General features: G+C 67.0%; 55 protein-coding genes, 1 tRNA gene and 1 pseudogene (2 of these 57 only partly in view). 31 read left to right on the forward strand and 26 right to left on the reverse strand.

Features of this window, described 5'->3' with window-relative positions; translation table 11 throughout:
* The 4 genes from G4D77_RS17995 to G4D77_RS18010 form a co-directional block, all read left to right on the forward strand.
* Positions 1-259, forward strand: partial view of a YoaK family protein gene (locus tag G4D77_RS17995; protein ID WP_012202244.1) — the final stretch only. 524 nt of this gene lie to the left of the window's left edge; 259 of the gene's 783 nt are visible here — the last part of the coding sequence; the start codon falls outside the window, past its left edge; it ends in the stop codon at positions 257-259.
* Positions 260-320: 61 nt separating this feature from the next.
* Positions 321-1,571: a glycolate oxidase subunit GlcF gene (gene glcF, locus G4D77_RS18000; protein ID WP_154833181.1), complete on the forward strand. Its 1,251-nt coding sequence runs from the start codon at positions 321-323 to the stop codon at positions 1,569-1,571.
* Positions 1,572-1,655: 84 nt separating this feature from the next.
* The gene (locus G4D77_RS18005; RefSeq protein ID WP_154833183.1) at positions 1,656-2,522 is read left to right on the forward strand and encodes a ProQ/FinO family protein; all 867 of its coding nucleotides are present in this window, start codon (positions 1,656-1,658) and stop codon (positions 2,520-2,522) included.
* A gap of 297 nt (positions 2,523-2,819) precedes the next feature.
* Positions 2,820-3,338, forward strand: coding sequence for an AmiS/UreI family transporter (locus G4D77_RS18010; RefSeq protein ID WP_016448593.1), 519 nt, complete (start codon positions 2,820-2,822; stop codon positions 3,336-3,338).
* Positions 3,339-3,365: 27 nt separating this feature from the next.
* Here G4D77_RS18010 and G4D77_RS18015 read toward each other — a convergent pair whose 3' ends face one another.
* Both G4D77_RS18015 and lplT read right to left on the reverse strand, forming a co-directional pair.
* Complete coding sequence (locus G4D77_RS18015; protein ID WP_016448592.1) at positions 3,366-4,265, reverse strand: DMT family transporter; 900 nt, start codon at positions 4,263-4,265, stop codon at positions 3,366-3,368.
* 63 nt (positions 4,266-4,328) lie between these two features.
* Complete coding sequence (gene lplT / locus G4D77_RS18020; protein ID WP_016448591.1) at positions 4,329-5,630, reverse strand: lysophospholipid transporter LplT; 1,302 nt, start codon at positions 5,628-5,630, stop codon at positions 4,329-4,331.
* A 134-nt stretch (positions 5,631-5,764) separates the two neighbouring features.
* Between lplT and alr the strand changes: the two genes are divergently transcribed.
* Positions 5,765-6,868, forward strand: coding sequence for an alanine racemase (alr, locus tag G4D77_RS18025; RefSeq protein WP_154833185.1), 1,104 nt, complete (start codon positions 5,765-5,767; stop codon positions 6,866-6,868).
* On the opposite strand, the gene G4D77_RS18030 is transcribed toward alr, so the two are convergent.
* Positions 6,869-7,309, reverse strand: a complete 441-nt coding sequence (locus G4D77_RS18030; protein WP_016448589.1) for a MarR family winged helix-turn-helix transcriptional regulator — start codon at positions 7,307-7,309, stop codon at positions 6,869-6,871.
* A 96-nt stretch (positions 7,310-7,405) separates the two neighbouring features.
* Between G4D77_RS18030 and G4D77_RS18035 the strand changes: the two genes are divergently transcribed.
* Positions 7,406-8,221 (forward strand): siderophore-interacting protein, encoded by an 816-nt coding sequence (locus tag G4D77_RS18035; RefSeq protein WP_017407487.1) that lies wholly within the window; start codon positions 7,406-7,408, stop codon positions 8,219-8,221.
* A gap of 68 nt (positions 8,222-8,289) precedes the next feature.
* Here G4D77_RS18035 and G4D77_RS18040 read toward each other — a convergent pair.
* Positions 8,290-8,366: transfer RNA gene (locus tag G4D77_RS18040), tRNA-Met, on the reverse strand.
* Between the two features lie 142 nt (positions 8,367-8,508).
* Between G4D77_RS18040 and radA the strand changes: the two genes are divergently transcribed.
* The 4 genes from radA (at position 8,509) to G4D77_RS18060 (ending at position 11,736) form a co-directional block, all read left to right on the forward strand.
* Positions 8,509-9,894 (forward strand): DNA repair protein RadA, encoded by a 1,386-nt coding sequence (gene radA, locus G4D77_RS18045; RefSeq protein ID WP_016448587.1) that lies wholly within the window; start codon positions 8,509-8,511, stop codon positions 9,892-9,894.
* Between the two features lie 83 nt (positions 9,895-9,977).
* Positions 9,978-10,424, forward strand: coding sequence for a hypothetical protein (locus G4D77_RS18050; protein WP_016448586.1), 447 nt, complete (start codon positions 9,978-9,980; stop codon positions 10,422-10,424).
* A 44-nt stretch (positions 10,425-10,468) separates the two neighbouring features.
* Complete coding sequence (locus G4D77_RS18055) at positions 10,469-11,407, forward strand: branched-chain amino acid transaminase (RefSeq protein ID WP_016453623.1); 939 nt, start codon at positions 10,469-10,471, stop codon at positions 11,405-11,407.
* 119 nt (positions 11,408-11,526) lie between these two features.
* Entirely contained in the window at positions 11,527-11,736 is a 210-nt protein-coding gene (locus tag G4D77_RS18060; RefSeq protein ID WP_012202256.1) for a zinc-finger domain-containing protein, read from the forward strand.
* 31 nt (positions 11,737-11,767) lie between these two features.
* On the opposite strand, the gene G4D77_RS18065 is transcribed toward G4D77_RS18060, so the two are convergent.
* Complete coding sequence (locus G4D77_RS18065) at positions 11,768-12,628, reverse strand: capsular polysaccharide synthesis protein (protein ID WP_154833187.1); 861 nt, start codon at positions 12,626-12,628, stop codon at positions 11,768-11,770.
* 130 nt (positions 12,629-12,758) lie between these two features.
* Between G4D77_RS18065 and G4D77_RS18070 the strand changes: the two genes are divergently transcribed.
* The 8 genes and pseudogenes from G4D77_RS18070 to G4D77_RS30885 all read left to right on the forward strand — a co-directional run.
* The gene (locus tag G4D77_RS18070) at positions 12,759-14,027 is read left to right on the forward strand and encodes an O-antigen ligase family protein (protein ID WP_047468084.1); all 1,269 of its coding nucleotides are present in this window, start codon (positions 12,759-12,761) and stop codon (positions 14,025-14,027) included.
* Positions 14,024-15,145, forward strand: coding sequence for a glycosyltransferase (locus tag G4D77_RS18075; RefSeq protein ID WP_154833189.1), 1,122 nt, complete (start codon positions 14,024-14,026; stop codon positions 15,143-15,145). Before G4D77_RS18070 ends, G4D77_RS18075 begins: the two co-directional genes overlap by 4 nt.
* Positions 15,142-16,179, forward strand: coding sequence for a glycosyltransferase family 2 protein (locus G4D77_RS18080; RefSeq protein WP_154833191.1), 1,038 nt, complete (start codon positions 15,142-15,144; stop codon positions 16,177-16,179). Before G4D77_RS18075 ends, G4D77_RS18080 begins: the two co-directional genes overlap by 4 nt.
* Complete coding sequence (locus tag G4D77_RS18085; protein ID WP_154833193.1) at positions 16,176-17,129, forward strand: glycosyltransferase family 32 protein; 954 nt, start codon at positions 16,176-16,178, stop codon at positions 17,127-17,129. Before G4D77_RS18080 ends, G4D77_RS18085 begins: the two co-directional genes overlap by 4 nt.
* Positions 17,130-17,232: 103 nt before the next feature.
* On the forward strand, positions 17,233-17,649 hold the full coding sequence (locus G4D77_RS18090) for a GNAT family N-acetyltransferase (RefSeq protein WP_154833196.1): 417 nt from the start codon (positions 17,233-17,235) through the stop codon (positions 17,647-17,649).
* A 483-nt stretch (positions 17,650-18,132) separates the two neighbouring features.
* Positions 18,133-18,975 carry a GTPase family protein gene (locus tag G4D77_RS18095; RefSeq protein WP_250134283.1) on the forward strand — a complete coding sequence of 281 codons (843 nt, stop codon included), beginning with the start codon at positions 18,133-18,135 and terminating at the stop codon, positions 18,973-18,975.
* Positions 18,976-19,137: 162 nt separating this feature from the next.
* Positions 19,138-20,802, forward strand: coding sequence for a GmrSD restriction endonuclease domain-containing protein (locus G4D77_RS18100; protein WP_154833199.1), 1,665 nt, complete (start codon positions 19,138-19,140; stop codon positions 20,800-20,802).
* A gap of 271 nt (positions 20,803-21,073) precedes the next feature.
* Positions 21,074-21,172: pseudogene (locus G4D77_RS30885) on the forward strand (IS110 family transposase); the annotation flags it as partial.
* Between the two features lie 16 nt (positions 21,173-21,188).
* Here G4D77_RS30885 and G4D77_RS18105 read toward each other — a convergent pair.
* The 3 genes from G4D77_RS18105 to G4D77_RS18115 all read right to left on the reverse strand — a co-directional run bounded on the left by G4D77_RS18105 (position 21,189) and on the right by G4D77_RS18115 (position 23,845).
* A complete protein-coding gene (locus G4D77_RS18105; protein ID WP_154833201.1) occupies positions 21,189-21,998 on the reverse strand; it encodes an APH(3')-II family aminoglycoside O-phosphotransferase in 810 nt (269 codons plus the stop codon).
* Between the two features lie 61 nt (positions 21,999-22,059).
* Complete coding sequence (locus G4D77_RS18110; RefSeq protein ID WP_154833203.1) at positions 22,060-22,485, reverse strand: DUF4440 domain-containing protein; 426 nt, start codon at positions 22,483-22,485, stop codon at positions 22,060-22,062.
* A complete protein-coding gene (locus G4D77_RS18115; protein ID WP_154833205.1) occupies positions 22,457-23,845 on the reverse strand; it encodes an MFS transporter in 1,389 nt (462 codons plus the stop codon). Before G4D77_RS18115 ends, G4D77_RS18110 begins: the two co-directional genes overlap by 29 nt.
* Before the next feature lie 89 nt (positions 23,846-23,934).
* Between G4D77_RS18115 and G4D77_RS18120 the strand changes: the two genes are divergently transcribed.
* The gene (locus G4D77_RS18120; protein WP_034365695.1) at positions 23,935-24,846 is read left to right on the forward strand and encodes a LysR family transcriptional regulator; all 912 of its coding nucleotides are present in this window, start codon (positions 23,935-23,937) and stop codon (positions 24,844-24,846) included.
* Positions 24,847-25,220: 374 nt separating this feature from the next.
* Complete coding sequence (locus G4D77_RS18125) at positions 25,221-25,658, forward strand: hypothetical protein (RefSeq protein ID WP_012202265.1); 438 nt, start codon at positions 25,221-25,223, stop codon at positions 25,656-25,658.
* 15 nt (positions 25,659-25,673) lie between these two features.
* On the opposite strand, the gene G4D77_RS18130 is transcribed toward G4D77_RS18125, so the two are convergent.
* The 3 genes from G4D77_RS18130 to G4D77_RS18140 form a co-directional block, all read right to left on the reverse strand.
* On the reverse strand, positions 25,674-26,900 hold the full coding sequence (locus tag G4D77_RS18130) for an ATP-binding protein (protein WP_012202266.1): 1,227 nt from the start codon (positions 26,898-26,900) through the stop codon (positions 25,674-25,676).
* Between the two features lie 8 nt (positions 26,901-26,908).
* Positions 26,909-27,667, reverse strand: a complete 759-nt coding sequence (locus tag G4D77_RS18135) for a response regulator (RefSeq protein ID WP_154833207.1) — start codon at positions 27,665-27,667, stop codon at positions 26,909-26,911.
* 104 nt (positions 27,668-27,771) lie between these two features.
* Positions 27,772-29,142 carry an AmpG family muropeptide MFS transporter gene (locus G4D77_RS18140; RefSeq protein WP_404825842.1) on the reverse strand — a complete coding sequence of 457 codons (1,371 nt, stop codon included), beginning with the start codon at positions 29,140-29,142 and terminating at the stop codon, positions 27,772-27,774.
* 86 nt (positions 29,143-29,228) lie between these two features.
* On the opposite strand from G4D77_RS18140, the gene G4D77_RS18145 reads away from it, so the two are divergent.
* From G4D77_RS18145 to G4D77_RS18155, 3 genes are all read left to right on the forward strand, one after another.
* Positions 29,229-29,957, forward strand: a complete 729-nt coding sequence (locus G4D77_RS18145) for a helix-turn-helix domain-containing protein (protein ID WP_047326943.1) — start codon at positions 29,229-29,231, stop codon at positions 29,955-29,957.
* Positions 29,958-30,029: 72 nt separating this feature from the next.
* On the forward strand, positions 30,030-31,001 hold the full coding sequence (locus G4D77_RS18150) for a DMT family transporter (RefSeq protein WP_154833209.1): 972 nt from the start codon (positions 30,030-30,032) through the stop codon (positions 30,999-31,001).
* A gap of 60 nt (positions 31,002-31,061) precedes the next feature.
* Positions 31,062-31,964 carry a M48 family metallopeptidase gene (locus G4D77_RS18155; RefSeq protein WP_047468565.1) on the forward strand — a complete coding sequence of 301 codons (903 nt, stop codon included), beginning with the start codon at positions 31,062-31,064 and terminating at the stop codon, positions 31,962-31,964.
* A gap of 10 nt (positions 31,965-31,974) precedes the next feature.
* On the opposite strand, the gene G4D77_RS18160 is transcribed toward G4D77_RS18155, so the two are convergent.
* From G4D77_RS18160 to G4D77_RS18180, 5 genes are all read right to left on the reverse strand, one after another.
* A complete protein-coding gene (locus G4D77_RS18160) occupies positions 31,975-33,432 on the reverse strand; it encodes an aldehyde dehydrogenase family protein (protein ID WP_133074247.1) in 1,458 nt (485 codons plus the stop codon).
* 23 nt (positions 33,433-33,455) lie between these two features.
* Positions 33,456-34,331 (reverse strand): TauD/TfdA dioxygenase family protein, encoded by an 876-nt coding sequence (locus G4D77_RS18165; RefSeq protein ID WP_133074246.1) that lies wholly within the window; start codon positions 34,329-34,331, stop codon positions 33,456-33,458.
* Between the two features lie 71 nt (positions 34,332-34,402).
* Entirely contained in the window at positions 34,403-35,158 is a 756-nt protein-coding gene (locus G4D77_RS18170; RefSeq protein ID WP_034365684.1) for an ABC transporter permease, read from the reverse strand.
* The gene (locus G4D77_RS18175; protein WP_213757718.1) at positions 35,148-35,948 is read right to left on the reverse strand and encodes an ABC transporter ATP-binding protein; all 801 of its coding nucleotides are present in this window, start codon (positions 35,946-35,948) and stop codon (positions 35,148-35,150) included. The genes G4D77_RS18170 and G4D77_RS18175 overlap by 11 nt, the downstream gene beginning before the upstream one ends.
* 14 nt (positions 35,949-35,962) lie before the next feature.
* Positions 35,963-36,958 (reverse strand): ABC transporter substrate-binding protein, encoded by a 996-nt coding sequence (locus G4D77_RS18180; RefSeq protein ID WP_046241079.1) that lies wholly within the window; start codon positions 36,956-36,958, stop codon positions 35,963-35,965.
* Positions 36,959-37,042: 84 nt separating this feature from the next.
* Here G4D77_RS18180 and G4D77_RS18185 point away from each other — a divergent pair, with 84 nt between their 5' ends.
* On the forward strand, positions 37,043-37,729 hold the full coding sequence (locus tag G4D77_RS18185) for a Crp/Fnr family transcriptional regulator (RefSeq protein WP_013800207.1): 687 nt from the start codon (positions 37,043-37,045) through the stop codon (positions 37,727-37,729).
* Positions 37,730-37,742: 13 nt separating this feature from the next.
* Here G4D77_RS18185 and G4D77_RS18190 read toward each other — a convergent pair whose 3' ends face one another.
* Together G4D77_RS18190 and G4D77_RS18195 are read right to left on the reverse strand one after the other, a co-directional pair.
* Positions 37,743-38,381, reverse strand: a complete 639-nt coding sequence (locus tag G4D77_RS18190; protein WP_154833211.1) for an MBL fold metallo-hydrolase — start codon at positions 38,379-38,381, stop codon at positions 37,743-37,745.
* An 86-nt stretch (positions 38,382-38,467) separates the two neighbouring features.
* The gene (locus G4D77_RS18195; protein ID WP_082145249.1) at positions 38,468-38,743 is read right to left on the reverse strand and encodes a zinc ribbon domain-containing protein; all 276 of its coding nucleotides are present in this window, start codon (positions 38,741-38,743) and stop codon (positions 38,468-38,470) included.
* A 325-nt stretch (positions 38,744-39,068) separates the two neighbouring features.
* On the opposite strand from G4D77_RS18195, the gene G4D77_RS18200 reads away from it, so the two are divergent.
* The 3 genes from G4D77_RS18200 to G4D77_RS18210 are packed head-to-tail and all read left to right on the forward strand — an operon-like array spanning position 39,069 to position 41,960.
* Complete coding sequence (locus G4D77_RS18200) at positions 39,069-40,193, forward strand: Re/Si-specific NAD(P)(+) transhydrogenase subunit alpha (protein ID WP_016453602.1); 1,125 nt, start codon at positions 39,069-39,071, stop codon at positions 40,191-40,193.
* Position 40,194: 1 nt separating this feature from the next.
* Complete coding sequence (locus G4D77_RS18205) at positions 40,195-40,539, forward strand: NAD(P) transhydrogenase subunit alpha part 2 (RefSeq protein ID WP_012202276.1); 345 nt, start codon at positions 40,195-40,197, stop codon at positions 40,537-40,539.
* On the forward strand, positions 40,536-41,960 hold the full coding sequence (locus tag G4D77_RS18210; RefSeq protein ID WP_012202277.1) for an NAD(P)(+) transhydrogenase (Re/Si-specific) subunit beta: 1,425 nt from the start codon (positions 40,536-40,538) through the stop codon (positions 41,958-41,960). The genes G4D77_RS18205 and G4D77_RS18210 overlap by 4 nt, the downstream gene beginning before the upstream one ends.
* Before the next feature lie 52 nt (positions 41,961-42,012).
* Here G4D77_RS18210 and G4D77_RS18215 read toward each other — a convergent pair whose 3' ends face one another.
* On the reverse strand, positions 42,013-42,816 hold the full coding sequence (locus G4D77_RS18215) for an exodeoxyribonuclease III (RefSeq protein ID WP_154833213.1): 804 nt from the start codon (positions 42,814-42,816) through the stop codon (positions 42,013-42,015).
* 10 nt (positions 42,817-42,826) lie between these two features.
* Between G4D77_RS18215 and pyrE the strand changes: the two genes are divergently transcribed.
* From pyrE to G4D77_RS18230, 3 genes are all read left to right on the forward strand, one after another.
* Complete coding sequence (pyrE, locus tag G4D77_RS18220; protein WP_026062245.1) at positions 42,827-43,528, forward strand: orotate phosphoribosyltransferase; 702 nt, start codon at positions 42,827-42,829, stop codon at positions 43,526-43,528.
* A gap of 46 nt (positions 43,529-43,574) precedes the next feature.
* Entirely contained in the window at positions 43,575-44,189 is a 615-nt protein-coding gene (locus G4D77_RS18225) for a hypothetical protein (RefSeq protein WP_016453597.1), read from the forward strand.
* Positions 44,190-44,359: 170 nt separating this feature from the next.
* Positions 44,360-46,978, forward strand: a complete 2,619-nt coding sequence (locus G4D77_RS18230; RefSeq protein WP_154833215.1) for a membrane-bound PQQ-dependent dehydrogenase, glucose/quinate/shikimate family — start codon at positions 44,360-44,362, stop codon at positions 46,976-46,978.
* 30 nt (positions 46,979-47,008) lie between these two features.
* On the opposite strand, the gene G4D77_RS18235 is transcribed toward G4D77_RS18230, so the two are convergent.
* The 4 genes from G4D77_RS18235 to G4D77_RS18250 all read right to left on the reverse strand — a co-directional run bounded on the left by G4D77_RS18235 (position 47,009) and on the right by G4D77_RS18250 (position 49,349).
* Positions 47,009-47,362, reverse strand: coding sequence for a hypothetical protein (locus G4D77_RS18235; RefSeq protein WP_016448558.1), 354 nt, complete (start codon positions 47,360-47,362; stop codon positions 47,009-47,011).
* Between the two features lie 76 nt (positions 47,363-47,438).
* Complete coding sequence (locus G4D77_RS18240; RefSeq protein ID WP_213757719.1) at positions 47,439-47,675, reverse strand: hypothetical protein; 237 nt, start codon at positions 47,673-47,675, stop codon at positions 47,439-47,441.
* A 122-nt stretch (positions 47,676-47,797) separates the two neighbouring features.
* The gene (locus tag G4D77_RS18245) at positions 47,798-48,361 is read right to left on the reverse strand and encodes a nitroreductase family protein (RefSeq protein WP_047218857.1); all 564 of its coding nucleotides are present in this window, start codon (positions 48,359-48,361) and stop codon (positions 47,798-47,800) included.
* A 49-nt stretch (positions 48,362-48,410) separates the two neighbouring features.
* Entirely contained in the window at positions 48,411-49,349 is a 939-nt protein-coding gene (locus G4D77_RS18250; RefSeq protein ID WP_227740881.1) for a hypothetical protein, read from the reverse strand.
* A gap of 370 nt (positions 49,350-49,719) precedes the next feature.
* Between G4D77_RS18250 and serA the strand changes: the two genes are divergently transcribed.
* On the forward strand, positions 49,720-50,949 hold the full coding sequence (serA, locus tag G4D77_RS18255; protein WP_012202286.1) for a phosphoglycerate dehydrogenase: 1,230 nt from the start codon (positions 49,720-49,722) through the stop codon (positions 50,947-50,949).
* Positions 50,950-51,013: 64 nt separating this feature from the next.
* Here the strand turns inward: serA and G4D77_RS18260 are convergent, their stop codons facing one another.
* The 3 genes from G4D77_RS18260 to gatB all read right to left on the reverse strand — a co-directional run.
* A complete protein-coding gene (locus G4D77_RS18260) occupies positions 51,014-52,180 on the reverse strand; it encodes an HPP family protein (protein WP_154833220.1) in 1,167 nt (388 codons plus the stop codon).
* Between the two features lie 131 nt (positions 52,181-52,311).
* Entirely contained in the window at positions 52,312-53,535 is a 1,224-nt protein-coding gene (locus G4D77_RS18265) for a serine hydrolase domain-containing protein (protein WP_154833222.1), read from the reverse strand.
* Between the two features lie 148 nt (positions 53,536-53,683).
* A protein-coding gene (gatB, locus tag G4D77_RS18270; RefSeq protein WP_016453590.1) for an Asp-tRNA(Asn)/Glu-tRNA(Gln) amidotransferase subunit GatB crosses the window boundary here: on the reverse strand, positions 53,684-55,119 show its 3' portion. 10 nt of this gene lie beyond the right edge of the window; 1,436 of the gene's 1,446 nt are visible here — the last part of the coding sequence; the start codon falls outside the window, past its right edge — the gene reads right to left on this strand; the stop codon is at positions 53,684-53,686.

Here is a 55,119-nt window from a genome sequence, read left to right on the forward strand (position 1 = left end):
AGCCCTCTACTGGAACCGCCATGGCAGCCCGCCCGAGCACCGGGTCCACGCCAACCATGTGCGGCTGCGGCTGTTCGCAGGGCTGCTGTCCATGTTCCTGCTGGGCGGCATTGCGGGCGCGCTGGGTTTCAGGCACCTGGGCTTCGTCTTCGTCGTGCCGCTGGCCGTGGTGCTGTGCCTGCTGTCCCTGCCGCCGCTGTGGGCCGACCGTGCGCGGCTGCCCCTGCTGCTGGGCCGGCGGGCCGCGCCTCGCGCATGACCGCCGTGTCCGGCTGCCGTGCCTGACCGTTCCCCGATACCCATACAACAAGAGCCCCACCATGCAGACCCAACTCGCACCCCAGTACCGCGCCACGCCCGAGGGCCAGGAGGCCGAAGCCATTTTGCGCAAGTGCGTGCACTGCGGCTTTTGCACGGCCACCTGCCCGACCTACCAATTGCTGGGCGACGAGCTGGACGGGCCGCGTGGCCGCATCTACCTGATCAAGCAGGTGCTGGAGGGCGGGACGCCCACGCGCGCCACCCAGCAGCACCTGGACCGCTGCCTGACCTGCCGCAACTGCGAAAGCACCTGCCCCAGTGGCGTGCAGTACGGCCACCTGGTGGACATAGGCCGCAAGATCGTCGAGGAGCAGGTGCCGCGCCCCTTCGGCGAGCGCGCCAGGCGCTGGGCGCTCAAGGAGGGACTGAACTCGCCGCTGTTCGCCCCGGCCCTGAAGCTGGGACAGGCCGTGCGCGGCCTGCTGCCCGAAGTCCTGGCCGAGAAAGTGCCCCAGCCGCAGGACGCGGGCCGCTGGCCCGTGCGCGAGCATGCGCGCAAGGTGCTGCTGCTGGCCGGCTGCGTGCAGCCCGCGATGATGCCGCGCATCAACTACGCCACGGCGCGCGTGCTGGATGCGGCCGGCATACAGACCGTGATCGCGCCCAACGCCGGCTGCTGCGGTGCCGTGAAATTCCACCTCAACGACCAGGAAGGCGGCAAGGCGCAGATGCGCGCCAACATCGACGCCTGGTGGCCCCAGGTGGACAGCGGCGCGGTGGAGGCCATCGTCATGAATGCCTCGGGCTGCGGCGTCACCGTCAAGGAATACGGCCACCTGCTCAAGGATGATGCGCAGTACGCGGACAAGGCAGCCCGCATCAGCGCCCTCACGCGCGACCTGAGCGAGCTGCTGCCTGAGCTCCTGCCCGAGCTGGCCGAGCGCCTGCAGGGCAGGGTGCGCGCACCGGCCGCGCCCATGGCCTACCACCCGCCCTGCACGCTGCAGCACGGGCAAAAGCTGCGCGGCGGCGTGGAAACCCATCTGGCCAGGCTGGGCTTCGAGCTGCGCGTGGCGCGCACCGAGTCGCACCTGTGCTGCGGCTCGGCGGGAACCTACTCGGTGCTGCAGCCCGAACTCTCGCACCAGCTGCGCGACCGCAAGATCGGCGCACTGACCGAAGGCTTCGATACCCGGCGGCCTGCAGCCATCCTCTCGGCCAACATGGGCTGCATCGTCCACCTGCAAAACGGAACGGACGTGCCGGTGCGCCACTGGATCGAGGTGCTGGACGAGGCCCTGCCGGCCTGATGCCACCCGGGCAACACCCGCGCATCTGTGCCGCATGCGCGACGCCGTGGGGACTATGCCCGTGCAAGCCTTTGCAATGCTGGCATGATGCGGGGTTTCGTTTTCTCCAAGCCCATGTGCTCCGCCATGACTGAATCCGTGTCTGAACCGCAAGAACAGAACGCCGCGCTGCCGGCGGACGCCGCTGCCGGCACCGTGCCGCAGGCTGCCGCCAGCGCCGATGGCCAGGGCCGCAAGCGCTCGCGCCGCGGCGGACGTGGCCGCAACAAGGGCAAGGCCTCCGAGCCCGTCGCCGACGCAGCATCCGGCACGGCCGCCAGTGCCGAGGCCAACGCTTCCAGGCCCGTGCGCACCCAGCACCCGCTGCTGGCGCAACTGGCCCAATGGCATCCGAACCTGTTCGGCGAGCAGCCCCTGCCGCTCAAGCGCGGCATCTTCGAGGACCTGCTGGCCGCCCATCCCGAAGCCATCGACCGCGACCAGCTCAAGCTGGCCCTGTCCCAGCACACACGCTCGAGCCGCTACCTCACCGTGGTGGCCAGCGGCCAGGCGCGCCATGACCTGCAGGGCCAATCGGTCGAGCCCATGGCGCCCGAGCATGTGCACCATGCGCTGATCGAGGTCTTTCGCCGCCGCCAGCACCGCTCGCCCGAGGACCTGGCGCCCAAGCTGCGCAACCGCATCATCGCCGCCTACGAGGCCTCGGGCCTGTCCCGCGACGACTATGCGGCGCGCGTGCAGGGCCGTGACGAGGCCACCAACGCCCTGGTGGCCGAGGCCTTGGCCGAAGCCGATGCGCGTTCTGCACGAGACGAAGCTCTGCTGCGCGCCTTCGAGGCCAGCGGCCAGACCACCGAAGCCGGCTTTGCCGACATGTACGGCATGAACCCGCGCCAGGTGGCGCAGCAGCTGGAACGCGCCCGCCGTCGCCTGCAGACGCAGGCGGCCTGAGGTACCAAGGACCGGTGCCAAAGACCGGTAGCACCGCCTGCCGGCACACTCCACCGCCGCGTGCCCGGCAAGGGCCGCGCCGGTGCACCTGCCCTGGATCACAGGCGGCATCTCTGCAGCGGACCCTTCCGCCAGCACGCAGATGCCCACCAGGGGCGGGCCCGGGGATGAACTGTTTCACGGACGCCGCTGCACCCGGCCACGGGGCGGCGGCGCCTTGCCGTGCGCGCTCGTTCCCGTGGTCTGGCAAGGGCGCGCAAGGCACTTCAAAAGCAAAAAAGCAAAAGGAGACTTGCGATGTGGCTGGGTTTGTCGTTGTTCTACGTGGGCGCCGTGCTGTGCCTGAATGGCCTGTGGATGCTGGGGCGCATTGCCGACCGGGAAATCTGGGTCATCAACGTGTTCGCGGGCCTGGTCTCGCTGATCATCGGCCTGGCCTCGGCCTTCGGGCCCGAGCCTGATGCGGCCTCTGTCAAGACCGGCGCGCTCACCCTGCTGTTCGCCTTCACCTACCTGTGGGTGGCCATCAACCGCTTCACGGGGGCCGATGGCCGGGGCCTGGGCTGGTTCAGCCTCTTCGTGGCGATCACGGCCGTGCCGGTGGCCATCGATTCGCTGATCGGCGCCCGCACTGCCATCGACTGGTGGATGGCCGCCAACTGGGCGGCCTGGGCCGTGCTGTGGGCCATGTTCTTCATGCTGCTGGCCCTGGGCCGCAACATCGGCCGCATGACGGGCACGCTGTGCATTGCGCAGGGCGTGCTCACGGGCTGGCTGCCGGGCTACCTGCTGCTGGCCGGGCAGCTCACGGGCTGATTGCGCAGCGTTGGTGCGGGCAGGGCGTCAAGCCCCACGCCGTCGTGCATGCGCCAGCGCAGACAGCAGCGCGGCCGCGATGATGCAGGCGCCGCCCAGCAGCGTGCGAGGCGTCAGCACCTCGCCTGCAATCAGCACCGAGGAGACGCTGGCGAACACCACTTCGGCCAGCATGACCACGGCCGTCACGCCGGCCGGCAGGCGCGCGGCGCCGAACTGCAGCGCCCAGTTGCCCAGCATCAGCAGCACGGCCAGGCCGGCGGCGATCAGCATCCAGCCGGCCTGCGGAGCCGGCAGCGGCGGCACCAGGCCCACGCTGCTGCCTGCAAAGGCGCTGAACAGGCCCATCGCCATGCAGCCGCTGAACATGGCCAGCATGCGCGCCTGCGCCGGCACGGCCTGCAGGCGGCGCAGCAGCACGTTGGTCAGCGCGAAGGTGAAGCCGCCGAACAGTGCCAGGCCGTCGGCCAGCGACAGGCCGCGCAGCAGCCCGGGCGAGCCGCCGCTGAATGTGCCCTCGGGCACCAGCACCAGCGCCACCCCGCCAAAGGCCAGCAGCAGCCGCGTCAGCGCAGCAGGCGTGGGCCGCTCGCCCAGGAGCCTCCAGGCCAGCAGCACCGACCATGCGGGCATCAGATAGAACAGCAGCACCACGCGCACCACGTCGCCAATGGTCACGGCCCAGTTGAAGGCGATGTTGTTGCTGCCCGCGCATGCGCCCAGCAGGATCAGGGCCGGGTACTGCAGCGCCTGGCGCAGGCTGGCCGGGCGCAGCGCCACCAGCCCCGCCAGCACCAGGGCATACATCAGCGCCGTGGCCCACAGCGGATGCAGGCCAGCCTCGTGCATGGCGCGGAACGGCCACCAGGCCAGGCCCCAGACCAGGGTGTTGAACAGCAGGGCGAGAACGGGCAGCGGGCTATGCATGGGGCAATGAAAAACGCCCGGGCAGGCAAGGCCTGCTCCGGACGCCGTGGGGACAAGGGCAGGCTAGTGGCAATCCTTGCGGGCAATCGCCAGCAGGCGCTCGACTTCCTCGGGATGCTGGCGCAGGTTGTTCCTGTGCCAGCGTCCGATCAGCCACATGATGCCGGCCACCACCAGGCCGAACACCGTGATGGCACCAAAGGCCGACAGCCCGAACTTGGTGGACAGCGCATAGAAGGCGCCCAGCGCCAGGATGCAGGCCTGCTCGTTGAAGTTCTGCACGGCAATCGAGCGGCCCGCGCCCATGAGGTTGTGGCCGCGGTGCTGCAGCAGCGCATTCATGGGCACGACCAGGAAGCCGCCCAGGCCGCCCAGCAGGATCAGGAAGGGAATGGCCACCCACACGCTGTGGATGAAGATCATGGCGATCACCAGCAGGCCCATGGTGATGCCCAGCGGAATGACGCGCGTGGCGTTGTCCAGCCGCATGCGCATGGATGCGAGGATGGCGCCTGCCGCCGTGCCGATGGCCACCACGCCCACCAGGGCCGATGCCTGGGAGGTGCCGTAGCCCAGGGCCGCCGCGCCCCAGGCCAGCACGATGTAGCGCAGATTGCCCGACACGCCCCAGAACAGCGTGGTCGTGGACAGCGAGATCTGGCCCAACTTGTCCCCCCACAGCCGCTGGCTGCAGGTCCAGAAGTCGGGCAGCAGGGCCAGGGTGTTGGCCAGCAGGCTCTTGCTGGGGTCCTGGCGCAGCGGGCGCAGGATGGTGTCGGTCAGCGGAATGCGCAGGTTGAACCAGGCGGCCAGCGCATAGACGCCGACCAGCACGGCAATCGCCGCTTCGGCCGCAGTGTCCACGCCCGTGTCCAGCAGCGGCAGGTCGAAGTCCAGCAGATGGGTCGAGATGCCCGGGCTCAGCAACTGCCCGCCCACGAGCACGCCCAGGATGATGGAGGTGATGGTCAGCCCCTCGATCCAGCCATTGGCCTTGACCAGCTGGGAGGCGGGCAGCAGCTCGGTGAGGATGCCGTACTTGGCGGGCGAGTAGGCCGCTGCGCCCAGGCCGACCACGGCGTAGGCGATCAGCGGATGGTTGCCGAACAGCATCATCAGGCAGCCCACGATCTTGATCGCATTGCTGATGAACATCACCCGCCCCTTGGGCAGGGCGTCGGCAAAGGCGCCGACGAAGGGGGCCAGGATCACGTAGAACAGCGCGAACATGGGCACCAGGGCGGCGCGCTGCCACTCGGGGGCGCCATTGGTGCGCAGCAGTTCCACGGCGGTCACGAACAGGGCGTTGTCTGCCAGCGAGCTGAAGAACTGCGCTGACATGATGGTGTAGAAACCGCGCTTCATGGATAGGCAGATGGGGTCAGCCGCAGGGCTGCTGACCGGTTAAATAAGGGCCCCGTGGCAAGTGACTGGCGGTTATATCACGCGGCCTTTGGCCGGCAGTGCCAGAATCCCAAGCTTCTGACTGAGTGAAAACCATGCCGCGTCCCATTCTTGCCACCATCCATTCCGCCGCGCTTCGCCACAATCTGGAGCGGGTGCGGCAAGCGGTCCCCGATGCCAAATTGTGGGCCGTGGTCAAAGCCAACGCCTATGGCCACGGTATCGAAAACGTGTTCGAGGCCCTGCGCGGCGCCGACGGCTTCGCCATGCTGGACCTGGCCGAGGCCGAGCGCGTGCGCCAGCTGGGCTGGCGCGGCCCCATCCTGCTGCTGGAGGGCGTGTTCGAGCCGCGCGACCTGGAGCTTTGCTCGCGCCTGTCCATCTGGCATGCCGTGCATTGCGACGCCCAGATCGACTGGCTGGCCGCGCACAAGACGCAGAACGGCCACCGCGTCTTCCTCAAGATGAACTCCGGCATGAACCGCCTGGGCTTCACGCCCGAGCGCTTTCGCGCGGCCTGGGCCCGGCTCAATGCCTTGCCCCAGGTGGAGGAAATCTCGTTCATGACCCACTTCAGCGATGCCGACGCAGGCGCTGGCCAGTCGGGCATCTCCGCGCAGCTGCAGCGCTTTCACGACGCCACGTGCGACCTGCCCGGCGAGCGCAGCGTGGGCAACAGTGCCGCCACGCTGCGCCATGGCGACGATGCCCAGGTGCGCTGCGACTGGGTGCGGCCCGGCATCGTGCTGTACGGCAGCTCGCCCGACTATCCGCAGCACACGGCGGCCCATTGGGGCCTGCAGCCCACGCAGACCCTGAGCTCGCGCATCATCGGCGTGCAGCAGCTGGCTGCGGGGCAGAGCGTGGGCTATGGATCGCGCTTCACGGCCGAAGCTCCCGTGCGCCTGGGCACCGTGGCCTGCGGCTATGCCGACGGCTATCCGCGCCACTGCGGCACCGGCACGCCCGTGCTGGTCGACGGCGTGCGCACCCGCACCCTGGGCCGCGTGAGCATGGACATGCTGGCCGTGGACCTGACGCCCGTGCCCGATGCCGGCATGGGCAGCGAAGTCACGCTGTGGGGCCGCGCCAGCAACGGCGCCGTGCTGCCCATCGACGAGGTGGCCGAGGCGGCCGGCACGCTGGGCTATGAACTCATGTGCGCCGTCGCGCCGCGCGTGAACAAGACTGTCGATTGATCAGGGCGCTGCCTGGACGCTGTCCCTGGCCCGCTCCAGCAGCGCCATCATCTGCTGTTGCGCGGCAGGCTCCCAATCCTTGAGCAGCCGCGCCGCCAGCGCCTGGCGCGACTGGCGCAGCCGGTCGAACAGGGCCTGACCCTGGGGGCTGAGACTCAGGCAGCGCACGCGGCGGTCGCGGGCGTCCGGTTCGCGGTCCAGCCATCCCTGCTCCTGCAGCTGCGCCAGCATGCGCGCGAGCTGGGCCTTGTCCATGTGGCTGTGGTCGACCAGATCCCTTTGCGTGCGGCCCGGGTGCCGGCCCACGTACATCAGCACGCGCACCTCGTTGGGCGTCAGCCCGGGCTCCATGGACTCCATGTCCTCGCGCATGCGCGAGCGGAACAGGTGCAGCAGCTCGTGCATGGCCTCGAAGATATCGGCGGGCAGGGAGGCATTCATGGCAGGGTCTTGTGGAAATATGTTGACAAAGTCAACGGATGGCAGAGAATTGGTGGACTAAATCAACATTCTAGGCCGTCACAGGCCGTTTCGCCAATGAACTTGCCCAATCCAGCCAACTCTGCCGTGGCGCCTGCCCCCGTCGTCCACCGTGTCCGCCATCCCTTCCGCGCCCGCCATGTGCAATTGCTCTCGCGCGAGCAGCCCAGCCCCGGCTTTGTGCGCCTGACCCTGGGCGGACCCGAGCTGGAGGACTTCGTCAGCGCGGGCTTTGACGACCACGTCAAGCTCATCCTGCCCCAGGCCGGGCGCGAACTGCCCGCGCTTCCCGTGCTGCTCGATGGCCGCCCCACCTTCGTGGAGGACGAGCGCCCCACCTTGCGCGACTACACGCCGCTGCGCTACGACGCTGCGCGCCAGAACCTCATCATGGATTTCGCACTGCACGATGCTGGCCCCGCCACTGAATGGGCGCTGACCGCGCCCCTGGGCCAGTGGGTGGGCCTGGCCGGGCCGCGCGGCAGCCTGGTGATCTCGGCCAACCTGCCATGGCATTGGCTGTTCGGCGACGAGACCGCCATGCCCGCCATCGAGCGGCGCCTGGCCGAGCTGCCCGCCGGCAGCCGCGCCGTGGTGCGCGTGCAGCTGCGCAACCCTGCCGACCGCCGCCAGTGGAAGAGCACGGCCCAGCTGGACTGTGCCTGGGTCGAATCGCTGGCCGACGCCGTGCAGGCGCTGGAGCTTCCCCAGGACGACGACGGATATATCTGGGCGGCGGGCGAGCACAGCGCCATGGCCGAGCTGCGGCGCCTGCTGCTGGCCAAGGGCGCCGCGCCCAAGCGCATGCGCGTGGCCTCGTACTGGAAGCAGGGCCAGGCAGACCACCATGAAGACCTGAACGATCCCAGCTGACCTGCGTGGAGAAAAGCAAGAAAGGCACAGACGAAAAAAAGCCCACCGAAGTGGGCTTTTTTTCGTGGTGGTTGCGCGAGAAGGATTTGAACCTCCGACCTTTGGGTTATGAGCCCAACGAGCTACCAGACTGCTCCATCGCGCGGTAATTCCGCAGTAATTTCGTTTCGCCGCATTTTGTGCAGCGAAGAAGGCAACTATAACCGATATCTCTTTGTCACGCAACTGCGTTAGACAACAGGCAGGCGGGCGGGGCGGCAGCCACCGCTCGGTATAGTGCCCAACCCATGGCCAAAGACAAAACCACGTTCATCTGCAATGCCTGCGGCGGCTCCAGCCCGCGCTGGCTGGGCAAGTGCCCGGCCTGCGGGGCCTGGAATTCGCTGATCGAGGCCGTTGCCGAGCCTGCGGGCGCGGGCAAGAACCGGCTCAGCCAGCCGCAGGGCTATGCGGGCCTGGCCAATGCCCAGGCCGTGATGCCGCTGTCGGCCATCGAGGCCCAGGACGTGGCGCGCACGCCCAGCGGCATCGAGGAGCTGGACCGCGTGCTGGGCGGCGGCATTGTCGAAGGCGGCGTGGTGCTGATTGGTGGCGACCCCGGCATCGGCAAGTCCACCCTGCTGCTGCAGGCCATGGATGCGCTGCACCGCGTGGGCCTGCCCACGCTGTATGTGACCGGCGAGGAAAGCGGTGCCCAGGTCGCGCTGCGTTCGCGCCGCCTGGGGCTGGAGGCCAGCCAGGTCAATGTGCTGGCCGAGATCCAGCTGGAGAAGATCCTCGCCACCATGGAGGCCACGCAGCCGGCCGTGGTCGTCATCGACTCCATTCAGACCGTGTACTCGGACCAGCTGTCCTCGGCGCCGGGCTCGGTGGCCCAGGTGCGCGAATGCGCGGCCCACCTCACGCGCGCGGCCAAGACCACGGGCATCACCGTGATCCTGGTCGGCCATGTGACCAAGGAAGGCGCCCTGGCCGGCCCGCGCGTGCTGGAGCACATGGTGGACACCGTGCTCTATTTCGAGGGCGACACGCACAGCAACTTCCGCCTCGTGCGCGCCATCAAGAACCGCTTTGGTGCCGTCAACGAGATCGGCGTCTTCGCCATGACGGAGAAGGGCCTCAAGGGCGTCACCAACCCCAGCGCCATCTTCCTGTCCCAGCACAGCGAGCCGGTGCCGGGCTCCTGCGTGCTGGTCACGCTGGAGGGCACGCGGCCCATGCTGGTGGAAATACAGGCCCTGGTCGACCAGGGCGGCCCCGCGCCCCGGCGCCTGTCCGTGGGCCTGGACCGGGACCGGCTGGCCATGCTGCTGGCCGTGCTCAGCCGCCATGCGGGCGTGGCCTGCGCGGACCAGGATGTCTTCGTCAACGCCGTGGGCGGCGTGCGCATCAGCGAGCCTGCGGCCGACCTGGCCGTGATGCTGTCCATCACCTCCAGCCTGCGCGGCCGCGCCCTGCCCAAGGGATTCCTGGCCTTTGGCGAAGTGGGCCTGGCCGGCGAAGTGCGCCCCGCGCCGCGCGGCCAGGAGCGCCTGAAGGAAGCCGCCAAGCTCGGCTTCACCATGGCCGTGGTGCCCAAGGCCAATGCGCCCAAGAAGGCCATCCCCGGCCTGACCGTGCATGCCGTGGAGCGCGTGGACGAAGCCATGAACATCGTCCGAGGGATGGGCTGAGGCACTGCCTTGCCGAGCGCATTGCGGGGGCATACGCACTGTCCGCAGCGGTCCTGCGGCGCCTCCATAAGACAATCGGCGCCATGAATTTGCGCAATATCCTGATTCCCCTGGGTCTGCTCGTACTGCTGGTGGCTGCGCACCAGTCCTATGGCTGGATGGGCGTGGTTGCCGTGGGCGGCGGCATCATGATGTGGCTGCTGCTGCATTTCACGCGGCTGATGTCCATCATGAAGAAGGCCTCGGACCGTCCCATGGGCTATGTGGGCAGCGCCGTGATGCTCAACGTCAAGCTCAAGCCCAAGGTCTCGCTGATGCACGTGGTGGCCATGACGCGCTCCCTGGGCGAGCGCCTGTCCGAAGACGGCCAGCATCCCGAGATCTACCGCTGGACCGACGGCACGCAATCCCATGTGACCTGCGAGTTCATGCATGGCCGGCTCGTGAAGTGGACCCTGGTGCGCCCCACGCCCGAACCCGAACCGCAACCCGAGACGGTGGCGGCCCCCGAGGCAGCCCCCGCGCCCTAAAATAGCGGGTTGGTGTTCTGTTCAATACCCCCAAGGATGTTTCTATGAGCCCCGTTGTTCCCTCGATGGCCGATCGTGACGGCAAGATCTGGATGGATGGACAGCTGGTGGACTGGCGCGATGCCAAGATCCACGTGCTGACCCACACGCTGCACTACGGCTGCGGCGCATTCGAGGGCGTTCGGGCCTACAAGACCGAACAGGGGCCGGCCATCTTCCGCCTGGAAGACCACACCAAGCGACTGTTCAACAGCGCCAAGATCCTGCGCATGCAGATCCCGTTCACCCAGGAAGCGGTGAACCAGGCCCAGGTGGAGGTCGTGCGTGCCAACAAGCTGGAATCGTGCTACCTGCGCCCGCTGACCTGGATCGGCGACCGCAAGCTGGGCGTCTCGCCCAAGGGCAACACCATCCACCTGATGGTGGCTGCCTGGGCCTGGGGCGCCTACCTGGGCGAGGAAGGCATGCAGCGCGGCATCCGCGTGAAGATCTCCAGCTTCACGCGCCACCATGTGAACATCACCATGAGCCAGGCCAAGGCGGTGAGCAACTACACCAACTCCATCCTGGCCAACACCGAGGCGCTGGACGACGGCTACGACGAGGCCATCCTGCTGGACGCCTCGGGCTTCGTCTCCGAGGGCTCGGGCGAGAACATCTTCGTCATCAAGGACGGCGTGGTCTACACGCCCGACCTGTCGGCCGGCGCGCTCAACGGCATCACGCGCAATACCGTGATGCACATCTGCAAGGACCTCGGCCTGGAGGTGGTGCAAAAGCGCATCACGCGCGACGAGCTGTACATCGCCGATGAAGTCTTCTTCACCGGCACGGCCGCCGAAGTCACGCCCATCCGCGAGGTGGACCGCATCGAGATCGGCGCGGGCAGCCGCGGCCCCCTGACCGAAAAGATCCAGCAGGCCTTCTTTGACATCGTCAACGGCCGCAACCCCAAGTACGCCCATTGGCTGACTCGGGTCTAAAAAATGACCCCCACGCTACCCTTGCTTTGCAAGGTCCACTGCCCCCCGAGGGGGTGCTTTTCATCTTGGGGCGGCCCGACGATGAAAATGACAGATACCCACGAAAGAGATAAGCAAGCATGACAACGAATGCCACCGTCGAACTGGCGGCCAAGGACCTCAACGCCCAGGGCGGCGTGTTCTGCCCCAGCCCCAAGGCCGACATGAAGCTGTGGAACAGCCATCCCAAGGTCTACCTGGACGTGGCCCACACCGGCGAGGCCAAGTGCCCCTACTGCGGCACGCTGTACCGCTTGAAGGCCGGCGAAGTCTTCGCAGGCGGGCATTGAGCAAAGCGGGCCTCGGCCCGCTTTGCGTGTCTCAGCGCGCCGACAGCGCGCGGCCCCAGATGCTGCCGGGCGCAGCACCTCCGTGCAGGGCCAGCATGTCCGTGAAATGGCGCCGTTCCCCGCCGCGCAGCTTGACGATGGGCGCCGCCACCTGCGGCGCCTTCGCCAGGCACAGCTGGGGGTAGAGCAGGTACCACTTCCAGCGCAGGGCGCGGTGGTAGAAGAAGGCGGTGTCCTCGGCCTTGAACAGCGTGAGCCGGGCATCGGACAGCCGGCGCATCACCTGCTGGGCCGTCACATGGATCAGAAGGTAATTTGGATCGGGGATGCCCTGCAGCACCTCGGCGGCGTCGGGCCGCGACTGCAGGCGCTGCAGGTAGGCCGCAGGGCCCTCCACGATCAGCGCCTGGTGAAACTCCTTTTGCCATTCCGATACAAAGCGCGAGCCGGCCGGAGCGCAGAATGACCAGCTTTCGATCACGGGGTAGCGCCTGTCCCTGGTGAAGCCCTCAAGGTAGAAGCCGGTCAGCTCGGTGGCGCCTGCGCCGGCGCCCATCCAGTCCAGCGGCGCGGTCAGCAGCGTGGTGGCATCGAACCAGTAGCCGCCGTGGTGCGCCACCAGATACAGGCGCAGCCAGTCCGATTGCTTGGTGGGGTGGAGTTCGGCAAATGCCGCAGGAAGGTCGCCGCAGGCCACGTACTGGCCCAGGCTCTCTGGTGTCACGACGATGACCTGGTGATCCGGGCATTGCCGCCGCCAGCTGTCCACGCACTGCTGGACGAAAGGGTCCAGGCCGGACTGGTTCCAGTACGTCCAGATCGTCTTCGGGATGTCCGCTGCAAGACCATCGGCTGCCGGGGGCGATGGGGGCAGCTGCAAGGGCGCGGGCATGGTGTAATCTGCGCCGATTTTGGAAGGGGCTGCCCAGCGATGGAGCAGCCTGAATAAGACCGCAGGAATTTTTTTCATAGCGGATGGAAAGCGGAATGCCCGCATTTTGGGGCAGAAAGTCGCGGTCTTGATGAGATTTGACAAGTCGAAGCTGCCAGGGCTCCTCACGACCCTGGCCGCTGTTCTGGTGCCCGGACTGGCCTTGTGGCTGCGTTCGGGCTATTCCTATGGCGCGGGCCTCATGGCCCTGGGCGCCCTGTGTTTTCTGCCCCGCTGGGTCCGGTACAGGCAGTCGCCTGGCACCTGGCTGCTGGTGGCACTGTTCATGGGCATGGCGGTGATGTGGTACCACCTGTCCGTGCTGGACGGGGGCACCGGGCAGTTCGACCGCCCCGTGAAATTCATCCTGGGCGCGGTCAGCCTGCTGTTCGCCATGTGCTACCCGCCCACGGCGCGGATCTTCCTGTGGGGCATACCGCTGGGCAGCGCAGGCGCGGGCTTCATGGCCCTGTGGCAGGTCTGCGTGCTGGGCATGGAGCGGGCCACGGGCTACACCAATGCCATCCAGTGGGGCAACATGGCCTTGCTGCTGGGCTGCTTCTCCTGCATCTATGCCATGTCCTTCTGGCACCAGCGCTCCCTGCTGTGGCGCCTGCTGGTGCTGGCGGCCGCTGCAATGGGTGCGCTGGCTTCGCTGCTGTCGGGCTCGCGGGGGGGCTGGCTGGCGCTGCTGCCGATGTTCCTCATGCTGATGGTGCTGGTGCGCATGTACCGCCCGCAGTACTTCGGGCGCCTGTTGCTGGGCTGCGCTGCAATCGTGGTGGCGCTGGCCACCGTGATGGCCTTCATACCCCGCGTCAGCGAGCGCGTCGACGAGGTCTACCTGGATGTGAGCAACTACCTTCATGCCGGCAACTCCGACACCTCGCTGGGCACCCGGCTGGAGCAGTACCGGCTGGCCGTGCAGATGATCGGCGAGAAGCCCCTGCTGGGCTGGGGCATGCAGGGCTATGTGGACGAGATGCACCGGCGCGTGGACGCGGGTGACTATGGACGCTCCATCCGCGAATACAACTTCATCCACAACGACTTCCTGGACATCTGGGTCAAGCTCGGCGTGCCTGGCGTGCTGCTGCAGGCGGCACTGTTCATCTCGCTGCTGTGGCTGTTCTGGCCCTCGCGGCGGCGCATGGCGCTGTGGCCTGCGGACAGCACCCCCTGGCGCGAGGCCCTGCTGCTGCGTATCCTGGGCAGCCTGATGCCAGCCATGTACCTGGCGTTCGGCATGTCACAGCAATTTTTCGTGCACAACAGCGGCATCGTCTTCTTCGTCTTCCTCGTGGTGGCCCTGTGGTCATCGCTGCATGGCCTGGAAAGGGCCAGCGGAGCCGTGCGGTGACGGACCGCGCCACCATGGCCCGGCCCCGGGTGCTGCACTTCGTGACGGGCGGCTTTTCGGGTGCCACCCAGGTGGCGGTGGACCTGGTGTCGGCGCACCGCGCGTCGGGCCGCTTCGACGCCCGGCTGGTGCTGCGGCGCAAGCGCAATACCTCCGATGAACGCGTGCAGAAGCTGCGCGACGGCGGCATCGATGTCGACGTGGTCGCCGGCTGGTCCCATGCCGCCACCGTCTGGCAGCTGCGCCGCATCTGCCTGGACTTCCGGCCGGACATCGTCGTCGCCCATGGGTTCAGCGACCACCTGTGGGGCCGATTTGCCGCGCTGTGGGCCGGCGTGCCCTGCCTGGTGCATGTGGAACACAACTCGCGCGAGCGCTACACGCGCTGGCGGCTGGCGCAGGCCCTGTGGCTGACCGAGCGCACGGCCGCCATCGTCGGCTGCTCCGAAGGCGTGCGCCAGAGCCTGCAGGACCGTGGATTTCCTGCGGCCAAGCTCATGGCCATCAGCAACGGCATCCGGCCCGAGCCCTATCTGCAGGAGCCGCCCCCCTTGCTGCAGCGCCGCCCGGACATCGTCATGGCCGCGCGCTTTGCGCGGCAAAAGGACCATGCCACCTTGCTGCGCGCGCTGGCCGTGCTGCGCCAGCGCGGCCTCAAGCCCACGCTGACGCTGGCCGGCGGCGGCAAGGCGCGCGCCCAGCAGGCGGCGCAGCGGCTCAGCGCCGAACTGGGCCTGCAGGACCAGGTGCAATTCATCGGCATGTGCAACGACGTGCCCGGCCTGCTGCGCGCGCACCGCGTCTGCGTGCTGTCCACGCACTACGAGGGCATGCCCCTGTCCCTGCTGGAAGGCATGGCGGCGGGCTGCGTGGTGGTGGGCAGCCGCGTGGTGGGCGTGCAGGAAGTGGTGCGGCCCGGCGACAACGGCCTGCTGGCCGCGCACGCCGACCCTGAATCGCTGGCCGACGCCCTGCAGCAGGCGCTGCAGGATGACGAGGCCGCCGTGCGCATGGCCGCCACCGCGCGGCAGGAAGCCCTGTCGCACTACAGCCTGCAGCGCATGACCGGCCAGTACGAAGACCTGTTCGCCCGCCTGCTGCAGGGGGAGCGTCCGTGACCTGGCTCAGCATCCTGGTGCCCGTCTATAACGTGCTCCCCTACCTGGAGGAATGCCTGCAGTCCGTCATGGACCAGTCCGATGCCGGCGTGCAGGTGCTGGTGCTGGACGACTGCTCCACCGATGGCTCCTGGGCCCTGATGCAGCAACTGGACCAGCGCTGGCCCGGCCGCCTGCAGCTCATGCAGCATGAGCGCAACGCCGGCCTGAGCGCGGCGCGCAACACCATGATCGAGGCGGCCACGGGCGACTACCTGTGGTTCCTGGACTCCGACGACAAGCTGCTGCCCGGCGCGATTGCCGGACTGTCGGCCATCGTGAAACAACATGCGCCCGATGCCGTGCTCTGCGACTTCTCCGTCTGGCGCGAGGCCCCGCGCCTCAAGCACCGCCTGCGCGGCGAGGCGCACCGGCACAGCTTCCAGGGCCCCACGCTGCAGTGCTCGCAGGACCGGGGCGCCCTGCTGGCCGGCCTGCTGCGCACGGGGCAGCTGCATGCCTGGTCCAAGATCTCGCGCCGCAGCCTGTGGGATGCCGGCCTGCGCTTTCCTGCAGGCCGCTATTTCGAAGACATGATGACCATGCCGCAGATGGCGCTGCGCTGCAGCAGCTTCTACTACTGCCCCCAGCCCTGGGTGGCCTACCGGCAGCGTGCCAACTCCATCCTTGCGTCCATGACGCCGGCCAAGGCGGCAGACCAGTCCGCCGCCCTGTGGCCGCTGGCGCAGGCCGTGCAAGCCCTGCAGGATGATGCGCTGCGCAACGACGGGCGCCTGCACTTCGCCTGGGCGCACCAGGCCGCGCGCAACCTCATCGGCGCCCTGCGCTTTCTCGACCGACAGCGGGACATGCCGCCCGCGCAGCTGCAGGCACTGGCCCAGCAGTTCCTGGCGGACTTCGGCCGCATCTCCCCGCTGTCCCTGCCCGCCCTGCGCCAGGCCTATCTGCGGCGCGGTTGGTGGCTGCGCGCATGGAAGCTGCGCAGCTGGGAGCGCCGCGCGCAGCAACTGGGAACACCGGGAGCCCACGCATGAGCGGCCTGAAACTGAAAACCCGGGGCGAGCTGTGGCTGGCGGCCGGCATGCGCCGCTTCTACGCCACCTTCGCACGCCGCCTGGAGAAGGGCCCCGCGCCCGACTTCCGCAGCCACGACATCGGGCCTGCGGCGCCCGTGCCCGTCTCCACGCCCATTCCCCGCATCATCTGGGCCTACTGGAATGGCGACTCGGTGCCCCTGCTCATACAGCGCTGCTTTGACAACTGGGCCCGCCTGAACCCCGGCTACAGCCTGCGCATCCTCAACGACGCGCAACTGCCGCAATACGTGCCGCAACTGCCCGGCAACCTGCAGCAGCTGCCCGTGGCCAAGCGCTCGGACTGGCTGCGGCTGGAATTGCTGCACCGCCATGGCGGCATCTGGCTGGATGCCAGCACCATCCTCACCGAGCCACTGGACTGGCTGCTGGAGCAGCAGCAGCGCAGCGGCGCCGACCTCGTCGCCTACTACCTGGAGCGTTACACCCGCGACCTGCAGGTGCCCGTGGTCGAGAACTGGCTCATGGCCGCGCCCCCGGGCAGCGCCTTCATCGCCGCACTGCACAAGGAATACGTGGAGCAGGTCCTGCCGCAGACGGGCGAGGCCTATATCTCCCAGCTCCAGCAGGCCGGCGAATACGAGCAACTGCGCCAGGGCATAGACATGCCCGCCTACCTCAGCATGCACCTGGCCATGCAGCGCGTGCTGCGCGCCGGCGGCAGCTACCGCCTGCGGCTGGCCAAGGCCGAGGACGGCCCCTTCTTCCTGCACGTGCAGGGTAACTGGGGCCGTACCCCGCTCAAGATCCGCCTGATGTTCTCCCGCACCGAACAGGCGCCTGTGCCGCTCATCAAGCTGCGCGCCCCCGACCGCAAGAAGCTGGACCTGTACCTGGAGCGCGGCCTCTACGTGCCCGACAGCATCGCCGACCGCTACCTGCGGGGCTGAATCCCGCTCATCGCCTTCCATGGCGAGCCAGAGCCGTCCGCGCCGATGTGCCCGATTCGATGCGCCATCATCGTGGCATTGCGTTTGAATGGGGGAGATGCATATGCACCAGGACTACGCCATCCTGAAGCGCCAGGACAATATCGATGCGTATTTCAAAGATATAGAGAAGATATACGTCTCCAATGGCTGGGGCAGCAGCTATCCGGAAGGCCTGCTTCGGCAGATGTTCAGTGCCTCCTACTACCTGCTGGCGACCACCACCAGCGGTGCTGTCGGCTTCCTGCGCGGCTTCACCGACGGCGCCATGGTCACGCACCTCAGTGAAATCGTCGTGGACCCCGGGCTGCAGCGGCGGGGTATCGGCAGGCTCCTCATGCAGAAATTCCTGCAGGATATCGGCCACACCACCATTTATGCAGAGGCCCTCAATCCCCAGGCTGCCTTGCTTTTGCAGCGGCATGGGTTTGGAGAGTGCCGGAACCTGAAGGTGTATTCAAGAAAAAAAGAGCCCGGCTGACGGGGGCAAGCCTATGGTTTCGCCCTATCGCATCGCAGGCCATGGAGGTTGCTGCGCGTGGGAGCTCAATCGCATGGCGGTTCTTGCTCGCCGGCAACCCGTGCGTGTTGCTTGAGTTCGCGGGGCAAGGGGGCTGGCTGAGGGCGATTCATGCAAAACAATGCCGCTTGCGTATACGGCAGCTTGCATGGGGCTGCGTCAGGCTGACTCGCTTCATGGCATGTGATCGGTCATCCTGCCTGCGCGTGTCTATGGCAAGCATATCTCAACGGGATTCGTGCAGACATTCCGTGGAGATTTGCTCACCCTACGGCTGGCGGTGGCAAGCTAGTGTATTCACGATGTGTTCAGCCCACCGTCAAGACACCTACGATACCAGTAGCTTGACATATTCGTAACAATGCTTAACATCATCGCCTATTCAGGCGAATAGTTGTAATCGTCTTTTGTTTATTTTCTAGGGAGGAGAAAGTTTTGAAAGAAGTGAACCAAGAGCAGCTAATCAAGGACATTAGCGAACGTATTAAGAAAATCCGATCCTACACACCGAAGGTTGGTGTTTTTGGGAACTCGGGAGTGGGGAAATCCAGTCTTTGCAATGCACTATTTGGCAAAGATGTTGCCAAGATCAGCGATGTAAAGGCATGCACCAGGAAGCCGCAAGAAATATTGATTGGCAGTGCTGATGGAGAAGGTGGGATTGTTTTGGTTGATGTTCCGGGAATTGGTGAAGATCCCAAGCACCAGGAAGAATATACGGAACTTTATAAGAGCCTGGTTCCTGAGTTGGATTTGATACTGTGGGCCATTAAAGCCGATGATAGAAACTATGCTTCTGGTCTTGATGCTTATGCGGCCATTTTTAGCGGAAAGAAAGAAACCCCGGTTATTTTTGTAATAACCCAAACAGATAAGACCAACGACAGTGAAGACTGGGAGCATGAGAAATATTCGCCTGGCGAGAGTCAATTAAAGAATATTGCTGTCAAGGAAAATGATGTTTCCAGAAGGTTTAAAACACCCGCTAGCAATATAGTCTCCATTGCCGTTTCGAAAAAAGGAAAATCCTATAATCTGGCATCACTGGTTGAACTTGTTGTGGAGGCGCTCCCAAACGAAAAAAAGTACTCGTTTACACGAGAGGCAAAAGAGGAAAACGTAAGCCAGCAAGCAAGAAAAAGCGCTGAAAAAGGTATTTGGGATTCAGCCAAAGAAATGGCCGGAGAAGCATGGGATGCCGTTAAGGACAAAGTTGTGGATGCCCTTATTACCTCCGCTCCCAAGATCATTTCAACAGTTGGTCGATGGATTAAGAATTGGTTTTAAATTATAGTAAACCAAAAAGAAAAATTAGCCTTAAAAATAATCTTGATGCACATAAGTCAAAGTGCGGTACATGATTTGTTGAATGGATTGAAATTGTAGGTGGCAAGTGAGCCGGGTTGCAGAGTAATCCAAGTCACCGCTACCAAGAAAAGGGAATTTACTGTGACAACCAAAGTTCAGTTAGAACAAGAAGAACCTGCTGTTCTCTTACGACCAGAAAATGCCAACAAGAAATATGAGGCATTATTTCTTGAGATTGATTCTGGACAGATTAAGTTGCCCATGTTCCAGCGAGAATTTGTTTGGGACAAAGAACAGAGCGCCAAGCTGATTGATAGCATTTTAAAGGGCTACCCCATTGGGACTTTTATTTTTTGGAAGACGAGGGAGGCTCTTAGATCGGTGAAAGATATTGGAAATCATTCGTTGCCTGAAAGTCCCAAGGGAGACTATGCTCAATACATTCTGGATGGGCAGCAGCGAATTACTTCTCTTTATGCTATTCGCAAGGGCCTTCGAATTTCAAAGGATGAGGAAGAAATTGATTACACTGATATTTATGTGAATCTTGACTATGATCCATTGAACGATGAGCAAATCGTGACGAGCCAGAAGGATGAGGAAAAAGTTTCTATTTCAGTGCATGATCTGCTGACCCGGAAAATGGGAGACTTGTTCAAGCAGGTTGGTGGAGAAAAATCGGATCTGGTTGAAGAATACAAAACCAAACTGACCACATACGATTTTGCTACTATCACAATCAAGGACTACCCGATAGACATTGCTTGTGATGTCTTCTCCCGAATTAACACCGGCGGAAAACCTCTAACCCTCTTTGAGATAATGGTCGCCATGACCTATGATGAGGAAAAGGGTTTTGACTTGGCTTTAAAATATGAAGAATTACTCAATGGCAGTGACGAAAATGATAAGAGTCTGGCTAAGGCCAAATTTGATACAGTTCCTGCCGCGACGGTTCTTCAAGCGGTGGCCGCAATTGCCGTGGGCAGCATTAGAGCCAAGGATATTCTGAAAATCCGCAGGGAAAAATTCATTGCCAATTGGGAGCCTATGGTGTCTGCCATGTTTGCGGCAGTGGATTTCATTAGAACCAAGCTGCATGTCCCTGTTTCACAGCTTCTTCCTTACGCTTCTCTACTGGTGCCGTTTACATACTTCTTCCACAAGAACAAAAACAAACGGCCAACAGAAATTCAAGCAAAACTCCTGAAACAGTTTTTCTATTGGGTTGGTTTGAACTGGCGATACAGCGGATCAACCGAAACCAAGATTGCTGAAGACCTTAAGAAAATGAATCTGATTCTTAAGGAAAAAATGCCAAGGTATTCTTCGGATGAATTGAGTGTTTCTGCTGATGATATTGGGGAAACTTGGTTCTCGGCAGGTAATTCCAATGTAAAGACTATTCTTTGCTTGTTTGCTTCCAACAAACCTCGAAATCTTGACGATGATAGTGATGTTCTTCTTGATAATTCGAATCTAAGAATTGCCACAAGCAGAAATTATCACCACTTCTTCCCCAGGAAGTATGTTGAGAAAAATTATCCTTTGCTGGAGGCTAACCTGATCGCCAACATAACCCTTATTGATGCCGCCTCCAATAATAAAATCAGAGCAAAGGCGCCCAGTCACTATGTTGAGGAGTTCAAGACGAATAATTCAAGGCTGCTATCTTCACTTCGTTCCCACCTGATTAACGGTTTAAAGGGTTTCGGTATTCTGGAAGATGATTATGAAAAATTCATTGGAAAACGATCTGAGGCGATTGCAGAGGCTCTCAATGAAGCTTTGAATCCAGAGCTATGAATCCAGGTGGCTTGTCAACAGAGAAAGGAGGAGTGATGACTGACTCAGGGATCAAAGAATCCAATGGAAAGACGGTTTGCAAATTCACTGGATCTGAAAGAAAAGAGTCTGACGGAAAAAGGATGTTTGAAGCCCGCTTCTGAGCATTGGGCATCTGAGCCGGACCGTCCTTCTCTGCAACCCGAACGGTTGCAGGAACTTGGAGTTCGCATAGACAAGGATGGGAGTGAGAGGGCGTGTCCGACTCTGTTTTTATCGGTATTGACGTCTCCAGCTTGCCCTGGTCGCCTGCATGCGCAAGCTGCTGACGATGCTCAACGCTATTGTCAAACATGGCTCGATGTGGGATTCGACTATGCATAGTGCTTGACGAGCAAGACGGTTGCTCAGAAAAACTCGTCTAGCAGGTTGTAGAACCGGATGCGCTGCGCATCCGGCACCACGCCGTAGGCCTCGAAGAAGGGCGCCGCCCACTGGGCCCCCAGGTTGCGCGTGATGCTGCGCGAGGCCAGCGCCAGGTCCTGGTAGCGATCGCTGACGCCGAGCCGGCCGCAATCGATGAAGCCGGAGAACGCCGCACCGTCCACGATCAGATTGGGCAGACAGGCATCGCCATGGGCTACGACGGCATCCACCTCCTGCGGCATGTGCTCCAACAACTCGGCAAGCACATCGGCCGCCGTGCGGCCCAGGCGCTCATCGTCGAAGTCCGACTCATCCACCCGTCCGGCCTGCACCTGTGCCTGCGCATGCTCCACGCGCTGCGCGGGCCGGTGGTCGAACGGGCATTCTTGCCAGGGTAAGGCATGAAGGTGGCGCAGAGCCTGGGCGATGATCTGCACGGCCTGGGCGGGCGTCAAATCTGTGGCGCTGGCCATATCGCGCCCAGCAACGGCGGTCATCAGCAGCCAATGGCGCCCGTTTTCGGTGGCGGCCTCCAGCACCTCGGGGCAGGGCAGGCCCATCTGCCGCATCCAGCGCAGCCGGGCAATCTCCTGCGGCAACTCGCTCAGCGGACCCGCAAGCTCGGACTTGACGAAGAGGTCGCCACCTTCGGGAGGGCGCAGCCGGAATACATCCGCGCGAGACTCGCCAATGGCCTGCCGTTCGGCGCGAGTGACTGGAAAACGGGCCTGCCATGCGGCCGGGAAGGGCAGACCGTTGTGGGCGGATTTCACGTCGATGGGGTCTTGCATGCGGGGCTCGCGCGTCTCATGGTGATGGCCAGGCATTTTCGCCGCCGCGGGCCACGGCCCTTCAACCTAGCGCCGTCTCATGCAGGTAGCGCCACAGCACGCCCTGGCCAGCGCGCTTGAGAATGACCACCGAGCGGCGCGAAGTCTCCACGCCGTCCAGGCGATGGGTTTCCAGGTAGCGCATGGCCAGGCCGGCCGCGTCCCGCCATATGGGCTGCATGTCGCAGACGCATATCTCCAGCCCTGGCCGCTGGCCGGCCGCGCGCCGGAACATCTGTTCCACATCGTCCAGGCCGACGAGTCTGCCCGTGGTGGTCACCATGCTGAACTCCGGGCTGAACTGCGGCATCAGCGCCTGCAGCGCGGCCTGTGCGCCCGCTGGTTGGGTGAAGACGGTGTGGATCAGCGCGTGCACCCGGTGGATGCTGCGTTCGGCGATGCCGATGTCAATGTCAATGTCACGGTCGATGGGCTTGTTGTCTTGCATGGTGGTCCTTGGGAGTGTGCAGCGATCGCAGGTGCAGCAGGGGCACAAGCCCTGCCAGCGACGCGATCAGAAACGTCATGTGATAGGCCCGGCCTGCGTCCAGGCGGGTGGCGAGCGTGTTGAAAACCATCAGGAAAAACGCAGCGCCCACGCTGAAGGCCATCTGCCGGTTGAGGTTCCAGATCACGCTGGCCTGCTGCGTCTGCCGGCCGTCGAAGTCCAGCAGCGCCGTCGTCTGCGCGGTATTGGCCCCCAGGCCGCCGCCCAGGCCCATCAGGCCGTAGGCGGCCGCCAGCAGCCAGGGGTCGGCAGGGGCCGCCACGGCGGCCAGCGCCGCAATGCCCAGGCTGTGCAGCACCATGCTGGCGATGAACAGGGGCCGTGCGCCCGCGCGGTTGTACAGCCGGCCGCCCACCAGCATGGACACCAGGGCGCCGCCTGCGTAGACCATCATGAATCGGCCTGTGGCCTGCGCGCTCAGGTGCAGCATGTCCTGCAGGTAGAAGATGTTGAGCAGGTTCACGCCCGTGAACATGCCGGGAATGGCGTGGTAGACGGCCACCGACATGCGCAGGCGCGGGCTTTTGAGCAGTTGCAGTTCCACAATGGGGTGGGCCGTCTTGCGGGCATGGAGGGCATACAGCACCGTGAAGGCCAGGCCCGCCGCCATGCCCAGCCAGGCCAGCGCCAGGCCCTGGCCCGAACCTTGGCCTGCGCCATAGAGCGACATGCCCAGCAGCCAGGCGGCCAGCGCGGCGCTGACCAGCACCAGGCCTTTGAAGTCGGGCCGCTGCCGGGCCGTGGCCGGCGCATCGCGCACCCACAGCCAGGCCAGGCCTGCTGCGGCCAGGGCCAGCGCAATATTGGAATGGAACACCCAGCGCCAGGAGCCGTGGTCCACGATCAGCCCGCCCAGCCAGGGCGAGAGGGCCGGTGCGATCAGCGCCACGGCCATGACCAGCGTGGAGACACGCGCGCGCTCCGGCCCCTGGAACCGGTTGAAGGCCAGGGCCTGGCCCACTGGGATCACCAGGCCGCCCGCCATGCCCTGGATGAAGCGCCAGCCCACCAGCTGGCCGAAGCTGCCCGCCTCGCCGCAGGCCCAGGCGGCCAGGGCGAAGGCCAGCATGGAGCCCGCCATCAGCCCGCGCGCGCCCCAGCGGTCGGCCAGCCAGGGGGCAAGGGGAATGGCCAGCGTCAGTCCCAGCATGTAGGCATTGGCCACCCAGGCTCCGGCCGAGATGCCCACATGGAACTCGGCCGCAATCGTGGGCAGCGCGACGGCGGGCATGAAGATGTTGATGCAGTCGACGAAAAAACCCATCAGGAAAACGGTGGCCAGGCGGTATCGGTATGTCATCTTGCGCTTTCAGGAGGGGCAAGACTAAAGAGCGCGGGCGGCCACGTCGATGGGGCTATGCTGGACTCTTTGTTTGACTGGATTGAACAATGACCCCCACAAGCACGGCCATGCACACGCTGCTGCACCGCGCGCAGACCTTTCTGGCCGTGGTGGATTTCGGCTCGTACACCAGGGCGGCGGACTTCCTGGGCATCAGCAAGGCCATGGCCAGCCTGCACGTCAAGGCGCTGGAAGAGGCGCTGTCGGTGGCCCTGCTGGTGCGCAACACCCGCAGCATCGCCCTGACGGAAACCGGGCGGGAGTTCTACGACGAGTTCAAGGGCATCGTCCGCGACGTGGGCAGCGCCTTCGACAACGCCATGCACAGCGGCAACCGCATCGCGGGCCGGCTGCGCATCAGCACCACCAGCGAATACGGGGAGAAGTACATTCTTCCGCTGATCCCGGCCTTCCTGGAGCGCTACCCGGGCATCTCGGTGGCTTATGACGTCAACTCTTCACTGAGCGACCTGGTGGCCGAAAAGCTGGACCTGGTCGTGCGCCTGGGCCACCTGGCGGACTCCAGCTTCAAAAGCCGCAGGCTGGCCGGCTACGACATCGTGCTGGTGGCCTCGGCCGCCTTCCTGCGCAGCCATCCCGTGCGCAGGCCCGAAGACCTGGCAGACCTGCCCTGGATTGCCAACAGCAACCTCGCCCATCCCACGGCCTGGACGCTGCGCACTGCCGGCGGCCAGGGCGTGGACGTGGTGGGCCGGGCGGCCCACCAATCCAACTCCTCCACCGCCATCCGCGCCCTGGCCCGGTCCTCGCTGGGTGTGGCGGTGCTGCCTGCGTGGTTTGTGGAGGACGACCTGGCCGGCGGCGTGCTGCAGCGCGTGCTGCCGGACCACGCCCTGCCGCCCCAGCCCATCAGCGTGGTCTTTCCCGACAGCAGCCACCTGCCGCGCAAGACCCGCGTGTTCATCGACTTCCTGTGCGAGCACCTGGGCCGGGATTGAGGGTGCGGCTGGCCGGCCCGCCCCGGCCCCGTTAAACTGGCCGCAAGCCGAAAGGCCCGGTGCGTAGAAACACCTTCCGTGAGGTTGCAGCCCCCACCTTAAAGCGGGGCTTTGTCATGCCTTATCTCGTCGGATTGGCGCATTTGCTTGCGCCTGTCCGCATGGTTTCGGGCGTGGTGGGGGCTATCCGCAAGGACGCCCGCACGGCTACGGACGTGTTTCTAACCACCACGCCCACCTGTTGTGCGTAGAAACTCAACCGGTGGTTTTCTGTGATCTCGTAGGAAAACAGACCATGACCCTCCCCATCCTTGCCAGCCCCAGCGCTGCGCTTGCCCCTTCCAGCCCTCTTCTCTACCAGGAGGGCTGACCCCATGACATCCCGCAAAAACACTGCCGGCGCGGCAGTGCAGGCGCAGCCGTTGCCCAAGCGGTCGCAAGCCGCAAGGCCTTCCGACTGGCCCAGCGCGTGGCAGGCCATGCATGTCTGCCTGGTCGTCATCGAGGGGCGGCTGGTCACCCTGGCCGAGGTCTGTGGCAAAAAGCCCGACCGCAAGGCCCGCCAGTTCGACGTGGAATGCGCGGTGGAGCTGGCGCTGGCGCACATACGCCGCATGCGCGCCGACCCACCGGACAGCCACCAGGCGTTCGAGCAGCAGTGGCACCTGGCGTCCTGCGCCATCGAGCTGGCCGATGGCGCCTACCGCTTCCCCCGCTCGCGCTACGGCCGCCTGCTCAAGCGCACCCGCTGGCATTTCGACCTGCTCAGGGATCTGGTGGAACGTGTGGAGTGGCAGCACCGGCGCGGCTGAGCCGCAGGCGGCAGCTCAGGCCAGCGGCAGCCGCAGCACGAAGCAGGCGCCCGGCTGGCCGTCGGCGCGGCCTTCGCAGTGCACGCTGCCGCCGTGGCGCTGGGCGATGGAGCGCACCAGGGCCAGGCCCAGGCCCACGCCGCCCGAGCGCTCGCTGGCGCCGGGCAGGCGAAAGAACTTCTCGAAGATGCGCTCGCGGTGGGCCGGCGCCACGCCGGGGCCATGGTCGCAGACGCGGATCTCGGCCATGGCGTCCTGGCGCGCGAGCTCCAGCGTGATGGCGCCCTGGCTGTAGCGGCGCGCGTTCTCCAGCAGGTTGCGCACGGCACGGCGCAGCAGCTTGGAGATGCCGGGCACTTCCAGCGCGTCGGTGGACTGCAGGTCCAGGTCGGCATCCACGCGTGCGCATTCCTCGGCGGCCAGGCCGATCAGGTCCACGGGCTCGATCGTGCCCACGTCGCCCTCATAGGTCTCCAGCCGGCTGGCCAGCAGGATCTCGTCCACCAGCTGGTCCAGCTCGCTGATGTTGCGCTGGATCTCGGCGCGCGCGCGGGCGCTGGCGGGGTCGTCGCCCATGAATTCCAGGCCCATGCGGATGCGCGTCAGCGGCGAGCGCAGCTCGTGCGAGGCATTGGCCAGCAGCGATTTGTGCGAGGTCACCAGGGTCTCGATGCGCGCGGCGGCGGCGTTGAACTGGTGGGCCAGGTCGGCCACCTCGTCGCTGCCGTGCTCGGGCACGCGCACCGACAGGTCGCCCTCGCCAAAGCGCTTGACGCCGCGCTGCAGGTTCTCCAGCCGCTTGAGCAGGCGGCGGATGATGGGGAACACGCCCACGGCCACGGCCACGCCCACCAGGCCCAGCAGCCACAGAAAGCCGAAGGGCGGGCGCAGCCAGAAGGCGGCGGCGCCGTCGTGCGGCGGGCGGTCGCCGCGCGGCGGGCGCGGCGCCATGTGCAGCATGTAGGTCTGGCCGTCCGTGCCCTCGATCTCGAAGCGCAGCCCCTCCTCGGGCGAGCCGGGCAGGCGCCGTGCACGGCCCTGGGCGATCACGTTGCCCTGGCCGTCGCGCATGGCCACGTCGCGCGAGGGCGGCGAGCTGGCGCTTTGCACGTTCTGCGCGTTCTGCTCGGCCGCGATCTGCCAGGCCCATGCCACCGTCAGCGTGAGCACGGCCACGCCGCCGACCACGGCCAGCCAGATGCGCAGGTACAGGCGCTGGGAGAAGAGGGACAGCAGCTTCATTCGCTTGGCTAGTCTTGTTGCTTGGCGAAGACGTAGCCCACGCCGCGCACCGTGAGGATGCGCTTGGGCGCCTTGGGGTCGGCCTCGATGGCGGCGCGGATGCGGCCCATGTGCACGTCGATGGAGCGGTCGAAGGCCTCCAGCTCGCGGCCGCGCACGGCCTCCATGATCTGGTCGCGCGTGAGCACGCGGCCCGCGCGCTCGGCCAGCGTGACCAGCAGGTCGAACTGGTAGGAGGTCAGCTCGCAGGGCTGGCCCGCCACGGTGACGCTGCGCGCGTCGCGGTCGATCTCCAGGCTGCCGAAGCGCAGCGCCGTGGTCACCTGGGCGTTGGCCGTGCCCTCGCCGCCGCCGCGCCGGCGCAGGATGGCGCGGATGCGCGCCAGCAGCTCGCGCGGCTCGAAGGGCTTGGGCAGGTAGTCGTCGGCGCCGATCTCCAGGCCGATGATGCGGTCCATGGGGTCGCCCTTGGCCGTGAGCATCAGCACCGGCACCTGGGCTGAGGGGCCGGGCAGGGCGCGGATGCGCCGGCAGACCTCCAGGCCGTCCATGTCGGGCAGCATGAGGTCGAGGATGACGAGGTCGGGCAGGTCGGCGCCGGCCACGCCGTCGGCGGGCTGCAGCTGCTCCAGGCCGCTGCGGGCATCGCCCATGTGGGTGACCTGCAGGCCGTTGTTGCCCAGGTAGTCACCCACCATCTGCGCGAGGCGGGTGTCGTCTTCGATCATCAGAAGATGGTGCGTACTCATGGAGGGCAGTGTATTCATGCTGGGGCCTGGCGTCGTGTTGCGACGATGCTCGCAGCGCCCCGTCAGCCGTGCTTGTCGCTTGCGTAAAGTTCGGTAAAACAGCGCAGCCTGCGGCCAGCCGCTCAACTGCCGCGTTGCGCGGGCCGCACCGCATGCACGCGCGAGGCCAGCGCGATCAGCACCAGCACGGGCAGGCCCAGCAGGGCCGTGGCCTGGAAGAAGCTCACGTAGCCATGCGCATCGACAAAGGCGCCCGAGAAGCCGGCCAGCCACTTGGGCGCCAGCAGCATCATGGAGCTGAACAGCGCGTACTGCGTGGCCGAGTACTGCACATTGGTCAGCCCTGACAGGTAGGCGATGAAGGCCGCCGAGGCGATGCCGCCGGCCAGGTTGTCCGCGCTCACCACCCAGACCAGCGCATTCACGTCATGGCCGCGCGTGGCCAGCCAGGCGAACAGCAGGTTGGTGGCGGCCGACAGCGCGGCGCCCAGCATCAGCACGCGCATCACGCCCCAGCGCATGGCCAGCGCCCCGCCCAGGAAGGCGCCCGCCAGCGTCATGATCACGCCGTACACCTTGGTCACGGCGGCCACCTCGTCCTTGGTGAAACCCATGTCCACGTAGAAGGGGTTGGCCATGATGCCCATGACCACGTCGCTGATGCGATAGATGGCGATCAGGCCCAGCACCAGCAGCGCCTGCCAGCGGTAGCGGCCCAGGAAGTCGGCAAAGGGCTCGACCAGCGCGCCACGCAGCCACTCGGCCGCGTTGCGGGCAGGCGCCAGCGGGCGTGGCACCGGTTCCGGCGAGAGCAGCACGGTCAGCATGCCCACGGCCATGGAGGCAGCCATGGCCAGGTAGGCCACCTGCCAGGCGCCGCTCTGGTAGCCCGCCGTGCCCGCCACCTCGGCGCGGGCGGCCAGCCACAGCACGCCGGCGCCGGCCCAGATCATGGCCAGCCGGTAGCCGGTCTGGTAGGTGGCGGCCAGCGCGGCCTGGCGATCGGTGTCGGCAGATTCGATGCGGTAGGCGTCCAGCGCAATGTCCTGCGTGGCCGAGCCGAAGGCCACGGCCAGGGCGCACCACACCAGCGGCGTGAGCGAGACGCGCGGATCATTGAACGCCATGCCGCACAGCCCGGCGACGATGAGCATCTGCGCGAACAGCAGCCAGCCGCGCCGCCGCCCCAGCCAGCGCGTGAGCAGCGGCAGCGGCATGCGGTCCACCAGCGGCGACCAGACCCACTTGAAGGCATAGGCCAGGCCCACCCAGCTCAGGTAGCCAATGGTGGTGCGGTCCACGCCGGCCTCGCGCAGCCAGAACGACAGCGTGCCCAGCACCAGCAGCAGCGGCAGGCCTGCCGAAAAACCCAGGGCCAGCATGCGCAGGCTGGCCGGCTCGGCATAGACGCGCAGGGTCTGGGCCCAGCTGCGGCGGGGCGCTTCAGTGGGGGTGGAAGGGGCGGAGGAGGTGGTGGTGGACGGCTCGGTCATGTTGGGCTGCGGCAGGCTGCGGCCATTATCGGGCCCATGGTGGCGCGGACTGGCGCGCGCTACCATCGCGGGCACAGGATGCCGCCATGGCCTACACCCTCTCTTCCCTCCACAGCGATGCCGCCGCGCAAGACGGCGCGGCCGATGCCACCGATACCGCCTTCGCGCCGCACAGCTCGGTGCGCAGCTACAGCGGCGAGCACCAGGCCCATGCCCACGGCCATGCGCAAATCCTCTATGCCCTGCAGGGCCGCATGGAGCTGGAAGTGGGCGGGCGCAGCGCCTTTGTGGACGCCGTCAGCGGCATGCTCATCCCCGCCGGCGTGGACCACGGCTACCTGGCGGCGCCGCGCTCGCGCGTGTTCGTCATCGATGCGCCCAGCGGCCCAGGGCTGGACCGGATGCGGCGCTTTTCCGTGCCACCGGCCCTGCGCGGCCGGGAGTCGGAAGGCCCGGCCACAGAGCAGTTGGCCCAGGTGCTGCAGGCGCCCGGCCTGCTGGCGCGTCGGGGGCTGGACCTGCAGCAACTGACCACGAGCGTACAGGCCGCATTGCACGAGGACTGGCCCACGGCCCGGCTGGCCGCCCTGTGCCATATGAGCGCCCAGCGCTTTCACGCACGCTTCGTGGAGCTGGCGGGCCAGCCGCCCCAGGCCTGGCTGCGCGGCCTGCGCCTGGATGCGGCCGAGCGCGGGCTGGCGCGGGGCCTGCCCCTGGAGGCCACGGCGCTGCGCTGCGGCTATGCCTCGGCCAGCGCGCTGGCCTATGCGCTGCGGCGCGACCGGGGCGTGACGGCGCGGCAGCTGCGCGGCTAGCCCGTTCACAGTCTTGCGGACTACGAGCGTTTCTCGACAAATGCCCGGCCGCGCCCGGCGCAACATGGCGCCATGGTTCGCAATTCTTCCGCTTCTTCCTCTGCCGTCGGCATCGCCTTCGTTTCGGTGGCTGCCGTGCTGTGGGGCACGACGGGCACGGCGCAAAGCCTGGGCGCAGGCGGGCTGTCGCCGTTCTGGGTGGGCGCCGCGCAGCTGGCGGTTTCCAGCCTGTTCCTGGGCGCGCTGCTGGCGGTCTCCCATCGGAGGCTGCGCGGGCGGGCCGGGCAGGGCGGGGCACCCGTCCAGCCGCTGCTGCCCAACCCGGTGCACCTGGGACTGCGCCCGGCCTGGTTTCTGCTGGCTTCCATGGGAATCGGCGGCTACAGCATCTTCTTCTACGAGGGCGTGACGCTCACGGGCGTGGCCGTGGGCACGGCCGTGGCCATTGGCAGCGGCCCCATCTGGGCCGGGTTGATGCAGGCGCTGGTGCTGCGCGCGCCCCTGTCTGCCCTGTGGTGGGCCGGCACGCTGGTGAGCGTGGCGGGAGGTGCGGCCATGGTGATGGCACGGGGCGGCGCCACGCTGTCCTGGAGCGGCCTGGCCCTGTGCCTGCTGGCGGGGCTGTCGTACGCGGGCTATGCGCTGATCAACAAGCGCCTGGTCACCCACATGTCGCCGCGCGTGGTGAATTTCTACGTCTTCACCGGGGCGGCCTGCATGGCGGTGCCGATTGCGCTGGTGCAAAGTGGCCTGCCGCAGTGGAGCCTGGCAGCCGTGCTGGTGGTGGTCTACCTGGGCGTGGTGGTGTCGGGCCTGGCGCACATGCTGTTTTCCATCGGGCTGCGCAGCATCTCCGGCCCCACGGGCGTGACGCTGAGCCTGATCGAGCCCGTGGCGGCCTTCGTGCTGGCGGTGTGGGTCGTGGGCGAGCGGCAGCCGCTGCAATCGTGGCTGGGGCTGCTGGCCGTGCTGGCGGGGCTGATGCTGGTGATCGGCGCCGAGATGCGCTCGCAGCGGGCCGTGATGGCCGCGCAGATGGCGTGACTCTTTGTAGGTCGGCGCCGCTCTTCACGATGCGCTGTTCTCCGCATGTTGCAGGCATGCATGGCCGCTAGACTTGGCGGCATGCAGCAGCCATCCCATCTCTCCTCCGAATCCTGTGCCCCGTCCGCCTGGGGCTGTGCCTGCGCGCCCTGGCGCGCGCGTCGCGGTTTCTTGCTGGCCGGTAGCGCGGCGGCCATGGGCCTGGCCACGGCGCCGGTGGCGGCCCAGGTGCAGGTGGGCGGTGCCTCGGGCCTGCGCAAGCTGGTGCCGGCCGAGACGCTGGAAGGCGCCGCCACCGACCAGTACCAGCAACTGCTGGCCAAGGCCCGCGCCCAGGGCGCACTGGCCGGCGACAGCAACCCGCAGCTGCAGCGCCTGCGCGCCATTGCCCGGCGGCTGATCCCCTACACCGCCCAATGGAACCCGCGCGCCAATGCTTGGCGCTGGGAGGTGAACCTGATCGGCAGCAAGGAGATCAATGCCTTTTGCATGCCGGGCGGCAAGATCGCCTTCTACACGGGCATCATCGACCAACTGCAGCTGACCGACGACGAGATCGCCATGATCATGGGCCACGAAATGGCCCATGCGCTGCGCGAGCACTCGCGCGAGCAGCTGGCCAAGAACCAGGCCACCAGCATCGGCATCTCGCTGGGCGCCCAATTGCTGGGCCTGGGCGACCTGGGCAATGCGGCGGCCCGCCTGGGCGGCCAGTTGCTGTCGCTGAAATTCAGCCGGGGCGATGAGAGCGAGGCCGACCTCGTGGGCCTGGAGCTGGCCGCGCGCGCCGGCTACAACCCCCAGGCCTCGGTCTCGCTGTGGCGCAAGATGGGCCAGGCCACGGGCGACCGCGGCGGCCTGGAATTCCTGTCCACCCACCCCGCAGGCCCCGAGCGCATCCGCGAGCTGGAGCGCAACATCCCGCGCGTGGAAGGCCTCTACGAGGCCGCACGGCGCGGGTAGGCAGCCGCCTTCAGGCGGCGGCTTTTTGCTTGGGTTGGTAGCCCATCACGGCTTTCACTTCAAGGTACTCCTTGAAGCCGTGCTCGCCCCATTCCCGGCCCGTGCCCGACTGCTTGTAGCCACCGAACGGCGCGCCGAAGTCCGGCCCCGCACCGTTGAGGTGGACCATGCCGGTGCGCAGGCGCGAGGCCACGCGGCGTGCGCGCTCCAGGCTGCCGGACTGCACATAGCCCGACAGGCCGTAGGGCGTGTCGTTGGCCTGGGCGATGGCCTCCTCCTCCGTGTCGTAGGGCAGGATGACCAGCACGGGGCCGAAGATCTCCTCGCGCGCAATGGTCATGTCGTTGCGCACGTCGGCAAACACCGTGGGCCGCACGAAGTAGCCGCGCGCAAGGCCCTCGGGGCGGCCCGTGCCGCCGGCCACCAGGGTGGCGCCTTCGGCGATGCCGGCCTCGATCAGGCCCTGGATCTTGCGGAACTGCGCCTCGCTGACCACGGGGCCCATATGCATGGCGCCGGAGTCGGCCAGTGCATCGCCCACCTTCATGCCTTCGGCAGCGGTCTTGGCCGCGGCCACGGCGCGCGCATGCAGGGTGCGCGGCACGAACATGCGCGTGGGTGCGTTGCAGCTCTGGCCGGAGTTGGTGAAGCAGGCGTTCACGCCCTGGGTCACGGCCTTTTCGATGTCTGCGTCGTCCAGCACGATGTTGGCCGACTTGCCGCCCAGTTCCTGCGTCACGCGCTTGACGGTATCGGCCGAGGCCTTGGCCACGGCAATGCCCGCGCGCGTGGAGCCGGTGAAGGTCATCATGTCGATGCCGGGGTGCACGGACATGGCCTCGCCCACCGAGGGGCCGTCGCCGTTGACCAGGTTGAACACGCCGGCCGGCACGCCCGCTTCGTGCAGGATCTCGGCCACCAGGATGGCGTTCAGCGGCGCGATCTCCGAGGGCTTGAGCACCATGGTGCAGCCCGCCGCCAGGGCCGGTGCCACCTTGCACATGATCTGGTTGATGGGCCAGTTCCAGGGCGTGATCATGCCCACCACGCCCACGGGCTCATGCACGATGCCGGTGGTGCCGCGCACGCTCTCGAACTCGAATTCCTTGAGCACCTGCAGGGTCTGCTTCAGGTGCCCCGCGCCCACCGTGGCCTGGGCTGCGCGCGACAGCCACAGCGGCGCGCCCATCTCCAGCGAGATGGTCTGCGCCACCTCGTCGATGCGGCGCATGTAGACCGCCAGCACCTTGTCCAGCAGGGCCAGCCGCTCGTCGCGCGTGGTCTGCGAGAAGCCGTCGAACGCGCGGCGTGCGGCGGCCACGGCTGCATCGACATCGGCGGCCGAGCCCATGCTGATGCGGGCCGCCACCTCCTCGGTGGACGGATTGATCACATCCAGCGTGCGCGGCACGGCCGGGGGAACCCATTGGCCGTCGATATAGAACTGCAGGTGCTCTTGCGTGCTCATGAAGCTGTCTCCGTGTCTCGTTGTCATTGGGTGGAAGGGGTGTCGAAGGTGACGCGCTGGTTCACGCGGTAGTGGGGCCAGTAGTCGGCCACAGCATAGTGCTGCGTGCTGCGGTTGTCCCAGATGGCGATGCCGCCCGCGTCCCATTGATGATGCACCATGAACTCCGGCTTCTTCAGCCAGTCCAGCAGGAAGGCGAGCACGCCGCGCGCCTCGTGCCGGTCCACGCCCGTGATGTGGCGCGTGAAATCGGCATTGACGAAGATGCACTTGCGGCCTGAATCGGGGTTGGTGCGCACCACGGGATGCGTCACGGGCTTGAACTGGCGCAGCGCCTCGAACAGCGCCTCCTCGCCCTTGCGGCCCAGGTATTCCCGGAAGCCCGATTCCTCCCAGGTATGGACCGCCTGCAGGCCTTCCAGGTACTGCTGCATGCCGGGCGAGAGCCAGTCATAGGCCTTGCTGGTGCTGGTCCAGCAGGTGTTGCCGCCGGCCGGCGGCGTGGTCACGATCTGGATCACGGTGCCCAGCGGCGGCTGCTGCTTCCAGCTGATGTCGGTGTGCCAGTTGTCTATGGCGGGCGGGCGGTCCTTGTCGGAGATGATCATCTCCACGTCGGGCATGCCGCTCTTGCGCTCGAAGTACGAGCCCTTGGACAGCGGGCCGAACACCTGCGCCAGCGCCACATGCTGCTCGGCCGTGATGGTCTGGGGCCGGAAGAAGATGACCTCGAAGTCGTACAGGGCCTGTCGCAGTTCCGCCTGCACCTCGGGGGACAGGGGCCGGGTCAGGTCCACGCCCTCGATCCAGGCCGCGAAGTTGGGCATGCGCGGCACGGGGCGGATGTGGTGGTAGCGGGCGTCGATGTCGATCAGCTGCATGGGGGCGGCATTGGCCATGGGGTACTCCTTGGAGGAACGGATGGAAGGGGAGGAAGAGGAAGGAAGGTGGAGAGAGAGGGCTGGCGGGCTCACTGCCAGTGCAGCAGCCGCCTCTCGGCCCAGGACATGAAGCGCACCATGCCCACGCCCAGCAGGGCCAGCACCAGCAGCAGCGCCATGACGCCATTGATGTCGAAGGTGGAGCCCAGGTAGGCCAGGGTCTGGCCCAGGCCCTTTTCGCTGGCGATGATCTCGGTGCCCACCACGCCCAGCAGGGCATAGATCAATCCCAGGCGCAGGCCCGAGAAGATCACCGGGACGGCGCCGGGCAGCGTGACCTCGAAGAAGGTGGTGGCGGCGCTGGCGCCCAGGGTGCGGCACAGCGTCACATGGTCCTGGCTGACGCCCCGCATGCCTGCCACCGTGGCCGACAGCACGATGAAGAAGGTCAGCGAGCAGCCCACGGCGATCTTGCTGCCCAGCCCCAGCCCGAACCACAGGATGAACAGCGGCGCCAGCGCGATGCGCGGCATCACGTTCAGCGCGTTGAAGTAGGGCTCCGCAAAGCGCTCGATGGCCGGCCAGCGCACGAAGGCCAGCCCCGTGGCGAAGGCGGCCACGCTGCCCAGCACGAAGGAGCAGCCCACGGCGGCCAGCGTCCAGCCCAGGTCGGACCAGAACCGGGCCGTGCCCGCATGGTTCCAGAGATAGGCGGCCACGCCGCTGGGCTGGCCGAAGAAGGTGGGGTCCAGCCAGCGGCGCGCGGCGGCCCATTCGGCCAGTCCCAGCACGAGACAGATGAACAGCGCATGCAGCGCCAGCCATTGCAGACGGTCAGCCTTCATGGTGCACCCATCCCGATTCGAGCTGCGACCACAGGGCCGCATAGAGTTCATGGAAGCGCGGCGACTTCTGCAGGTCGCGGATGGAGCGCGGGCGCGGCAGGTCTATGGGCAGGTCGGCGATGATGCGGCCCGGGCGCGAGGACATCACCACCACGCGGTCGGAGACGGCCACGGCCTCGGCCAGGTCGTGGGTCACGAACAGCACGCTGTGGCGGTGCTGCTGGCACAGGCGCAGCAGCAGGTCCTGCAGCTGCAGCTTGGTCTGCGCGTCCAGGGCGCCGAAGGGCTCGTCCATCAGCAGCAGCTGCGCGTCCAGCGCAAAGGTGCGCGCCAGCGCCGTGCGCTGGCGCATGCCGTGGGACAAGGCCTTGGGCAGGGCCTGCGCATGGTCGGCCAGGCCCACCTCCTGCAGCATGCGCAGTGCGCGCTCCGTGCTGTCGGCCGTGCCGACGCCGCGCACGCGCGCGCCGAAGGCGGCGTTCTCCAGCGCCGTGCACCAGGGCAGCAGGCTGTCGCGCGCCAGCATGTAGCCCACGCGGGAACTGCCCAGGCGCGGTGCCTCGCCCAGCACGCGCAGCGTGCCGGCGCCGGTGTGGGCCACCAGGCCCGCGCAGAGGTTGAGCAGGCTGGTCTTGCCGCAGCCGCTGGGCCCGACCAGCGAGACGAATTCGCCATCGGCCACCTGCAGCGCAATGTTGTCCAGCACCTGCGTGCGGCCGTCGAAGCTCAGGTGCAGGCCGTCGGCGGCAATGGCCTGCTGCGGCGGCAGCTGCGATCCATTGGAAGTCATGGCGCGCGCCCCCTTCACTGCGCCAGCAGGGGCGCGGTGTCGATCAGCCGGCTGATCTGCCCCGTGCGCTGCAGGTAGCGCGCGGCATGCTGCAGGGCCTTGGGGTCCACCGCAAACTGCATGGAAGGAATGGCGTTGCGCAGCGCCACTTCCAGGATCCGTTCGCCGCCGGTCGTGTTGATGCGGAAGCTGTCCTGCGCGACTTTGAGCAATGCATCGAAATGGGCCGGTTCGCGGGCATAGTCGGCCGCCTCGTTCATGGCGCGGCGCAAGCCCTCCACGGCCGGGGCGTTCTTGCGCAGGAAGTCGGCGCGCACCACCTGCAGCACGCCGGCGCCGTTGGTGTCCACCACATCGGCCGGACCCTGGCCCCTGCGCGGATCGACGACGATGCGGCAGGCCTGGCTGACCTCGCAAAAGCCGTCCATGGGCGAGAACAGCATCAGGCCATCGACCTGCCTTTGCGCAATCGCCGGAAAGGCGGTGTTGGGCGATCCCACGGCGACGATGGTGACGTCGTCCGCCTTCATGCCGGCGCCCTGCAGCAGGCTCACGAGCTGGAATTCGGCCGCGCTGCCGCGCGCCGTCACGCCGATGCGCCGGCCCTTGAAGTCCTGCATCACGGCGGGATAGCCCTGGGCGGCATGCGCCATGGGCAGGGCCGCCGATGCCATGAGGAAGAACGTCGGCGCGCTGGCGCCGCTGCCGATCACCTTGAGGTCGGCGCCCTTGTTGACCGCCTGGAGCAGCACCTCGGGCGGCGTAAACGCCACTTCGAGGTCACCGGCCAGCAAGGTCTGCAGCGCCAGCGGCGCCTGCGGGATGGGGCGCAGTTCGCAGCGTATTCCGTGCTTCTCGCACAGTCCCCGCGCGTTGGCCACGCGCACCAGGAAATTGCCGATGCCGGGGTAGTCCTGGATGCGCAGCGTGGGCGTCTGTGCCAGGGCTGCCTGGGTCGAGAGCAGGGCGAACACGAAGGCGGATACCAGGGCGAGCGTGGTGCGGATCATGGGGCGGGCTCCATACGTGTGGGTATGGGGCCGATTACAAGGATGGTGCTATGCGCCAATTGCCGCGAAAGGGACAATGATCGGGTGAACACCAAGCTCGGTTCCCCCAACACCTCTTTGGCGCAGGCGCGCAGCGAGCGCTATCGCGTGGACCTGCTGGCCGAATTGCCGGCCGCATCGGCACGCGGGCTGCGGGCCATAGGCTCCAGGCGCCGCTACCGCGATGGACAGTTCGTGCAAAAGCGCGGCGATGCGGCCGACCATGCGCTGGTGCTGCTGTCAGGGCGCTTTCGTGTCGTGGCCTTCACCGTGGGCGGCACCGAGCGCATGACGCGCTGGCTGGAGGCCGGGGAGATCACCGGCATCAGCTCGGTGCTGGGCAATGCGCCCGTGCCCGTGGACCTGGTGGCCGATGGCGATGTCGAGGTGCTGGTCCTGCCGCGCCAGCCGCTGCTGGACTTCCTGGAGCGCGATGCGCCCGCATGCCTGGCTGTGGCGCGCCTGCTGAGCCTGCGCGTGAACGGGCTGCTGGACACCATCTTCATCAGTTCGGAGGACACGCTGCATGCCCGGGTCTGGGCCACCTTGCAGGTGCTGGCGGCAGAGAACGGCCAGCCCCTGCCCGGCGGCCGCACCCTGCTGCGCATATCGCAGGGTGATCTGTCGCATGTGGTGGGCGCCTCGCGCCAGCGCGTGAACGAGGAGCTGCGCAAGCTGCAGGCGGGCGGCAGCGTGCGTCTGGGCTATCGGTGGATCGAGGTGCTGGGCTGAGGCAGCTGCAGGCTCAGGTCCCGCCCACGTAGGGGTTGCTCTTGCGCTCGCGGCCGAAGCTGCTTTCGGGGCCGTGGCCCGGGATGAACACGGTCTGGTCGCCCATGGGCCACAGGCGCTGGACGATGCTGTCGATCAGCTGCTGGTGGTTGCCCTGGGGAAAGTCGGTGCGGCCGATGCTGCCCGCGAACAGCACGTCGCCCACGAAAGCGCGGTCGATCTGTGGCGCATGGAACACCACGTGGCCGGGCGTATGGCCGGGGCAGTGGCGCACCTGCAGCGTTTCCTGGCCGACGCTCACCGTGTCGCCATCGTGCAGCCAGCGCGTGGGCGTGAAGGGGTCCGAATGCGGGAAGCCGAACATGGCGCCCTGCTGGGGCAGCGCATCGATCCAGAACTGGTCTCCGGGATGGGGGCCGATGATGGGCAGCTGCTGTGCATCGGCCAGCTCGCGCGTGCCGCCCGCGTGGTCTATGTGGGCGTGCGTGAGCCAGATGGCCTTGAGCGCCAGGCCCAGGCGCTCTATCTCCCAGCCGATCTGCTCCAGGTCGCCGCCCGGGTCGATGACGGCGGCTTCCATGGTCTGGTCGCACCAGACCAGCGAGCAGTTCTGCTGGAAGGCGGTGACGGGGATGGTGTGGTACTGGAGCATGGGCGGCGTGGGTGCTTCTGGCGAAAGCGCCCATTATTCCCGCTCCTTCCCCTGATGGCAGCGCAGGGCAGCCTCCGCTTGCGCCGTCAGGTGGTCGGCTGGCCGCATTGCCCGCAGAACCGCGCGCCGGCCGGATGGCTGGCGTTGCAGCTCCTGCAGGCCTGCGGTAGCACCGCGCCGCCGCACTGCGGGCAAAAGCGCGAGCTGGAGGCAATCGATGCATGGCAGCCGGGGCAGACCGCCGCCACGGCCGCAGGCGGGTATGCGCCGCCGGCGTGATGCCCGCCGATATGGACGCCGATATTGCCGCCGTGATGGCCGCCGCGCGCGTGTTGTCCGAACAGTCTTTGCAAGAGTCCCATGGTGCCTTCCTTCGCACTGCGCGGCTGCGCCGCTGCAGTCGCTCAAAGGTGCATTGGGACACGGCAGCGGTGCGCCGGGTCGTGGATGGCGATCATTTAATGTGGCTGTCATTTCGCGGCAATCCGGCGTCTTGTGACGGACAGGCGACATCCTCGCGGGCAGACCCCGTGGCTGCCGCCACGCGGCCGTGATACAAGCTAGCCGTGCCGCCAAGCCAGCCTGCCGTCATGCAGGCGCGCAAGGATTTTTTCGAGGATGGGCCGGGCCGCCGCCTGCGCAATGCAGCGCAGGGCGGGTACCGGCATCACGCGAGGGAGAACCGGTATGTTGATTGGCGTGCCTGCCGAGACCATGGCAGGAGAAACCCGGGTGGCCGCGACCCCCGAGACCGTCAAGAAGCTGCGTGCGCAAGGCCATGTGCTGCGCGTGCAGTCGGGAGCGGGAGTGGCGGCCAGCGTGCCCGATGCCTTGTTCGAGGCAGCGGGCGCCGAGATCGTCGATGCGGCAGGCGCCCTGGGCGCCGATCTTGTGCTCAAGGTGCGCATTCCTTCGGAGGATGAGCTGCCCCTGGTCCGCAAGGGCGCAACGCTGGTCGGCATGCTGGACCCCTTCCAGCCCGCAGGCCTGCAGCGCCTGGCCGATGCGGGCATCACGGCCTATGCGCTGGAGGCGGCTCCGCGCACCACGCGCGCGCAGAGCATGGACGTGCTGTCCAGCCAGGCCAACATCGCCGGCTACAAGGCCGTGATGATCGCGGCCAACCAGTACCAGCGCTTCTTTCCCATGCTGATGACGGCGGCCGGCACGGTGAAGGCCGCGCGCGTCGTGGTGCTGGGCGTGGGCGTGGCCGGCCTGCAGGCCATTGCCACGGCCAAGCGCCTGGGCGCCGTGATCGAGGCCAGCGATGTGCGGCCCAGCGTGCGCGAGCAGGTCGAGTCGCTGGGCGCGAAGTTCATCGACGTGCCCTACGAGACGGCCGAGGAAAAGGAAGCCGCCGAAGGCGTGGGCGGCTACGCCCGCCCCATGCCGCAAAGCTGGCTGGACCGGCAAAAGGCCGAGGTCGCCAAGCGCGTGGCCCAGGCCGACGTGGTCATCACCACGGCGCTGATCCCGGGCCGGCCCGCGCCCGTGCTGGTCACGGCCGAGATGGTGCAGGCCATGAAGCCAGGCGCCGTCATCGTGGACCTGGCGGCCGAGCGCGGCGGCAACTGCCCGCTGACCCAGGCCGGCATGACCGTGGTCACGCATGGCGTGACCATCGTGGGCCTGACCAACCTGGCGGCGCTGGTGGCGGCCGATGCCTCGGCCCTGTATGCACGCAATGTGCTCGATTTTCTCAAGCTCATCATCAACAAGGATGGCGCCCTGCATGTGGACATGGAGGACGACATCGTGGCCGCGTGCCTGATGGCCCATGAAGGCCAACTCGCAGCACAGCGGAGGAAATGACATGGAAGCCGTATCCCCCACCATCATCCATCTCATCATCTTCGTGCTGGCCATCTACGTGGGCTACCACGTGGTGTGGACCGTCACGCCCGCGCTGCACACGCCGCTGATGGCGGTGACCAATGCCATCTCGGCCATCGTCATCGTCGGCGCCATGCTGGCGGCGGCGCTCACGGAAACGGGCCTGGGCAAGACCATGGGCGTGCTGGCCGTGGCACTGGCCGCGGTCAACGTGTTCGGCGGCTTCCTGGTCACGCGGCGCATGCTGGAGATGTTCCGCAAGAAAGAGCGCAAGAGCGCTCCGGCCAAGGACGGCAAGGACGCCAAGGCGGAGGGCCAGTCATGAGCATGAACCTCGTCACATTGCTCTACCTGGTGGCCAGCGTCTGCTTCATCCAGGCGCTCAAGGGGCTGTCGCATCCCACCACGTCCATACGGGGCAACCTGTTCGGCATGGCCGGCATGGTGATCGCCGTGCTGACCACGGCGGCGCTCATCGTGCAGCTGGCCGGCGGCAATGCATTGGGCCTGGGCTGGGTGCTGCTGGGCCTGCTGGTCGGCGGCACGGCCGGTGCCGTCATGGCGCAGCGCGTGGAGATGACCAAGATGCCCGAGCTGGTGGCCTTCATGCACAGCATGATCGGCCTGGCGGCGGTGTTCATCGCCGTGGCCGCCGTGGCCGAGCCCTGGGCCTTTGCCATCACGGCCAAGGGCGGCGCCATCCCGGGCGGCAACCGCGTGGAGCTGGCGCTGGGCGCCTTCATCGGCGCCGTGACCTTCACGGGCTCGGTGATCGCCTTCGGCAAGCTCAGCGGCAAGTACAAGTTCCGCCTGTTCCAGGGCGCGCCCGTGCAGTTCAAGGGCCAGCATGCGCTCAACGCCGTGCTGGGGCTGGCTGCGGCCTTCTTCGTCTTCGGCTTCTGGCACAGCCAAAGCTGGATGGACATCGTGCTGGTCATCGCCCTGGGACTGCTGCTGGGCGTGCTGCTGATCATTCCCATCGGCGGCGCGGACATGCCGGTGGTCGTGTCCATGCTCAACAGCTACTCGGGCTGGGCGGCGGCGGGCATCGGCTTCTCGCTGAACAACAGCATGCTGATCATTGCGGGATCGCTGGTGGGCAGCTCGGGCGCCATCCTGAGCTACATCATGTGCAAGGCCATGAACCGCTCTTTCTTCAGCGTGATCCTGGGCGGCTTCGGCGGCGAGGCCACCAGCGCGGCCGCAGGCTCCCAGCAGCAGCGCAACGTGAAAAGCGGCAGCGCCGACGATGCGGCCTTCGTCCTGGGCAATGCCGAGACCGTGGTCATCGTGCCCGGCTACGGCCTGGCCGTGGCGCGTGCCCAGCACGCGGTCAAGGAGCTGGCCGACAAGCTCACCGAGCGCGGCGTGACCGTGAAGTACGCCATCCACCCGGTGGCCGGCCGCATGCCCGGCCACATGAACGTGCTGCTGGCCGAGGCCGAGGTCCCCTACGACCAGGTCTTCGAGATGGAGGACATCAACAGCGAGTTCGGCCAGGCCGACGTGGCCATCATCCTGGGCGCCAACGACGTGGTGAACCCCGCCGCGCACGTCAAGGGCAGCCCCATCTATGGCATGCCCATCCTGGAGGCCTACAAGGCCAAGACGGTGATCGTGAACAAGCGCTCCATGGCGGCCGGCTATGCGGGCCTGGACAACGAGCTGTTCTACATGGACAAGACCATGATGGTCTTCGGCGACGCCAAGAAGGTGGTGGAGGACATGGGCAAGGCGCTGGAGTGAGGTGCTGCCTGGGGCACAAGGGACAAGGGGCGGCGCGAGCCGCTCCTTGCGCTCACACCTTCATGTCATAGCCGATGGTCACCGGCGCATGGTCCGAGAACTTCACATCCTTGTAGATGTGCTCGGTGCGTGCCAGTGCGGCGATGGCCGGGGTGGCCAGGTGGTAGTCCAGGCGCCATCCCACGTTGTTGGCATAGGCCTGGCCTCGGTTGCTCCACCATGTGTAGCAGGTGTCCGTGGTGTCGGGCTGGAGCAGGCGATAAACGTCCACAAGACCGCCCGTGGGATCAGTTTTGTGTAACAACTTTGTCATCCACTCGCGCTCTTCGGGCGTGAAACCGCTGTTTTTCTGGTTGCTGCGCCAGTTCTTGAGGTCGATCTGCTGGTGGGCGATATTGATGTCGCCGCACAGGATGAACTCGCGCTCGCCCTTCATGCGCATCAGGTGCTCGTGCATTTCGGCCAGGAAGCGGAACTTGGCCGTCTGGCGCAGTTCGCCGGAGCTGCCGCTGGGAAAGTAGGCGCTGATGATGGACAGCTTGCGCGCGGGCGTGTCGAAGCGCGCCTCCACATAGCGGCCCTCGGCGTCGAACTCGTGCGAGCCGAAGCCGACCACGACATCGCTGGGCTCGTGGCGGCTGTAGACGCCCACGCCCGAGTAGCCCTTTTTCTCGGCGTAGTGGAAGTGGCCGCGCAGGCCGGCCAGCAGCTCGAAGCGTCCGGTCATGTCGGCGGCCTGGGCCTTGATTTCCTGCACGCAAATACAATCCGGCGCAGTGGCCTCGATCCAGGCTTCGACGCCCTTGGTCGAGGCCGAGCGGATGCCGTTGAGGTTGAGGCTGGTCAATTTGAACAAGGATGAATCCATGGTGGTGAGTAATCTGCAGGCCGAGGACGCAGGCCGTCTGGCGCAGGAATTTGTGCAATTCGCCGTTGACGCAGGGGTGCTGCGTTTCGGCGAGTTCAAGACCAAGGCCGGGCGCATGAGCCCGTACTTCTTCAATGCCGGCCTGTTCGATGACGGCGGCAAGATGGGCCGTCTCGCCGAATTCTATGCAAAAGCCATCGCGGCCAGCGGCATCGAGTTCGACATGATCTTCGGCCCGGCCTACAAGGGCATCCCGCTGGCGGCCACCGTGGCGGTGGAGCTGGCCCGCATGGGCATCAACAAGCCCTTTGCGTACAACCGCAAGGAAGCCAAGGACCACGGCGAGGGCGGCACCCTGGTGGGCGCGCCGCTCAAGGGCCGCGTGCTGATCGTGGACGACGTGATGAGCGCCGGCACGGCCGCGCGCGAGTCCATCGCCATCATCCGCGCCGCCGGTGCCACGCCGCATGCCGTGGCCATCGCGCTGGACCGCCAGGAAATGGCCACGGAAAATGGCCAGGACGTGCCCCACAGCGCCGTGCAGTACGTGCGCAACCAGCTGGGCATGCAGGTCTGCACTATTGCAAAACTGGCAGACTTATTGCTTTATCTTGAGATTCAAGGTGGCAGCGCAGGCAGCGGCCACCATGAGCGCGTGCTGGCCTACCGCCAGCGTTATGGAGTCAACGACAAGGGGTGAGCGGTTGATGAAGCGGGCGATGCATGCACGATCCTTGCTGTGTGCCATGGGCTTGGCCACGCTGGGCTGCGCCGTGCTCGCCCAGGATGTGCCCCTGGGGCCGGGCATCTATTCATGCACCGACGCCCGTGGCCGCCGCCTGACGGCCGACCGCCCGATTGCCGAATGCGTGGACCGCGACCAGCGCGTGCTGGGCAACTCCGGCGTGGAGCTGCGCCGCGTGGGCCCCACGCTGACCGACAACGAACGCGCCGAACTGGACGCCCAGCGCCGCCGCGACCAGGCAGAGCAGCGCCGCATGCGCGAGGAGCGCTCGCGCGACAAGGCGTTGATCACGCGCTACCCCAACCAGGCCGCCCACGATGCCGAGCGTGCCGAGGCCATCTCCCAGGTCGATCAGGTCATCTCCGTGGCGCGCCAGCGCCAGCAGGAACTGCAGACGCGGCGCACGGCCCTGAATGCCGAGATGGAGTTCTACAGGAAAGACCCCGCCAAGGCGCCGGCATCGCTGCGCCGCCAGCTCGACGAGAACACGGCCTCGCAGGAGGAGCAGCAGCGCTTCGTCCAGCAGCAGGACCAGGAAAAGCGCCGCATCCAGGAGCGCTTCGATGCCGAGCTGCAGCAGCTGCGCCAGCTGTGGGCTGCGAGCGCGCGCCGCTGAGGCAGCCCCAACGCCGCGCCCGCCGCCGCGTTCTTTTTTCTTCCTGCCCCTCCTTTCCTTCCTCCTTCTCGTTGCACGCTTGCTGAGTCGAATTCGTCCTGCATGCGGCGCCCGCATGCAGGGCTAGGCTTTGCGCATCGAGTCTGCGGGCTGACATCAAGGGAGGCAGCATGACGGTGTGGCGTTGGTTGATGGCCTTGCTGCTGTGGGCAGCCGGGGCCTGGCTGTCCTGGGGCGGCGCCCAGCTCCTGCTGGCCGGCGGCAGCGGCTACTACGTGATCGCCGGCCTGCTGCTGCTGGTGGTGGGGTGGGGCGTGGCGCGCCGTTTGGCCATGGCGCTGTGGCTGTTTGCGCTGTGGCTGCTGGGCACCGCGCTGTGGGCGGTCTGGGAGATAGGGCTGGACTGGTGGCCGCTGGCGGGGCGCCTGGGGGTGCCCTGGTTGATGGGCCTGCTGCTGGTGCTGCCCTGGTCGGTGCGTGCGCTGCGCCATGAGCCCGACATGGGCCAGAACCGGGGCCTGGCCCCGGCCCATGCGGCGCTGGCGCTGGTGGTGCTGGGCACGGCCATTCTTGCGGGCCTGTCCTTCGGGCGCCAGCGCGATGCCCATGAAACCCAGGGCCAGTTTGCGGGGGCGGCCGCCGCTGCGTCGGACCTGCCTGCCGACGGCCAGGTCACGGCCGTGCAGAACATGTCCATGGTGGCCTCCGAGGCCGGCGGCCTGCGCAGCCCGCCGGTGCTGCAGGGCGATGCCACCGATGCCGTGCCCGATGGCGAATGGCATGCCTACGGCCGCACCGGAGCGGGCCAGCGCTATTCGCCGCTGCGCCAGATCGGCCCGCACAACGTGCGGCTGCTGCAATTGGCCTGGGAGTTCCGCACGGGCGATGTGCGCGGCAAGCCCGGCGATCCCGAAGAAACCACGTTCGAGGTCACGCCGCTGAAGATCGGCGAGCGCCTGTTCCTGTGCACGCCCCACCAGTCGGTGATTGCGCTCGATGCCACCACGGGCAAGCAGCTGTGGCGGCGCGACCTGCCCATGCCCAAGGGGCTGGCGCTGCAGCACCTGACCTGCCGGGGCCTGTCCTACCAGTCGGCGCAGGCGGCCGCGCAGTTCGATGCGGCGGCAGGGCAGACGCATTCGGCGGTGGCGCCGGCTGCAAGGAAGGCCGGCGCACAGGCGGCACAGGCGGCACAGGCGGTACAGGCTGATCCGGCTTCCTCGGTCTCCCCGGCCCCTTCCTCCGATGATGGCCGCTGTACCGCCAAGCTGTTCATGGCCACGGCCGACGGCAAGGTGGTCGCCCTCAATCCCGCCGACGGCCAGACCTGCGGCAACGTGGCGGGCGGCCAGGGCCAGATCGACCTCTGGCAGGGCATGCCCGAGCGCAAGCCGGGCTCGTACTACTCGACCTCGCCGGTGGTGGTGGCGCGCGACCGCATCATCGTGGGCGGCACGGTGCTGGACAACCATTCCACGCGCGAGCCTTCGGGGGTGATCCGTGCGTTCGACATCCGCTCGGGTGCGCTGCTGTGGGCCTGGGACCCGGGGCGGCCAGCGACCAGCACGCCGCTGCCCGAAGGGCAGACCTATGTGCCCAGCTCGCCCAACAGCTGGTCCATCTCCAGCGTGGACGAGACGCTGGGCCTCGTCTTCGTGCCCATGGGCAATGCGCCGCCCGACCAATGGGGCGGCCGGCGCAGCGCCGAGGCCGAGCGGTATTCGTCCTCCCTGGTGGCGCTGGACATCGCCACGGGCGCCGTGCGCTGGGTGTTCCAGACCGTGCACCACGATCTCTGGGACTATGACGTACCCTCGCAGCCCAGCCTGATCGACCTGGAGATCGGCGGCCACAGCGTGCCCGCCCTGGTGCAGCCCACCAAGCAGGGCGAGCTGTTCGTGCTGGACCGGCGCACGGGCCAGCCGCTGCTGCCCGTTACCGAGGTGGCTGCGCCGCAGGGCGCGGCACGCGGCGACCGCACGGCGCCCACGCAGCCGCATTCGCAGCTGAGCTTCAATCCCCCGGCCCTGACCGAACGCGACATGTGGGGTGCCACGCCCTTCGAGCAGCTGTGGTGCCGGCTGGCCTTCCACCGGCTGCGCTACGAGGGGCGCTTCACGCCGCCCTCGGAGCAGGGCTCGCTGATCTATCCGGGCAACTTCGGCGTCTTCAACTGGGGCGGCGTGGCCGTGGATCCGCGCCGGCAGGTGGTGTTTGCCACGCCCACGCGGCTGGCCTTCGTCTCCACCCTGGTGCCGCGTGCGGACGATACCTCGCTGCTGGTGCAGGATGGCGGCCCGCCCAAGGACGGCCTGCCCGCGCTCAACGAAAATTTCGGCGCACCGTTTGCGGTGCGGCTCAAGCCCTTTGTCTCGCCGCTGGGCATTCCCTGCCAGGCGCCGCCCTGGGGCTTTGTGGCGGGTGCCGACCTGCGCACGGGTCAGATCGTCTGGCAGCGCCGCAACGGCACGCCGCGTGACCTGAGCCCGCTGCCGCTGGGGTTTCGCATGGGCGTGCCCGGCATTGGCGGCCCGGTGGTGACCGCTGGCGGCGTGGCCTTCTACTCGGGGGCTCTGGACAACTATGTACGCGCCTACGACGTGGACAGCGGCCGCCAGCTCTGGCAGGACCGCCTGCCCGCAGGCGGCCAGGCCACGCCCATGACCTACCTGGGCACGGACCAGCGCCAGTACCTGGTGGTGGTGGCGGGTGGTCATGGTTCGACCGGCACCAAGGCTGGCGACAGCGTGCGTGCCTATGTGCTGCCCAAGGAGGTGGCGGCGCCCTGAGCGCTCAGCGCCGTGGGGGTCTGCGCCGGCTCATGCCGATCCGGCCCGGCCCAGCATGCGCAGCACGCGCGTGACCAGCAGCGCGGCCACCCAGGCCAGTCCGCCGATCAGCAGCGGCAGGCGCAGCAGCGCGCCTTGCTGGGCGAACAGCATCAGCGCGTCTGCCTTCCACAGCGCGGCATAGCCCGTGTACAGGCCGTAGGCCAGCCAGGCCAGGGCGCCCAGGGCGAACAGGGCCGCCATGCGCCGGGCGCTGCGGCCATCGCGCGAATCCGCGGGCAGGGCGCGCGTGCCGTGCCAGACCCAACCGATGGAGGCGAGCACCAGCAAGGCACTGGCTGCCACGGACAGCTGCAGCCAGGTATGGGGGGAGAGTGAGGACATCAAAAGGAAACCGCGCGCCGGCAAAGTGCCGGCCGCAGCGAGTGTAGCGGCGCAGTGCCCTGCGTGGTTTCGGTGCTCAGGCCGGTTGCCAGACGGTGGCGCCGTGGCCCTGGCCGCCGCTGACGGGGACGGAATGGATGCCCAGCACGGCTGCATGGCGCTGCAGCAGGGCGTCGAACTGCTCGATGCTTTCCGCCGTGGCCGGGGCGTCGTCGTATTCGCTGGCCACCTGGTCCGTGGTGAAGGAGCTGGCGCCGAACTTCTGGACGATGTTGCGCAGCTTGTCGAGGTTGGGGCTGGAGGATGGTGTCATGGCAACTCCTTGGGGTCATGGACGCCTGCTGCGCCGCAGGCCTGTGGGCCAGTGTAGCCCCGGGGCCTGGAGCGGCCATCCGGGGCATCCCCGCAAAGCGGCGTAGGACTTGGAACCCGCCGTCAGCCGCCCGTGGCCACGGGGCCGGCGCTCAGCACTTCGGCCAGCGGCTTGCGCGGCGTGGGCACCTCGCGCTCGCGCAGATCGTCGGGCAGGGTGGCCGCATCGCCGCGCCAGCCCACGGCGATCACCACCTCGGGCTCCAGGTGCTCGGGCAGGCGCAGCACCTCGCGTGCGGCGTCGGCCGAGAAGCCGCCCATGGCGTGCGTGGCCAGGCCCATGGCGTGGGCTTCCAGCGCCAGGTAGCCCCAGGCGCAGCCTGCGTCGAAGCTGTGCTTGCCGGGCGAGGCCTGGCGGTCGGACATCAGCACGATCAGCGCGCCCGCCTCCAGGCACCAGCGGCGGTTGAACTCGTTGGGAATGGTGCTGAAGGCCTGCCAGTTCGCATCGCCGCGCAGCGCATAGGCAAAGTGCCAGGGCTGCTTGTTGCTGGCCGAAGGCGCCCAGCGCGCGGCGTCGGCCAACTGCTCGACCTGGGCCTGGCTCAGTGCCTCGGGCCTGAAGGCGCGCGGCGACATGCGGCCCAGGAACTGCGGATGGATGGGGGTGGTGGTGTTGCGTGTCATGCGGATAGGCGGCAAGCAGAAAGGAAAGCGGCAACGATAGCGCAAGGCCTCAGGGCTGGCGCGGTGCCTGGCCATGCTGCTGGCTGATCACGCGCAGGTGGCGCTCCATGCGGATGAAGACCAGCACCATCACCACCAGCACGAGGAATGACATCAGCATGCTCCAGAAGGCCGTCTCCACGGCGCCGAAGCGTTCCTTCCAGGAGCTGCTGCCGTGGCTGTCCTCGCCGCGCAGCGCGCGCGCCGCATTGTCCAGGGACAGCGTGTAGTTCAGCAGCACCGTGGACAGGATCTGCTGGGCCGTCTGCGCCTGCAGCCGCGGCTCCAGCGCGGCATTGCCGAAGACCTGCTCCAGCGCGGCGGGCAAGCCCTGCACATAGGCCGCATAGGCGCCCTTGCCGTGTTCCAGCTCGGCGGCCTGGGCACGCTCATGGATGGCGGCGGCGGTATCCACGGGATCGACCATCCAGCTGTCTTCCTCGTCGGCGGAGGCGGCTGCGGCAGCCGCTGCATCCACGGCCCCGGCATCGCCTTCGCGCTGGCCGCGCTCCTGGATGCGGCGCTGCACATCGGCCTCGGACGGCTGGGCGTCGCCTTGCAGCAGCGGGTGCAGCGGTGCCAGGCCCCGGGCCTGGTGGTCCCGCTCGGTGCGCTCGCGCCGCGCAGGATCCTTGTTCACGAAGGCGCGCACCAGGGCGTCGGCCTTCTGGAAGGCGGGGCGCAGCGCCGGATCGACCAGGCGCTTTTCCATGGCGGGTTCGCCGCCGCCCGCGCCCAGGTCGCGGCTGGTTTCGTCCACGACGAACTGCAGGTTGGGCCTGGCGTCCTTCCAGTTCAATTCCTGGGCCACGGCCTGGGGCGCCTCGGCCTTGCCGGGCCTGAAGCTCTCCCAGGTCCACAGTGCCATGCCCACCAGCACGAGCAGGGAGAACACCAGCAGCACCACGCGCACCACCTGCACCAGCAGGTCCTCGATCCTGCGCAGCATGTTTGTAATCATCGGATTCCTCGGTTGGTTCGTAAAACAAGGGCGCGTCCGGCCCGCCTGCAGGCCTGTTCTGTTGCTATTGATTTGAAAGCACCGGACGCAGACGCGCGAATTCTAGGAAGGCTGCCGCGCACGGGCGCACCGGTTCTCAATGTTTTACATTTCGCGCCAATCTCGAAGTGTGCATGTGCTCCCGTGGCATGTGCCGTCCTGCAATGGGTGTCTGCCGGATGGCGGGATGTTCATGGCCGCAGGGCGCATGGTTCTCCCGCTTGCGGGCGCGCTGGCTTTGGGCCTACCGGCTGTAGCGGCTTCCCGAATCCGCTGTAATGCTCGCTTTGATTTCTGACTGACTAGAGAGGGCTCGCCCATGACCAAAACGTCGCTGGATAAATCGAAGATCAAGTTCCTGCTGCTCGAAGGCATCCATCCTTCCGCACTCGAAGTGCTGCGCAACGCGGGCTACACCAATGTGGAGACCGTGACGGGCGCGCTGGAAGGCGAGGAGCTCAAGCGCAAGATCGCCGACGTGCACTTCGTCGGCATCCGTTCGCGCACGCAGCTGACGGCCGACGTGTTCGCCGCCGCGCAAAAGCTCGTGGCCGTGGGCTGCTTTTGCATCGGCACCAACCAGGTGGACCTGGACGCGGCGCGCGAGCGTGGCGTGGTGGTCTTCAACGCGCCTTACTCCAACACGCGCTCGGTGGCCGAGCTGGTGCTGGCCGAGGCCATCCTGCTGCTGCGCGGCGTGCCTGCCAAGAACGCCTCCGCCCACCGCGGCGGCTGGCTCAAGAGCGCCGAGAACTCCTACGAAATCCGCGGCAAGACGCTGGGCATCGTGGGCTACGGCTCCATCGGCACCCAGCTGTCGGTGATGGCCGAGTCGGTGGGCATGCAGGTGCTCTTCCATGACGTGTCCACCAAGCTGCCGCTGGGCAATGCGCGCCAGGCCGCATCGCTGGCCGATCTGCTGGCCGGCAGCGACATCGTCACCCTGCACGTGCCCGAGCTGCCCTCCACCCAGTGGATGATCGGCGCCAAGGAGATCGCGGCCATGAAGCCCGGCGCCATCCTGATCAATGCCTCGCGCGGCACCGTGGTGGAAATCGAGCCGCTGGCCGAGGCCCTGAAGGCCGGCAAGCTGCTGGGCGCCGCCATCGACGTGTTCCCCACCGAGCCGCGCAGCAACAAGGATGAATTCGTCTCGCCCCTGCGCGGCCTGGACAACGTCATCCTGACCCCGCACGTGGGCGGCTCCACCATGGAGGCCCAGGCCAACATCGGCCTGGAAGTGGCCGAGAAGCTGGTCAAGTACAGCGACAACGGCACCACCACCTCGGCGGTGAACTTCCCCGAAGTGGCCCTGCCCGCCCACCCCGGCCAGAACCGCATCCTGCACGTGCACCACAACCAGCCCGGCGTGCTGTCGGCCATCAACCAGGTGTTTGCCGAGAACGGCATCAACATTGCCGGCCAGTACCTGCGCACCGACGAGAAGGTGGGCTATGTGGTGATCGACCTGGCAGCCCAGTCCTCGGGCCTGGCGGTCGAGAAACTGACCCAGGTTCCCGGCACCATCCGCTGCCGCGTGCTGTTCTGATGGCCAGGTTTCAGGATGCTGCGCTTGGGCGCACTTCCTGAAACTGGCGCATTGCCGGGTCGCCCTATCTGCCCGGCTGCAGCAGCAGCCGCATCAGGTCCGTGCGCGTGATCAGGCCAGTCAGCCGGCCTTCGCGCATCACGGGAATACAGGGCACGCTGTGCCGGGCCAGGGCGTTGAGCAACTGGCCCACGGGCGTGTCCTCGTCCACGCTGAGTTCAGGCGCATGAACCAGCTGGGGCAGCTCCGACAGACGGGGCACGGCCCGGCTCTTGCCGGGCAGGCGCTGGCCCAGCCAGTTCAACAAAGAAGGCTTTGCCGCAGATTCGGCCGGGCGCACGGGGCTCATCCACAGCCACTCGTACAGCTCGGCACGGGAGACCGTGCCGGCCAGGCCGCCATCGGCGTCCAGCACCGGCAGGCTCTTGGCCGGGTGAGCGCGAAAGCGTGCGGCCACGGCGTGCACGTCGTCGTCCAAGGAGCAGCTCACGGGATCGCGCGTCATCAGCTGGGCGCAGCGCACGCCGCCCAGGCGATGCTCGATGGCGGTTTCCTCGGCGGCGGCCAGCAGCTCGGCCAGGTCATCGGCTTCCAGGTTGTTTTCCTGGCCGAAGCGCAGCAGCAGCGCCTCCAGATCGGCATGGGACAGGCCCAGGCGCGAGGCATGGCGGTGGGCCGCATCGGCGGGCGCGGCCTTGGGCGCCGTGTCGGCATGGTGGGGGTAGCGCCGGCCCGTGGCGCGGTGGAGCGCCGTGGCCGCCAGGACCAGCCCCAGTGTCAGCGCACCCACGGGCAGGAAGGGCAGCATCCAGCCGGCGGCCAGCGAGGCCTTGGCGTTGAGCACCGTCAGCAGGGCCATGGCGCCACCTGGCGGGTGCAGCGAGCGCGTCAGCAGCATGCAGCCTATGGCGCCACCCACGGCCAGCGCAGGGGCCAACTGGGGCGGGCACCACTGCAGCACGAACAGGGCCCAGAGCGCCGACACCGTATTGCCGACCACGCAGGACCAGGGCTGGGCCAGCGGGCTGGTGGGCACGGCGAACAGCAGCACGGCCGTGGCGCCCAGCGGCGCGAACAGGCGCAGGGGAAGATCCCAGGTGCCCGCATGCGCCAGCCAGACCAGGGCCGTGGCCAGCCCCATGCCCACGATGGAGCCCATGGCCACGCGCCACATGTCCGCAGGCGCGGGGCGTGGCACCACCGGCCCCCATGCTTTTCTGTTCCAGCCCATGGCCTTGTTGTCTTGTTGTCTTTGCCTGCGCGGCCCCGGGGGAGGGCTGCAAAAGCGCGTCATTTTAGGAAGGGACGCCGCTCTTGCTGGCAGCATGGGCTTTGCACTGCCTTGGTGCAAACCCGGAAGATTCAGTCCACCACGGACTGGTACACGCCCTCGCGCATCACCCAGCGGTAGGGAATGCGCTGGGCCATGGACTGCATCATGAGGATGGCGAACAGGTCCTCCTGCGGATCGATCCAGAAGAAGGTGCCGTAGATGCCGCTCCATGAAAAGTCGCCCACGCTGCCCGGCAGCGGGTTGAGGCCCGGCGCCGTGCGCACCGCAAACCCCAGGCCGAAGCCCTGGCCCACCTCGGGCGAGGGCAGCTGGGCGCCGAAATACGCCATGTCCGGCCCCATGCGCACGCTGGCGGGCAGGTGGTTGGAGGTCATCAGCTCCACGGTCTTGCGCGAGACCAGGCGCACGCCGTCCAGCGTGCCGCCGTTGCGCCAGAACAGGCACAGCCGCGCGTAGTCGGCCATGGTCGAGACCATGCCACCGCCGCCCGACTCGAACATCATGGCGCGCGTGACCGGGGGGATGGGCGGCATCTGTTTCTGCGGCCCTTCGGGCTGGGGCCGCGCGGCGCGTGCGATCTCGCTGTCGGGCGCATGAAAGCCCGTGTCGGCCATGCCCAGCGGCCCGGTGATGTGCTCGCGCACGAAGGCGGCCAGCGTCTGGCCGCTGACCAACTCGACCACGCGGCCCAGCACGTCGGTGGACATGCCGTATTCCCAGGTCTCGCCGGGCTGGGCCACCAGCGGCAGCTGCGCGAGCCTGGTGATGAACTGCGCATTGGTGAACTTGCCGCTGAACAGGCCCGCATCCAGGTACATCTTCTTGACGGGGTGCTCGGTGCCGGCGAATCCATAGGGAATGCCGGAGGTGTGGCGCAGCAGGTCCTGCAGCGTGATGGAGCGTGCCAGCGGCGCGCGCTCCAGGCCCACGCGCAGCGCGGCCAGCTCAGGCAGGTATTGCTCCACGGGCTCGATGATGGACAGCCGCCCCTGCTCGGCCAGCATCATGATGGCCAGCGAGGTGATGGGCTTGCTCATGGAGGCGATGCGGAAGATGGCATCGGGCCGCATGGCCGTGCCGGCCTCGGGGTCCAGCAGGCCGAAGCTCTCCAGGTAGGCCAGCTTGCCGCGCCGCGCCACCAGGGCCACGGCGCCCGGGATCTCGCCGGTGTCCACGCCGCGCTGCAGCCGGGCCGACAGGCGTGCCAGGCGCGCGCCGCCCAGGCCTACGGCTTCAGGGGAGTCGGCCCAGGGCAGGCTGGGGATGTGCAGGCGGTCGGTGCTGGCGGTCATGCTGTCTCCTCAGGTGCGATGGCAGGGATTCTGGAGACATGCAGGCGCAGGCGCTGTTCGGTGCGGGACAGCCGGCGCGGAGCGTGCACACGAAAAAAAGCCCGCCACGGTGGGCGGGCCTGGTGGGCCTGGTGGACCGGGCGTGTGGTCAGGCCAGCTTGGCCTTGAGCAGCTCGTTGACCTGCGCCGGGTTGGCCTTGCCCTTGGAAGCCTTCATGACCTGGCCGACCAGGGCGTTGAAGGCCTTGTCCTTGCCTGCGCGGTACTGCTCCACGTTGGCCGGATTGGCGGCGATCACCTCGTCGATGATCTTCTCCAGCGCGCCCGTGTCGTTCATCTGCTTGAGGCCCTTGGCCTCGATGATGGCGTCGACATCGCTGCCTTCACCGCTCCACAGCGCTTCGAACACCTGCTTGGCGGCGTTGTTGGAGATGGTGCCGTCGCCGATGCGCTGGATCAGCGCGGCCAGCTGGGCGCTGGAGACCTTGGCGGCCTCCATGCCGATTTCCTCGGTGTTCAGGCGGCGCGAGATCTCGCCCATGATCCAGTTGCTGGCCAGCTTGGGCGCATTGCAGGCCCGGGCCGTGTCCTCGAAGTAGGCGGCCATGGCCTGGCTTTGCGTCAGCGTGGTGGCGTCGTACTCGGGCAGGCCGTATTGCTCGACAAAGCGCGCGGCCATGGCGCGCGGCAGCTCGGGCATGTCGGCCCTGACCTGTTCCACCCACTCGGGCGCGACCACCAGCGGCGGCAGGTCGGGGTCGGGGAAGTAGCGGTAGTCGGCCGCGTCTTCCTTGGTGCGCATGGAGCGCGTCTCGCCCGTGTCGGGGTCGAACAGCACGGTGGCCTGCTGGATGCGGCGGCCGTCCTCGATTTCCTCGATCTGCCAGCGGATCTCGTAGTCGATGGCCAGCTGCATGTTCTTGAAGCTGTTGAGGTTCTTGATCTCGCGGCGCGTGCCCAGCGGCTGGCCGGGCTTGCGCACGGAGACGTTGGCGTCGCAGCGAAAGCTGCCTTCCTGCATGTTGCCGTCGCAGATGCCGATCCAGGTGACGATCTGGTGCAGCGTCTTGGCGTAGGCCACGGCTTCTTCCGTGCTGCGGATGTCGGGCTCGGTCACGATCTCCAGCAGCGGCGTGCCGGCGCGGTTCAGATCGATGCCCGACTGGCCGATGAAGTCCTCGTGCAGCGACTTGCCGGCATCTTCCTCCAGGTGGGCGCGCACCAGGCGGATGGTCTTCTTCTCGTCGCCGAGGAAGAAGGACACCTCGCCGCCCTGGACCACGGGAATCTCGAACTGCGAGATCTGGTAGCCCTTGGGCAGGTCGGGATAGAAGTAGTTCTTGCGCGCGAAGATGCTGCGCGGCGCAATGTGCGAGCCCAGCGCCAGGCCGAGGCGGATGGCGCACTCGACGGCCTTTTTGTTCATCACCGGCAGCGTGCCGGGCAGCGCCATGTCCACGGCGCAGGCCTGGGTGTTGGGCTCGGCGCCGAAGGCGGTGCTGGCGCGGCTGAAGATCTTGGACTGGGTGGCCAGCTGGGCGTGGGTCTCGAAGCCGATGACGACTTCATAGCCCTGGATGAGTT

It is taken from the genome of Delftia sp. WY8, from assembly GCF_018437695.1.
Lineage (GTDB): Bacteria > Pseudomonadota > Gammaproteobacteria > Burkholderiales > Burkholderiaceae_C > Comamonas > Comamonas tsuruhatensis.

Bases quoted from the DNA above. Each gene is read 5' to 3' on its own strand.
- G4D77_RS18035 (WP_017407487.1), top strand. From the start codon at position 7,406: ATGAACTTGCCCAATCCAGCCAACTCTGCCGTGGCGCCTGCCCCCGTC.
- G4D77_RS18125 (WP_012202265.1), top strand. From the start codon at position 25,221: ATGACATCCCGCAAAAACACTGCCGGCGCGGCAGTGCAGGCGCAGCCG.
- serA (WP_012202286.1), top strand. From the start codon at position 49,720: ATGACCAAAACGTCGCTGGATAAATCGAAGATCAAGTTCCTGCTGCTC.
- G4D77_RS18140 (WP_404825842.1), bottom strand. From the start codon at position 29,142: ATGACCGAGCCGTCCACCACCACCTCCTCCGCCCCTTCCACCCCCACT.
- G4D77_RS18195 (WP_082145249.1), bottom strand. From the start codon at position 38,743: ATGGGACTCTTGCAAAGACTGTTCGGACAACACGCGCGCGGCGGCCAT.
- G4D77_RS18160 (WP_133074247.1), bottom strand. From the start codon at position 33,432: ATGAGCACGCAAGAGCACCTGCAGTTCTATATCGACGGCCAATGGGTT.
- G4D77_RS18145 (WP_047326943.1), top strand. From the start codon at position 29,229: ATGGCCTACACCCTCTCTTCCCTCCACAGCGATGCCGCCGCGCAAGAC.
- G4D77_RS18230 (WP_154833215.1), top strand. From the start codon at position 44,360: ATGACGGTGTGGCGTTGGTTGATGGCCTTGCTGCTGTGGGCAGCCGGG.
- lplT (WP_016448591.1), bottom strand. From the start codon at position 5,630: ATGAAGCGCGGTTTCTACACCATCATGTCAGCGCAGTTCTTCAGCTCG.
- G4D77_RS18180 (WP_046241079.1), bottom strand. From the start codon at position 36,958: ATGATCCGCACCACGCTCGCCCTGGTATCCGCCTTCGTGTTCGCCCTG.
- G4D77_RS18090 (WP_154833196.1), top strand. From the start codon at position 17,233: ATGCACCAGGACTACGCCATCCTGAAGCGCCAGGACAATATCGATGCG.
- G4D77_RS18130 (WP_012202266.1), bottom strand. From the start codon at position 26,900: ATGAAGCTGCTGTCCCTCTTCTCCCAGCGCCTGTACCTGCGCATCTGG.
- G4D77_RS18250 (WP_227740881.1), bottom strand. From the start codon at position 49,349: ATGCTGCGCAGGATCGAGGACCTGCTGGTGCAGGTGGTGCGCGTGGTG.
- radA (WP_016448587.1), top strand. From the start codon at position 8,509: ATGGCCAAAGACAAAACCACGTTCATCTGCAATGCCTGCGGCGGCTCC.
- G4D77_RS18060 (WP_012202256.1), top strand. From the start codon at position 11,527: ATGACAACGAATGCCACCGTCGAACTGGCGGCCAAGGACCTCAACGCC.
- G4D77_RS18150 (WP_154833209.1), top strand. From the start codon at position 30,030: ATGGTTCGCAATTCTTCCGCTTCTTCCTCTGCCGTCGGCATCGCCTTC.
- G4D77_RS18260 (WP_154833220.1), bottom strand. From the start codon at position 52,180: ATGGGCTGGAACAGAAAAGCATGGGGGCCGGTGGTGCCACGCCCCGCG.
- G4D77_RS18210 (WP_012202277.1), top strand. From the start codon at position 40,536: ATGAGCATGAACCTCGTCACATTGCTCTACCTGGTGGCCAGCGTCTGC.
- G4D77_RS18085 (WP_154833193.1), top strand. From the start codon at position 16,176: ATGAGCGGCCTGAAACTGAAAACCCGGGGCGAGCTGTGGCTGGCGGCC.
- G4D77_RS18170 (WP_034365684.1), bottom strand. From the start codon at position 35,158: ATGAAGGCTGACCGTCTGCAATGGCTGGCGCTGCATGCGCTGTTCATC.
- G4D77_RS18115 (WP_154833205.1), bottom strand. From the start codon at position 23,845: ATGACATACCGATACCGCCTGGCCACCGTTTTCCTGATGGGTTTTTTC.
- G4D77_RS18065 (WP_154833187.1), bottom strand. From the start codon at position 12,628: ATGCCCGCGCCCTTGCAGCTGCCCCCATCGCCCCCGGCAGCCGATGGT.
- glcF (WP_154833181.1), top strand. From the start codon at position 321: ATGCAGACCCAACTCGCACCCCAGTACCGCGCCACGCCCGAGGGCCAG.
- G4D77_RS18190 (WP_154833211.1), bottom strand. From the start codon at position 38,381: ATGCTCCAGTACCACACCATCCCCGTCACCGCCTTCCAGCAGAACTGC.
- G4D77_RS18155 (WP_047468565.1), top strand. From the start codon at position 31,062: ATGGCCGCTAGACTTGGCGGCATGCAGCAGCCATCCCATCTCTCCTCC.
- G4D77_RS18240 (WP_213757719.1), bottom strand. From the start codon at position 47,675: ATGACACCATCCTCCAGCCCCAACCTCGACAAGCTGCGCAACATCGTC.
- G4D77_RS18120 (WP_034365695.1), top strand. From the start codon at position 23,935: ATGACCCCCACAAGCACGGCCATGCACACGCTGCTGCACCGCGCGCAG.
- G4D77_RS18205 (WP_012202276.1), top strand. From the start codon at position 40,195: ATGGAAGCCGTATCCCCCACCATCATCCATCTCATCATCTTCGTGCTG.
- G4D77_RS18245 (WP_047218857.1), bottom strand. From the start codon at position 48,361: ATGACACGCAACACCACCACCCCCATCCATCCGCAGTTCCTGGGCCGC.
- G4D77_RS18010 (WP_016448593.1), top strand. From the start codon at position 2,820: ATGTGGCTGGGTTTGTCGTTGTTCTACGTGGGCGCCGTGCTGTGCCTG.
- G4D77_RS18175 (WP_213757718.1), bottom strand. From the start codon at position 35,948: ATGACTTCCAATGGATCGCAGCTGCCGCCGCAGCAGGCCATTGCCGCC.
- pyrE (WP_026062245.1), top strand. From the start codon at position 42,827: ATGGTGGTGAGTAATCTGCAGGCCGAGGACGCAGGCCGTCTGGCGCAG.
- G4D77_RS18050 (WP_016448586.1), top strand. From the start codon at position 9,978: ATGAATTTGCGCAATATCCTGATTCCCCTGGGTCTGCTCGTACTGCTG.
- G4D77_RS18265 (WP_154833222.1), bottom strand. From the start codon at position 53,535: ATGACCGCCAGCACCGACCGCCTGCACATCCCCAGCCTGCCCTGGGCC.
- G4D77_RS18055 (WP_016453623.1), top strand. From the start codon at position 10,469: ATGAGCCCCGTTGTTCCCTCGATGGCCGATCGTGACGGCAAGATCTGG.
- G4D77_RS18070 (WP_047468084.1), top strand. From the start codon at position 12,759: ATGAGATTTGACAAGTCGAAGCTGCCAGGGCTCCTCACGACCCTGGCC.
- G4D77_RS18165 (WP_133074246.1), bottom strand. From the start codon at position 34,331: ATGGCCAATGCCGCCCCCATGCAGCTGATCGACATCGACGCCCGCTAC.
- G4D77_RS18200 (WP_016453602.1), top strand. From the start codon at position 39,069: ATGTTGATTGGCGTGCCTGCCGAGACCATGGCAGGAGAAACCCGGGTG.
- G4D77_RS18110 (WP_154833203.1), bottom strand. From the start codon at position 22,485: ATGCAAGACAACAAGCCCATCGACCGTGACATTGACATTGACATCGGC.
- G4D77_RS18105 (WP_154833201.1), bottom strand. From the start codon at position 21,998: ATGCAAGACCCCATCGACGTGAAATCCGCCCACAACGGTCTGCCCTTC.
- G4D77_RS18135 (WP_154833207.1), bottom strand. From the start codon at position 27,667: ATGAATACACTGCCCTCCATGAGTACGCACCATCTTCTGATGATCGAA.
- G4D77_RS18225 (WP_016453597.1), top strand. From the start codon at position 43,575: ATGGGCTTGGCCACGCTGGGCTGCGCCGTGCTCGCCCAGGATGTGCCC.
- G4D77_RS18235 (WP_016448558.1), bottom strand. From the start codon at position 47,362: ATGTCCTCACTCTCCCCCCATACCTGGCTGCAGCTGTCCGTGGCAGCC.
- G4D77_RS18015 (WP_016448592.1), bottom strand. From the start codon at position 4,265: ATGCATAGCCCGCTGCCCGTTCTCGCCCTGCTGTTCAACACCCTGGTC.
- alr (WP_154833185.1), top strand. From the start codon at position 5,765: ATGCCGCGTCCCATTCTTGCCACCATCCATTCCGCCGCGCTTCGCCAC.
- G4D77_RS18030 (WP_016448589.1), bottom strand. From the start codon at position 7,309: ATGAATGCCTCCCTGCCCGCCGATATCTTCGAGGCCATGCACGAGCTG.
- G4D77_RS18005 (WP_154833183.1), top strand. From the start codon at position 1,656: ATGATGCGGGGTTTCGTTTTCTCCAAGCCCATGTGCTCCGCCATGACT.